We start from the raw sequence: 54,211 nt of genomic DNA, 5'->3' as shown, positions 1-54,211 counted from the left end.
GAAGTTGCGCTTTCGGTGTCGCAGGGCGCGCACACAGGTTACCGTTCGGTAGAAGACGGTTCCGCGGAGGTGTCCCCATGACGTCCGACCGCATTCCGGGACCGGCGGTGTGCGCCCGCGCGCTCGCCGCCGGCGAGATGACCTCCCGGGAGCTCGTGGAGCGCACGCTGGCCCGGATCCAGGCGGCGCAGCCCACGGTGAACGCGTTCCGCGTGGTGCGCGCCGAGGCCGCGCTCGCCGAGGCCGACGCGGCCGACAGGCTACTGGCGGCCGGGGTGCGGCGGCCGCTGCTCGGGGTGCCGGTGGCGGTCAAGGACGACATGGACGTGGCGGGAGAGCCCACCGCGTTCGGCTGCCCGGGCGAGTTCCCGCCGGCGGCCGAGGACGGCGAGGCGGTACGGCGGCTGCGGGCGGCAGGCGCGGTGATCGTCGGCAAGACCAACACCTGCGAGCTGGGGCAGTGGCCGTTCACCGAGGGGCCCGCCTTCGGCGCCACGCGCAACCCGTGGAACCTCCGCCACACACCGGGCGGCTCGTCCGGCGGTTCCGCGGCGGCGGTCGCGGCGGGCCTGGTGCCGGCCGCGCTGGGCTCGGACGGCGCCGGGTCGGTCCGCATCCCGGCCGCCTGGACGCACCTGGTCGGCATCAAGCCGCAGCGGGGCCGGATCTCGACCTGGCCGAGCCCCGAGTCCTTCTACGGCATCACGGTCAACGGCACGCTCGCCCGTACGGTCGCGGACGCGGCGCTGCTCCTGGACGCGGCGAGCGGGAACCACGACGGCGAACGGCACCGGCCGCCCGCGCTCGACGTCTCGGCCGCGGCGGGACGCGACCCGGGCCGGCTGCGGATCGCGCTCTCGCTGAAGCCGCCGTTCACGGCGTTGCCGGCGCGGCTCGATCCCCGCGTACGGGAGCGGGTGCTCGCGCTCGCAGAGCGGCTCGCCGCGCTCGGTCACGTGGTCGAGGAGGCGGAGCCGCGGTACGGGCAGATCGGGCTGGCGTTCGTGCCGCGGGCGACCGCAGGCCTGGCCGAGTGGGTGCGCAACGTGCCGTCTCCGGACCTGCTCGACCGGCGCACCCGCGGCGCCGCACGCCTGGGCCGGCTGCTCGGTGGGGCCCCGCTGCGTGTGGCGCGGCGGGCGGAGGCGACCCTGCACCGGCGCGTGGGGGCGCTCTTCACGACATACGACGTCCTCCTCGCACCGACGACGGCCGCTCCCCCGCCGCGCATCGGAACGCTGGCGAACATGAACGGCTGGAACACGGACCGGGCGATGATCGCGGCGTGTCCGTACGCCTGGCCGTGGAACGTGCTGGGCTGGCCGGGGATCAGCGTGCCCGCGGGTTTCGTCGGTGACGGTCTGCCCGTGGGCGCGCAGTTGCTGGGCCCGGCGAACAGCGAGCCTCTTCTGGTGTCGCTGGCGGCCCAGTTGGAGGCGGACCGGCGTTGGGACGGGCGGTGGCCGCGGTATGCGGACGCCCTGGACGCGCCGGCGACGCAGGAGCGTGCGAACCGTACCCTGTGACCATGGATGATGCGCCGATGGTCGGCTTGATGGGACGTGTCACCGGTACCGTCGGGCCCGGGCTGGTCGGTGAGGTGATCGTCCGCGTGCGCGGCGGCGCCGAGCACTTCCTCGCGTATCCCGCGGACGGAACCGGCCGCATCGAGCGGGGCGCGGTGGTGATGGTCGTGGAGTATCTGGCGCCCCGAACCGTCTACGTCGAGGCCGTGTACGGCAGTTGAGCCCCTCTCAGCCCAGGTGAGAGGCGTAGGCGTCAAGATTGCAACAAGGTTCCGTCAGTGTCTTCACCCCGGGCTTGCGCAGGCGCAGACTCGCCTTCGTTCGGTGCCGACCCGGCACCAGGCAAAGGGGGCGTATGCCGATGGTCATCGGCGTCGTCGCGGGGGCTGTCGTCCTCGCGCTGCTTGTCATCGTTGGGATCTTCAAGCTCATGTGGCGTGTCGCGGAGCCCAACGAAGCACTGATCATCTCCGGTTCGAAGCATCGGACGGAGGGTCTCGAGGAAGGGATGGGCTTCCGCATCGTCACGGGGCGCGGCACGCTGGTCCTGCCGGGCGTGCAGGCGGTGCGCAAGCTGTCGCTCGACCTCAACGAGACGGAACTGCACGTGGACTGCGTGACCCATCAGGGCATTCCGCTGAAGGTGCGGGGCGTGGTCATCTTCAAGGTGGGCGACGACTTCGTGTCGATCGCCAACGCGGCCCGCCGCTTCCTGGACCAGCAGAAGCTGATGTCGGAGCGTGTGCACAACGTGTTCGCCGGTCACCTCCGTTCCATCGTGGGCGGGTTGACGGTCGAGGACATGATCCGCGACCGGGAGAAGCTCACCGGGCAGACCCGGGCCGCCTGCGGAACGGAGATGGAGAAGCTGGGTCTGATCGTGGACTCGCTGCAGATCCACGAGATCGAGGACCCGACGGGGTACATCCGGAACCTGGCGGCGCCGCACGCGGCGGCGGTGCAGCGGGACGCGCGCATCGCGCAGGCGGAGTCGAACCGTCTCGCCACCGAGGCGGAGCAGCAGTCGTTCGCGCGGATGGCGGAGGCGACGCGGGACAGCGAGATCCTGCAGGCCGGGTACCAGGCCGAGCGGGACAAGGCGGCCGCAAAGGCGCGCCAGGCCGGTCCGCTCGCGGATGCCGCGGCCCGTCAGGAGGTCGTGGTGCAGGAGACCCGGGTCGCGGAGCTGGAGGCGCACCGGCGCGAGCAGCAGCTTCAGGCCGATGTCCGCAAGCCGGCGGACGCGAAGGCGTACGAGAAGCGCACTCTGGCCGAGGCCGAGCGTGACGCGCGGATCTCGGCGGCGCAGGCCAAGGCGAAGGAGACCGAGCTGGCGGCGGCGGCCGAGGCGACGCGGGTCAAGACGGCCGCGGCGGCGGAGGCCGAGGCGACCAAGTCGCGTGGTGCGGCGGCGGCCGAGGCGACCCGCGCGACCGGTGAGGCCGAGGCGGCCGCGGCTCAGGCGAAGGGCCTGGCCGAGGCGGAGGCGACCCGCGCCCAGGGCCTTGCGGAGGCGGAGGCCATCAAGGCGCGCGCCGCGGCCCTCGCGGACAACCAGGAGGCCGTGGTCGCGCAGCAACTGGCCGAGAAGTGGCCGGAGATCGTCCAGGCGGGAGCGTCGGCGTTCGGCAACGTCGACAACATGGTGCTGCTCAACGGGGCCGACGGCATGGCCGACATGTTCGCCAAGGCCCTGACGATGGGCGGCACCGGCCTGGGGCTCGCCCGCCAGTTGCTGTCCTCGATGAACCAGAACGCGGCACCGGCGGCGGGTACGGCCGGGCTCAACGGGTTCGTGCCGCCGCGGCCGGAGAAGGTGGCGGTGGAGAAGGACGAAGGATGAGTCCCTCGGCAGTGAGCCGCTGAGGCACTGAGCGCTGAGGCACTGAGTTTCGGGCGTACGGGATTCGGATCCTGTACGCCCGAAGCGCGTTCTGCGGCGTGGTGCCCGGTGACCCCGGCGGGGGGCGGGCCGGGCTCCGGCTCGGGCGGCCGTGGCCTGGACGGTGACCGGGACGAGATTCCCGTCACCCCCTTGACAGGTAGTGCCGGCGTGCGGGACCGGATCCGGAGCCGGGTCGGCAGGGGTGCGCGCCGCCGCGCCGCGCGTGATGGTGATGCGGAGGGCACAGCGAGCCGCAACGGGAGTCGCGCCATGGAGTACCTCGTCACGATGACCACCCACGTCCCCGACGGCACATCGGAGGAAGCCGTCGCGGACGTCCGCGCCCGTGAGGCCGCGCACTCGCGTGAGCTCGCCGCACAGGGGCACCTGCTCCGCCTGTGGCGCCCGCCGCTCCGGCCCGGCGAGTGGCGCACGCTGGGGCTGTTCGCGGCCGAGGACGACGCCCGGCTGGAGGAAGTGCTGGCCTCGATGCCGCTGCGCGTGTGGCGCACGGACGAGGTCACCCCGCTGTCACCGCACCCGAACGACCCGTCGCCGGCGGCGCACGGACGGGCGGGTGCCCGGGAATTCCTGGTCCACTTCACTCGCTCGGCGGCCGAGGGCACGCCCGCTCGGGTGATCGAGCCGGCGAGGGAAGCGGAGGCGGTCCGTGCGCGGGAACTGGCCGCCCAGGGGCGTCTCGTACGACTGTGGCGGCTACCGGGCCAGGGGCGGGCGCTGGGTCTGTGGCGTGCCGGGGACACGACCGAGCTGGGGGCCGTCCTGGAGGCGCTCCCGCTGTCGCCCTGGATGACCGTTGAGACGACGCCCCTGAGCGAACACCCGAACGACCCGGCGCTGAACGCAAGTTGACACCGTCCCGGGAAGGATGGGTCCCGGGCGGTGGCGCGCGTCGGCGGACGAACGAGTCCCGTCCCACGGCATGAGGAGGAGTCATGGACATCGCCGGATCGGTGGCCCTGGTCACGGGTGCGAACCGCGGCATCGGCAGGGCGTTCGCCCGCGCGTTGCTCGACCACGGTGCCGTCAAGGTCTACGCGGCGGCGCGCGACCCGGAGAGCGTGACGGACCCGGACGTCACGCCGCTGCGTCTGGATGTCACCCGTCATGAAGAGGTCGCCGCGGCCGCCACCGCGGCGGGTGACGTCAGCATTGTGATCAACAACGCCGGGGTGGGCGGCTGGGGCACCAAGCTCTTCGACGGCTCCCTGGACGGCGCCCGTGAGGCGATGGAGGTGAACTTCTTCGGCACCTGGGCCGTCGCCCGCGCCTTCGCGCCCGTCCTGGCACGGAACGGGGGCGGCGCCCTGGTGAACATGCTGTCGGTGGCGTCCTGGGCGAGCCGGCCCGGCTGGCCCGGCTATGCGGCCTCCAAGGCGGCGCAGTGGTCGCTGACCAGCGCACTGCGCGAGGGGCTGCGCGACCAGGGCACCCTGGTGGTCGGGGTGCACGCGGGCTTCGTGGACACGGACCTGGCCAACTGGACGGACGCGCCGAAGATCAGCGCCGGGGACGTCGCGGAGCAGACCATGCGGGCACTGGCCGACAACCGGGTCGAGGTCCTCGCCGACGAGCGGACGAGGCAGGTCAAGGCGGCCCTGTCCCAGCCGCTCGACGACGGGACCGCGTAACGGACCGGCGGGCGGCCCGCGTCCGCGTCAGTTCCCCCTCCAGATGTTGTCGAAGGCCGCCTTTTCGATGGCTCGTCGTTGCCGTACGGCCGTCAGCTCCGTCACCGCGTCGTCGACGGCGGCGAGCACCGTCGTCACCGCCTCGTCGGTCTCCTCCGGCAGCTCTCCGGCGGGTGTCTCACGGATCCCGATGGCCGTGGCGAGAGCGGCGAGCACGGGCTCGTCCCCGGCCCATCGGTCCGCCGCCCGCTGCCGGGCGGCGGAGTCGGTCAGCACCGCCTCACCGGTCCAGGACGGCAGCAGGCGGCGGTGCTGCCGCTTGAGCAGTCCCTCGTCCTCGAAAGCGGCCAGATACGCCGAGGACAGACCACGCCCCCGACGCCAGAGCCAGTCCTCGACGGTTTCATGGGGCGTCTGCCGGACGAGTGACGCCGCGGCCTCCCGCACCAGGCGGTCGTCGGTCACCGGGGGGTCGCCCGGTACGACGAGGTCTCCGTCCAGCGTGAGCGCCCGGGCGTCCCGGAGGTCGAGCAACTCCGCTCCCGCGAGCGCGAGCGAGAGATCGCCCGGTTCGGCGGAACGGCCGGGCGCCGCGCCCAGGGCGACGATCAGCAGGTCCCGTGCAGTGGTCATGTGCGGCTCCCCGTCAGTGGCTCCGGTGGCGGTACGTCGTTGAGCGGCCGTCCCGACAGCCCGACAGTAACGCGGCTGCGTCAGTGACGGTCCGTCGAAGCCGGTACGGCGTCCGCCGTGGCGGCCCTGTCTCCCGGGGCGCCGCCCCGTACGACCGCCCGGTGGTGCGGGAAGCCGATGCGCAGGACGCCCGCGGCGAGCGCGGCGGCGAGGACCACGACGGCGGCCAGGAGCCCGGCACCTGTCCGAGGACACCGGGGCCCGCGCGGTGCGCATCTCCGACGGCGGCATCACCGGCCCCGCCTTCTTCGACCACGTCCGCCGCAGCCGCCGTCCGGTGGTCAACTCCCCCAAGGGCCAGACCACTCCCCTGCCCCCCGACCTGGTGCGGCGGCCCCTGATCGCGCCGAAGGTCTACTGGACGTGGTCCGTGGTCTGGCGTGAGAGCGAGGAGCGCGCCGCGGTACGCGCCGTCGCCGACGCCCTGGCCGAGGGGGCCGACGACCTCGGCATCCACGCGCCCGACGCCTGGCTGCCCGACGCCTGGCTGCCCGACGGCGACCCGTACAAGCGCTGACCCGGGGACGGCTCACAGCAGGAAGGCCGAGACGGCGTCCGTGAAAGCGTCCGGGGCGGCCTCATGGATGAGATGCCCGACCGGGATGGTGACCACCCGCCCGCGCGGGACCCGGCGCGCCAGTTCCGCGATGCCGTCCTGGGGGATGTGGCTGCCGGGACCGCCGGCGAGCACGAGGGTCTCGGCGGTGATCCGGCCGAGCCGCTCCAGCCAGCGCGGATCCGGCGTGTCGAGCTGCGGTCTGACCGCCGTCACCACCTCCCAGTCGAAGGTCAGGTCGCCGTCCGGCCGGGCCGGGGCGGTCGGGCGTCGCGGGCGCGGCACCGGTACGTCCTCCAGGACGAGCCGGCTCACCCGCCCCGGGCGGTCCTGGGCGAGCAGGTAGGCCACCACGCCGCCCAGGGAGTGCCCGATCAGCTCCACCGTGCCGAGGCCGAGCGCGTCCAGGAAGCCGAGTACATCGGCTCGCATCAGCTCGAGTGAGTACACACCCGGCCAGTCGCTTCGGCCGTGGCCGCGCAGATCCAGCGCGTGCACGCGCCGGTTGCGGGCGAGGTGCGGCGCCACCGCGTCCCAGCTGGAGCCGTCTTCACCAAGGGCGTGCAACAGGACGAGTGGCGGGGCATCGGGCGGTCCCGAGATCCGGCAGGCCAGCCGGACGCCTCCGGCGTCGACCGAGCAGTGGTCAGTCATTCCTGGAGGGTACGCGGCACGTCCCCCAGCGGATGCACCCCTGGCGAACGGCCCTGATCCTGGAGGGAGGGTCAGACCCGCGAAGGAGGGTGTCATGTCCGTGATGGACAAGCTGAGGCAGATGCTCAAGGGCCATGGCGAACGCACCGGTGAGGGCCACGACAAGGCGGGGCAGCCCGCAGGCGAACAGCCTCACGGCGCGCAGCCCGGTCCGGTCGACAAGGGTCCGGACGCGCTCAGGGAACAGATGCGGTCGCGGCCTGAGCAGGACAACCCGCCCCAGCCGTAGCAGGCGCCATGGCGAGTTGACGCGGCGTCACCAGCCGACCCGCTCGGCGTGCGTGCGCCGTGACGCTCTACCGTGTGCCGCGTGACTGCCTTTACCGAAGAAGACGTCCCCGGCCGCCACGGCCCCTCCGCCACCACGGAGGCCGACCCCCGTGAGGTGGGCCGGGTACGGACCGAGTACTCCCCCGCGCACGACGGCGACCCCGACCCCGGCGAGATCGTCTGGACGTGGGTGCCGTTCGAGGAGAACGACGGGCGCGGCAAGGACCGCCCGGTGCTCGTGGTCGCCCGTGAGGCGGCGGGCACGCTGCTGGCCGTGCAGCTCTCCAGCAAGCGGCACGACGGCGACCGGGAGTGGGTGCCGATCGGGAGCGGGCCCTGGGACCGGTCCGGGCGCGAGTCCTGGGTGGACGTGGACCGGGTCCTCCGGGTGCACGAGGCCGGCATGCGGCGCGAGGCGTGCGCGCTGGACCGGATGCGGTTCAACCTCGTGGTGCACCGGCTGAGGGAACGCTACGGCTGGAACTGAGCCCCGGGGTCGGGCGGCGCCCTCCGTACCCCGCGCACCGGCGCCCGGCCGGCAGCCGGTGGAACCCCCCGGCCGCCTGCGCCGGGGCGCCGCCGCCCGGGATGGGGGGTCCCTGCTCGAACGAGGTTGAGAGCTTGGGGGAGGGCGGAGGCGAAGTTCAGGACGGCCGCCGGTTCACCCGACCGGCCGAAAGGGCGCCGGGCGGCTTCCGGGCTGCTCTCGCCGGTGACCTCCAAGACCCCGGTGACCTGGCCGGTCGGCCGTACGTCCACCGCGTCCGGGCCGTACCTCCACGTCCGTGTGCGGGCGGCCTCGACCGCCGCGGCGTTGGCCGCCGTATGTCGGGCGCGCGGTGGGCCCCGCCGCCACGGATCTCCCCCGTCTGCCGCGCGGTCCCGCACAGGCGCGCGCTCACGGCGCCACCCCCGTGGGCGCCGTGAGCGCACCGTGCGACCGCTCCCCCGGCGCGGCGCCGATCTCCCCCGTCGTGCTCATGAACGCATGGTGAGCGATGCTGGTCTCACGCCGCAACAGAGTTTCGCGGTCCCGGAAACAACCTCTCGCGACTCGTGCAACAAGCGGAAAGCAGTCCGGAAAGCCCCACTGTGCACCCTTGTGCGAATCCATGGGAACGTCTTGGGTGGGACGAGCGATGCCGGTCCGGCCTCCTGGGGCCTGATCGGCGACATGGTGGAACCTCAGGAGGATCCCGACATGTCCGATTCGGTGAGTGACTGTACGGAGCACGGCTCCGCCGTCACCGAAGCCGACGTGGAGGCGCTGGTCCGCGGTATCTGTTTCAAGACCGGACCACCCCGCTCGCTCGGTGTCGAAGTGGAATGGCTCGTCCACGAGCCGCGCACGCCGTGGCTCCCCGTACCACCGGAACGTCTCGACGCGGCCTATGCCGCGCTGCGGACCCTGCCCCTGCGTTCGGCCCTCACGGTCGAACCCGGCGGTCAGCTGGAGCTCAGCTCCGCTCCCGCCGCCTCCCTCATGGAGTGCGTCGGGTCCGTCTCCGCCGACCTCGACGCGGTGCGCGCCGTGCTGCGCGAGGCAGGCCTCGCCCTCAGCGGCCACGGCCACGACCCCTGGCGCGCTCCCCGCCGCTACCTCCGCGAGCCGCGCTACGACGCCATGGAGCGCTGCCTGGACCGTGCGGGACCCGAGGGGCGGTCCATGATGTGCTCCTCCGCCTCCGTGCAGGTGTGCCTGGACGCCGGACACGAGGAGCCGGGGCCCCTGGGCTTCGGGCGGCGCTGGCGGCTGGCGCACCAGCTGGGCGCGGTCCTGGTCGCCGCGTTCGCGCACTCCCCGCTGGCCGGGGGCCGGCCCACGGGCTGGCGCTCGACACGGCAGTTCCTGTGGACGGCCATGGACCCGGGCCGCTCCAGCGCGCCCCCGCTCGACGGCGACCCGCGCGCCGCCTGGGCCCGGCGTGTGCTGGACGCGCCGGTGATGTGCGTCCGCGACGGCAGCGGTCCGTGGCGGGTGCCGCAGGGCCTGAGTTTCCGGGCCTGGACCCGGTCCGCCGATCCGCCGGACCGCGGGGACCTGGACTACCACCTGACGACGCTGTTCCCTCCGGTCAGACCGCGCGGCCATCTGGAACTGCGCATGATCGACGCGCAGCCGGGTGACGACGGCTGGATCGTGCCGCTCGCCGTGACGGCCGCGCTCTTCGACGACCCCGAGGCCGCCGAGACCGCCTACCGGTCGGTCAAACCGCTCGCGGAGCGGGCGGGCCCCCTGCCGCCGCCGTGCAACCCTCTGTGGATCGCCGCGGCCCGCGACGGCCTGGCCGACCCCGAGCTGCACGAGGCCGCCGTCGCCTGCTTCGCGGCCGCCGCCGAGGCGCTGCCGAGGCTCGGTGCCACCGCCGACGTGCTGGGTGCCGTCGCCGAGTTCACCGACCGCTATGTGGCCCGGGGCCGCTGCCCCGCCGACGACCTGCTGCTCCGGTTCCACGGGAAGGACACCCCCTCCGGCGGGGACGACACCCGGTTCCACGGGAAGGACATCCGCACATGACCGACGAACGGTCCCCGATCGACCCCGAGATACTCCGGGAGCGCGCGCTGGACGCCCTCACCACGGCCCGCGACCGCACCGCGCTCCTGACCACCTGCGTCGACGAATCCGACCTGACGGCACAGCACTCCCCGCTGATGTCACCGCTGGTGTGGGACCTGGCGCACATAGGCAACCAGGAAGAGCTGTGGCTGCTGCGCGCGGTCGCCGGCCGAGAGGCGATGCGGCCCGAGATCGACGGGCTGTACGACGCCTTCGAACACCCGCGCGCCGAGCGGCCCTCGCTGCCGCTGCTGCCGCCCGACGAGGCCCGCCGCTACGCCGCCGAGGTGCGCGGGCGGGCCCTGGACGTGCTGGAGCGCACGCCGCTGACGGGCCGGCGCCTGACCGAGGCGGGCTTCGCGTTCGGCATGATCGCCCAGCACGAGCAGCAGCACGACGAGACGATGCTGATCACACACCAGCTCCGCAAGGGCCCGCAGGCGCTCACCGCCCCGGATCCGGAGCCGGTGGCGCCGTACGACGGCCCGTCCGAGGTGTTCGTGCCCGGCGGCCCGTTCATCATGGGCACCTCCACCGAGCCGTGGGCACTGGACAACGAGCGGCCCGCGCACCAGCGCCAGGTGCCTCCGTTCTACATCGACGCCGTCCCGGTGACGAACGGCGCCTACGCGGCCTTCATCGAGGACGGCGGCTACGGCGACGAGCGCTGGTGGAGCCCTGAGGGCTGGGCCCATGTCCGGAAGCACGGCATCGAGGCCCCGCTGTTCTGGCGTCGCGAGGGCGGGCAGTGGCTGCGGCGGCGCTTCGGCGTCACCGAGGTCGTACCGCCCGACGAGCCGGTGCTGCACGTGTGCTGGTACGAGGCGGACGCGTACGCGCGCTGGACGGGGCGCCGGCTGCCCACCGAGATCGAGTGGGAGAAGGCCGCCCGCCACGACCCTGCCACGGGACGGTCCCGGCGCTACCCGTGGGGCGAGGCCGACCCCACCCCCGAGCACGCCAACCTCGGGCAGCGGCACCTGCGTCCCGCACCGGTCGGCAGTTACCCCGCGGGCGCCTCCCCGCTCGGCGTACGGCAGCTGATCGGTGACGTGTGGGAGTGGACGTCGAGCGACTTCCTGCCCTACCCGGGGTTCACGGCGTTCCCGTACAAGGAGTACTCGGAGGTGTTCTTCGGACCGGAGTACAAGGTGCTGCGCGGCGGTTCGTTCGCCGTGGACCCGGTGGCCTGCCGGGGCACCTTCCGGAACTGGGACTATCCGATCCGGCGCCAGATCTTCTCCGGCTTCCGCACCGCCCGGGACGTGTGATGTGCCGTCATCTCGCCTACCTGGGCCCCGAGGAGCCGCTCGGCCGGCTCCTCAAGGAGCCGTCGCACAGCCTGTACCGGCAGTCGTGGGAGCCGCGGCGACAGCGGTACGGGACGGTCAACGCCGACGGGTTCGGCGTCGGCTGGTACGCCGAGGGTGATCCGGTGCCCGCGCGGTACCGCCGGATGGAGCCCATCTGGAGCGACCCGTCCTTCACCGATCTGGCGCGGGTCGTGCGCTCCGGTGCGCTGCTTGCGGCCGTACGGGACGCGACCGAAGGGTGCGCCGCGGGAGAGGCCGCGGCGGCGCCGTTCGCGGCGGGCCGGTGGCTGTTCAGCCACAACGGGGCCGTGCCCGGATGGCCGCGCTCCGTCGCCGCCCTCGCCCGGTCCCTGCCGCCGGCCGAACTGCTGTCGCTGGAGGCCCGCACCGACTCGGCCCTCGTCTGGGCGCTCGTGCTGAACCGGCTGCGCGCCGGCGACGACGGGGGGCAGGCGCTGACCGACACCGTGCTCGAGATCGCCGCGGCGGCCCCCGACTCCCGGCTCAACCTGCTGCTCACCAACGGCTCGACGATCGCGGCGACCGCGTGGGGCGACACCCTGTGGTACCTCGCCGAGCCGGGCAGCAGCATCGTCGTCGCCTCCGAGCCCCACGACGACGACTCGCGCTGGCAGGAGGTGCCCGACCGCACGCTGCTCACGGCCGACACCACCGACGTCCTGCTGACCCCGCTCAAGGACCCGCGCGACGACATGGCATCCTCCCCCACTTTCGGCTCCGTTCGAGTGGGGGCACCCCCATCACCCGAGGAGCCCCGCACGTGAGCCCGTTCCATCTCACCCGCACCCTGCCCGAGGACGCCACGGACGCCGCGCTGCGCACGGACGTCCTGACCGGCCTCACCGGCAGCCCCAAGACGCTGCCCCCGAAGTGGTTCTACGACGCCCACGGCAGCGACCTGTTCGAAGAGATCACCGAGCTGCCGGAGTACTACCCCACACGCGCCGAACGGGAGATCCTCATCGCCCGCTCCGGGGAGATCGCGGCCGCGGCCGGCGCGCGCACACTGGTCGAGCTGGGCTCCGGCTCGTCCGAGAAGACACGGCACCTGCTGGACGCGATGAGCGGACTGCACACCTACGTCCCCGTCGACGTCAGCGAGAGCGCGCTCACCCAGGCGGGACAGGCCCTGGCCGCCGAGCGGCCCGCTCTGCACGTCCACGCGCTCATCGCCGACTTCACGGCGGCCCTCACGCTGCCTCAGACGCCCGGGCCGCGGCTCGTCGCCTTCCTCGGCGGCACGATCGGCAACCTGGTGCCCGCGGAACGGGCGACGTTCATCAAGGCCGTGAGGGCCCTGATGGCACCCGGGGACACGCTGCTGCTCGGCACCGACCTGGTGAAGGACCCCTCGGTGCTGGTGGCGGCGTACGACGACACGGCCGGGGTGACGGCCGCGTTCAACAAGAACGTGCTGGCCGTCGTCAACCGGGAGCTGGGCGCCGACTTCGACCCCGACTCCTTCGACCATGTGGCGCTGTGGGACGCGGACAACGAGTGGATCGAGATGCGGCTGCGGGCGCGCACCGCGCAGACCGTGAAGGTCCCGGCGCTGGGCCTGGCGGTCGACTTCGCCGAGGGTGAGGAGCTGCGCACGGAGGTGTCGGCGAAGTTCCGCAAGGACGGTGTGAGCCGGGAACTGGCCGCCGCCGGACTGGACCTGACGCACTGGTGGACGGACCGGGAAGGGAGGTTCGCCCTGTCCCTGAGCTCGGCGCGCCCGGCCGACTGAGCCGGCGCGCGGCACACCCGCGGACACCGCGGACACCCGCGGACACCCGCGGACACCCGCGGACACCCGCGGACACCCGCCAAGGAGAGGAGCATCCGCATGACCGATCACATCTACCGGGTCACCGAGATCGTCGGCAGCTCGCCCGAGGGCATCGACCAGGCCATCCGCAACGGTATCGAACGCGCCTCGCAGACCCTGCGCAACCTGGACTGGTTCGAGGTGACCCAGGTCAGGGGCCGGATCGAGGACGGGCGGATCGAGCACTACCAGGTCGGCCTGAAGGTGGGCTTCCGGCTCGAGCACGGCGAGTAGCGGAGGGCGAGGGACGGGCGTCCGACGTCCGCCGGGGCGGGCCTCACACGTCCGCCCGGGAGGGGCCCGTCAGGTCCGCCCCTCCCGTTCCTGGGCGTCCTTCAGGTCGGCGGACGGGGACGCCCACCGGGCACGGACGACGGTGAAACCCGCTCGTTCGGCGTCCTGGCAGACCAGTTCGTCGTCATCGACGAGAACACGGACCTCCCGGCCGCGGGCCAGCTCGCGCAGCAGTTCCAGCTTGGTGACGCGGGCGGGCCTGCGGTCGCCGTTCGACCGCATGTAAAGGCGTCCCTCGGGCAGCCCGTGGGCGGCCAGCCAGTCGAGGGTGTCGCGCCGGCAGCGCGCAGGCCGCCCGGTCAGATAGACCAGCTCGCACTCCTCGGCGGTCCTCAGCGCGAGCGCGATCCCCTCGGCCAGCGGCGGATCCTGCGGCGCGGCGGCGAAGAAGGCGTCCCAGTCACGCGGTCCCGTCCGCAGGAAGCGCTGCCGGTGCGCGGTGTCGGCGAGGGTGTTGTCCAGGTCGAAGACGGCGACGGGCCTGCTGTCGTTGGTCACGCACCCACTCTAAGGAGAGCACCGCGTCGCCACCGTCAGCCGTCCGGCCGTGCGGGGGCCGGCGGCCATGCGCCCGGCGCGAGGACGCCCTCGACGTAGGCGCGCGCCACCAGGGCCGCCTTGCCGGTCACACCCCAGCGGCGCGAGAGCTGCTTGAAGTGGTAGTTGACGCCGTCCACGGTCAGTCCCACGGCGGAGGCGATCTGGCCGGTCGTGGAACCGGCCGCCGCCAGCGCGAGGATCCGGGCCTCGATCTCGTCCGCCTTGACGGGCGGGACGCCGCAGTCTTGCACCGGGGCGGGGACGTCCTCGCGGACGGGGAGCATCAGCAGCAGGTCCGGCGCGTTGTGGGAGGCCTCGCCGACCAGGTCGACGGTCATCTCGCCGCGGCGCTCGACGCCGGCCGCGGTGGTCCAGCCGACCGCGACGGTGTAACGGGACCTGCGGTGCAGCCGGATCGCCTCGGTGACGGCGCGCAACTCGTCCCTGGTCTCCGGGTGGAACAGATCGAGGATGCTGCGTCCGCGCAGGGGGCCGGCGAGTGTGCCCCACTCCCCCGCCATGGCCGCGTTGACCCGCAGGATGGTGCCGTCGGTCGTGCAGTAGGCCGTGGGCAGCGGGAGCCGGTCGAACAGGCCCAGCGCGCGGTTGCGCCAGAAGACCGCCGCGCGGCTGTCCGGCGCCGGGGATCTGGTGGGCGGCAGGGGTATCCGCTGGGGGCGGAAATCCATGCGGGTCCTCCTTCCGTCGCGGAAAGAAGCGTTCACTCCCAGTCAAGTGGCAGGGACCGCGCCGGTGCCACTCGTCACGCGAAAGAGTGAGAACATCCGGCGGCCAGGCAACCTCCCCACCACGGAACTTCGTCCTTTCAGGCGTGCGTAACTCACCTGCCTCAGTACTCCATCACGCCAGATTCTCGTACAGCAGTGGTATATGACCCAACCATGGCCAAACCTCACGTTGCGGACCGTGCGCCGGTATCGCAGGGTCAGAGGGTGAGCGCACTCTCGCCCGTCCCCGCCCCTCTGCGCACCGGGGGCGGTGCCCGTCGCATCCACCTTCCCTTCGACAAACGACTTCTGCCCGGCGCCGCGTCGGCCCTCGCGCTGTTCGCCTCCATCCGCATGGCCGGTATCGTCGCGATCGCCGTGGCGAACCACCTCACCGGCCACCCGATGCTCAAGGGTCTGGCCCACTCGTGGGATTCCCGCTGGTACCTGCACATCGCTCAGCACGGCTACGGCACCTACGTCCACATCCTTCGCAACGGTGCCGTCCAGCGGGACTGGGCGTTCTTCCCCCTGTACCCGGGACTCATCCGCGCCGTGTACACCGTCCTGCCGATCACTCCGGGCACCGCGGCCCTGCTGGTCGCCTGGAGCGCAGCCGGGGTGGCCGCGTACGGCATCTACGTGATCGGCCACCGCCTGTACGGACGCGCGGTCGCCACCGTCCTCGTCGGAGTGTGGGCCGCGATGCCGCAGTCCGTCGTCCTCAGCCTCGCCTACACCGAGTCCCTGCTGACCGCGCTCGCCGTCTGGGCGCTGTACGCGGTGCTGACGGGTCGCTGGCTGTGGGCCGGTGTGCTGGCGGCCCTGGCGGGCCTGTCCCGGCCCACGGGATTCTCCGTGGCTGCCGCGGTGGTCGTCGTCGCCGTGCACGAGATCGTCAGGCGGCGCGGCCGGGTCCCGCTCGGACTGTGGTTCGGGGCCGCCGTCGCCCCCCTCGGCTGGGTGAGTTTCGTGCTGTGGGTGGGCGCCCATATGGGTGATCTGTTCGGCGGCTACTTCACGGTGCAGCGCGCCTGGGACTCCCGCTTCGACTTCGGTGCGGGTTCGCTGCACTTCCTCAAGGGACTGCTGGTGCACGGCGGCAGGGTCGTCTACCCCCTGGCCCTGGTGATCGTCGCGGCGGCCGTCCTGCTGTTCTGCCTGCTGTGCGTCGACCGGGCGCCGCTGGCCCTGATCGTCTACGCCGGGATGCTGCTCCTGATCACGGTCGGCGGTTCCGGTCCCTACGCGTCGAAGCCGCGTTTCCTGCTGCCCGCGTTCCCGTTGCTGATCCCGCTCGCGCGGGGGCTCGTGCGGACCTGGCGGGTGCGGCCGAAACAGGCCGGTCTGCTCGGCATCGCGCTGACCCTGCTCTCCCTGACCTACGGGACGTACCTCATGACGCTCAGCCACACCCCGTTGTGAGCGGGGCACTTCACGGCTTGACGGCGACCGCCCCGAACTGCGGGACGGTGACCGCGGAATCGGAGACCGCGTCGGGCCGCCAGTGGGCGCACGAGACGAGGCCGGGGGCGAGGATGTCCAGTCCGTCGAAGAAGGACGTGACCTCCGCGCGGGTGCGGGCGGTGATGGGCGGGGTCGCGTTGTCGTTCCAGAACCGCATCGCCTCGACGTTGCCCTGCCCGCCGAGGTCGGCGTCCGTGGTGGGGTGGGTCACAACGAGGTAACTGCCGGACGGCACCGCGGACATGAGGGTGCGGACGATGCCCCGTGCCCGGTCGGTGTCGAGGACGAAGTTGAGGATGCCGAGCATCATGACGGCGACGGGGCGGGTGAGGTGGAGGGTGGCCGCCGCGCGGCGGACGACGGAGTCCGGGTCGTGCACGTCGGCGTCGACGTAGTCGGTGGCTCCCTCGGGAGTGCTGGTCAGCAGGGTGCGGGCGTGGACCAGCACGACGGGGTCGTTGTCGACGTACACGATCCGGGACTCGGGCGCGATGCGCTGGGCGATCTCGTGGGTGTTGTCCAGCGTCGGCAGCCCGGTGCCGACGTCCAGGAACTGCCGCACCCCGCGCTCGTCGGCCAGGAACCGGACCGCCCGCCCGAGGAAGGCGCGGTCCGCGCGGGCCACTTCGCGGATCACCGGGAACATCGACGCGACCTGGTCGCCGACCTTCTGGTCGATCTCGTGGTTGTCCCGGCCGCCGATCCAGTAGTTCCACACCCGGGCGTTGTGGGCCACCTGGGTGTCCACCCGGGTCGGTCCGCCCGACTGGCGCTGGTGCTCGCTCACGTCCCTCTCCCCTCGGCCTCGGCGGTGACGCGCCGCCGGCGGCCATTGTGCCGTCGCGGCGGTGCCTCGGGGGGCGGTTTCACCGCTGTCTGGCCCTTGCCGGGGCGGGTACCCGCAGGGGTGTCACGACTTTTTGGGGAGATGACTCGGATGCGCTTCCTCGGAATGCTCCTCCTCGCGGCCACCGCCGCCTTCACCGGGCTGGTGATCGCCGACAATCTGGGCGGCGGCCCGCACTACACCGTGTCGATGTTCGGTCAGAGCATCGCCACCATGAACACCCTCGCCATCTTCTGCGCCGGTCTCGCCCTGGCCCTGATCTTCGCGCTGGGCCTGGCCACGACGGTGAGCGCGGCGACGCACCGGACACGGGGCGCGCGCAGGGCCCGCCGGACCACCGTGGTCGACGATGTGGGGGGACCCGAACCCCGGCACTGACGAGAGACCCTCAACGGTTGGGCGGGGCGCTGCTGACGTCCGCCAGAGCCGAACGCGGGTCCTCGGCCGCGGCGAGGTCGCCCAGGCTGACGATGCCGACCGGGCAGCCGCTCTTCTCGACGACGGGCAGCCTGCGCACCGCGTGTCGGCGCATCAGGGCGACCGCGTGGTCGGTGGTGTCGTCGGGCGCGAGCGTCACCACGGGGGGACGGCTGCACACCGAGCCCGCGGTCGTGGCGTCCGGGTCGCCGTTCTCGGCGATCAGGCGGACCACGATGTCGCGGTCGGTGAGCACCCCGAACAGGTCGCTGTCGTACGTCACCAGCACGTCGCCGACGTTCTCGTCGCGCATCAGGCGAGCCGCCCGCGCCACGGAGGTCATCGGCTCGACGGCGACCGTGCCACGGGACATCACGTCACGTACCTGCCTGGTCATGAGAAACCTCCTGGTTCGTCGTGTCGGAGTGCGGCTCCCTGTCGGCCGCCCCGGACTCGGGACCGGCGCGCCAGCCGCTCCAGCGGTGGACGGTGACCACGACCACCGGTCCGTCCGGCGGGCTGTCCCGGTACTGGGGGTACTTCCGCCCCAGCAGGGCGAGCGCGGCGTCGTACTCGCGGCGGTCGTCGTCCTCGGACGCCTCCGGCGGCACGGCCCGGGCGCCTCCGTCCGCCCGTACCCACCACAGCCGCTCCCAGTCCTCGCCGTACGCGTCCACCAGCATGCTCACTGCCGGGTGGACGGCGATGTTGTGCAGCCGCTTCAGCTGCCGGGAGCTCTTGGGCTTGCGGTCGACGGCCATGACGATCCCGCCGTCGCCGCGCACGGCGAACACGACCGGTACGAGGTGGGGGCGCCCCTCGGGGTCCACCGTCGCCAGCCGCGCCACGCGGGCGTCGGTGAACCGTCGCCGTGCCTCGTCCTCCTCGATGCGCGGCACTCCCGCTCCTCCTCACAGTCGCGTGACACCGCCGCGGGACAGCTCCGGCACGTCGGCGGGTACTCCTTCCGGCGCTGGCGGGTACCCGGCGTCCGGCGCTCTCACACGGTCGGCCCTCGGATGCCGCCGTGCGGGAGGCCGGGGCACACTGGAAGCCCGGCCCGCGCCCCGGCCTGCCGACCGACCAGGCAAGGAGGCCGTCGTGGAATTCGACGTGATCGTGGAGATCCCCCAGGGATCGCGCAACAAGTACGAGATGGACCACGCACAGCACCGCATCCGTCTGGACCGGATGCTGTTCACCTCGACCCGGTACCCGGCCGACTACGGCTACATCGACCACACGCTCGGCCGGGACGGCGACCCGCTCGACGCCCTCGTCATCGTCGGCGAACCCACGTTCCCCGGCTGCGCGATCGAGTGCCGCGCCGTCGGCATGTTCGTCATGAAGGACGAGAAGGGCCCCGACGACAAGATCCTGTGCGTCCCGGCGCACGATCCGCGCTACGCGGGGGTACAGGACATCGGTGACGTCCCCGCCTTCGACCGGCTGGAGATCACCCACTTCTTCGAGGTGTACAAGGACCTGGAGCCCGGCAAGTCGGTCGAGGGCTCCCACTGGGAGGGGCGGGAGCAGGCGTACGCGGAGATCGAGGCCTCCCGCCGGCGCGCCTCGGAGGGCTGACGCCGCCGTGCGGAGCTCTCAGCGCCGGGCCCGCGCGCGGCCGGGCCGGGTGACGGCGAGCAGGATCAGGGCGAGGGCCTGGACCACGGCGACGACCGTGATCAGGGCCGGGATCGAGGACCCGTACAGGGCTCCGGTCAGCGCGCCGCCCACCAGGCTCGCCGCGCCGACCACGCCGGCGAAGATCCCGTACGCGGTCGCCCGCCGCCCGGAGGGCACGAGGTCGGCGACCGTCGCCCGCAGTGTGGACTCCTGCACGCCCATGGCGGCGCCCCACACCAGCGATCCGGCCACGGCGACCGTCACCGTGCGGGTGAACCCGAGCACCGGGACGGCCGCCGACAGCAGCGGCAGCACCGCGAGCACGCGGGGCCCGTACCGGTCGTAGGCCCACCCGGTGGCCAGCGCGGCGACCGCGTCGACGGCCATGGCGGCCGCGTACAGCACCGGCACCCATGCCGTGTGCGCCAGGTGCCGTTCGACGAGGTGGTAGGAGAGAAGACCGAAGGTGGTGAAGCCGGCGGTGGTGGCCGCGGTGAAGGCCGCGTAGGTCCAGAACGCGGTGGGCAGGCGGCCGTCGGGGGCCCCGGGTGCGGTCGAGGGCGGAGTGATCTCGCGCTCGTACGCCTCCGGGTCGGGCACCCGGGACCGCAGCCACACCAGCAGCCCGAGCACCGCCGCGCCGGGCAGAGCCAGCACGCCCAGTGCCGGCCCGTAGTCGCCGCCCGTCAGTGCGAGGACCCCGGCGACGGTCAGCGGTCCGACCAGGGCTCCCACCTGGTCCATCGCCTCATGGACGGCGAAGCCGCGGCCGCGTCCCGTGACCGCCGTGGCGTGCGACAGCAGGGTGTCCTTCGCCGGGGACCGCACCGCTTTGCCGACCCGCTCGGCGATCACCAGCGCGCAGGCCACCCAGAGCGTCCCGACCACGCCGAGCAGGGGTACCGAGACCACTGTGAGCGCGTACCCGGCCACCGCGAGGCCCCAGAACCGGCGCGTGCGGTCGGCGAGCGGTCCGGAGACCAGCCGCAGCCCCAGCGCGGCGGCTTCACCCGCGCCGGTGACCACGCCGACGACGAGAGAGGAGGCGCCGAGCGACGCCAGCAGCGGACCGGTGACGGAGCGGGCGCCCTCGTACACGAAGTCCGCGAGCAGGCTGACCGTGCCGAACCACACCACGAACCGCCACGGCCCCATCCGGGCCCGCGCCGGCGCCTGTCGCGCCGATGTCACACCCACTGCGCCTCCCGGATCCGGACACCGCCGAGCCGGCGCGGTGTCTGTGACGAGCACGTCGACTGCATTATCGACTACACGTGTGTCGGCATCGCCCGGCTGGGCGTCAGTGGCTGAACCCGCTCGGGTCGAGGTCGCGGGGCAGCAGCATGACGCGGTGGAGGTTGCAGGCGGCGGACGCATGGGGCGCCGGTGGCTGAGAGGCCTGGTGGACGTGCAGCGCCACGCTCACCAGACTCAGCAACAGGTCGACGTCGGTGCCGCAGTGCAGACGCACCGTGACCCAGCGTGAGCCGGGCAGGATGCGGATGGCGGTCGACTCCGCGAGGTCGCCGGAGAAACGGCGGATGGCCCCGGTGGTCAGGTGCACGTCCGCCTCGCGGTCGCCGTGGAAGTGGACGATCTCGCTGTGCGGGGTGGTGAGCGCCCGCCCCGTGCCGCAACTGGCCGGCTGCACCGTGAGGTCGGGCCAGGCGTCGAGCCGCTCCAGAGCGCGCTGGGCCAAAGTCATGCGCCCATCGTCGTCTCCTCACTCCACCGCCACCAGAGGTTGAGGGTTCCGTAACCGGGCCGTGAGGTTGGGGCTTCGGAACGGGGGTGTCCGGGGTCGCCCCCGACATGCGAGACCGCGTGAGGACGGCGTCAAAAAAGCCCGAGCGGCCGTCAGGGTCGTATCAAGGGCGGTCCGTTCGGCTCCGGGAGTGTCTAGCGTCTGCCGTATGGAAGGCCGCGACGAGGCGCGACGCGAGCCGCACGAGGTCACCGGCGGGTATGTCCCGCAGCCCGGTGAGGTCGTGTACGACCACCGCTGGGCGCGGGAGCTGCACAGCTCGGTCCGCTGCGCGGTCGCGCTGCTCGTCATGCTGCTGCTGATCGACTGGGCCTCCGGTGCCGCGGACGTGTGGCGCGCCGTCCTGTGGTGCGCGTTGTCCCTGCTCCTCTTCCTGGTGCTGTGCCCGCGGCGGGTCTTCGCGGGCGAGGGCTGGCTGGCCTCCCGCGGTCTGCTGCGCATCCGGCGGGTCCGCACCGACCTGCTGGTGTCGGTCCACTGCGTGGAGGGCGTCTCCAGACGGCTGGTGTTCCGGGACGCCTGCGGCGGCCAGGTCGAGATCGACCCCCGGGTGCTGGAGGAGAACCCCGCGCTGTGGTACCGCCTGCACGACGACGTGTGCCGCTCGGCGGCCCACGGCCTGCTGCTGTCCGACACGACCGCGCTGCACGACCTCGAGGAGAGGATCGACCGCGAGACCGCCCTGGCCGTGTTCAGGGTGTCCGGTCTGGAGTAGCCGACATGTGACCCCGGGGCGTCCCTCCGGGCGGTCGCCCGTCTGCCGGCCGTTCTTAACGGAAGCTTGACGCCTCGAGGCCCGTCATCCGTGGGCCCTCGCGTCACTCTCTGCTTACGCTGGTGCGGCCGTCCGTGTGAGGGCCGATTCCCGCACCAAGCCGCACAAGAGGCGCAAGCCGCACAACAGGAGAGCATGTCCATGGCCGCGACCACCGAACACCCCCCTGAGAGTCGATTGCGGGCGTGGATGCTGCAGGGGCTGTCCGACATGGGCAAGGGCGCCGCGCAGGGCCCGCATGCCCAGCCCGAGTCCCCGCACAAGGGCCAGCGCTGGTGGCGTGTGATGTGCCTGACCGGCGTCGACTACTTCTCCACCCTCGGCTACCAGCCCGGTATCGCCGCCCTCGCCGCCGGCCTGCTCTCCCCCGTCGCCACCGTCGTCCTCGTCGCCGTCACCCTGGCCGGCGCCCTGCCCGTCTACCGCCGCGTCGCCGAGGAGAGCCCGCACGGAGAAGGCTCCATCGCCATGCTGGAGCGCCTGCTCTCCTTCTGGCAGGGCAAGCTCTTCGTCCTCACCCTGCTCGGCTTCGCCGCCACCGACTTCCTGATCACCATCACCCTCTCCGCCGCCGACGCCTCCACCCATCTGGTGGAGAACCCGCATCTGACGGGTCTGCTGCACGGGAAGGAGATGGTGATCACCCTCTTCCTCGTGGCACTGCTGGGCGCCGTCTTCCTCAAGGGCTTCCTGGAGGCGATCGGTGTCGCGGTCGCCCTGGTGGTGACCTATCTGGGCCTGAACGCCGTCGTGGTGGCCGTCGGCCTGTGGCACGTGGTCACCGCCGGACATGTGGTGACCGACTGGAGCAACGCCCTGACCGCCCAGCACGGCAACGTGCTCGCCATGGTCGGCGTGTCACTGATCGTCTTCCCGAAGCTGGCGCTCGGCCTGTCCGGCTTCGAGACCGGTGTCGCCGTCATGCCCCACGTCCAGGGCGACCCCGGCGACACCGAGGACAGGCCCGCAGGCCGGATCCGGGACACCAAGAAGCTGCTCACGGCCGCCGCGCTGATCATGAGCGTCTTCCTGATCGCCACCAGCTTCATCACCACCGTGCTGATCCCGGCGAAGGAGTTCGAGCCGGGCGGCCAGGCGAACGGCCGTGCGCTGGCGTACCTCGCCCACGAGTATCTGGGCGGCGGATTCGGCACCCTCTACGACATCTCGACGATCGCGATCCTGTGGTTCGCGGGCGCCTCCGCCATGGCCGGGCTGCTCAACCTGATGCCCCGCTACCTGCCCCGCTACGGCATGGCCCCGCACTGGGCCCGCGCGGTGCGCCCCATGGTCATCGTCTTCACCCTGATCGCCTTCCTGGTCACCTGGATCTTCGACGCCAACGTCGACGCCCAGGGCGGCGCCTACGCCACCGGCGTCCTGGTGCTGATGTCGTCCGCGGCGATCGCGGTGACCATCGCCGCGCGCAAGGCCCGTCAACGGGGCTGGACCATCGGCTTCGCGGTCGTCTCGGCGGTCCTGTTGTACGTCACCGTCGTCAACGTCATCGAGCGGCCGGACGGTGTGAAGATCGGCGCCTGCTTCATCGCCGGGATCATCCTCGTTTCGCTGCTGTCGCGGCTGGCCCGTGCCTTCGAGCTCCGTGTGACCAGCGTGACGCTCGACGACATGGCGGAACGTTTCGTCAGGGATACCGCCAGCCGACGCATCCGCTTCGTCGCCAATGAGCCGGACCGGCGCGACCTGGCGGAGTACCGCGAAAAGATCGAGCAGATCCGGGCGGACAACGACGTCACGGCCCAGGAGGACTTCGTCTTCGTGGAGGTGACCGTCGGCGACCCCTCGGAGTTCGAGGCGGGGCTGGTCGTGCGGGGAGAGGTGCTGCACGGCCGCTACCGCGTCCTGACGCTGGAGTCGTCCTCGATCCCCAACGCTCTGGCGGCGCTGCTGCTGCACGTCCGTGACACGACCGGCTGCATCCCGCACATCTACTTCGAGTGGACCGAGGGCGGCCCGTTCGCCAACTTCCTGCGCTTCTTCCTCTTCGGTCAGGGGGAGGTGGCCCCGGTCACCCGGGAGGTGCTCCGGGAGGCAGAGCCGGACCGCAAGCGGCGACCGCGGGTCCACGTCGGCTGAGCGGGGGCCCGTCGGTCCGAGGGCCGGGGCCTTCAGGGGGCGCGCCTGAGGCGGCGGACCGTTCTCGCGTTCGAGGAGTGGCCGTGCGCCACGGACCACCGCCGCATCCTCCGTCCCACCGAGCGGCATGAGGCCGATCGGGTGACGATGGACGTGTACTGACGTGACCACGCCGCTCCCAGAAGGAGGCAGGTGTCATGACATCTCCTTCCGATTCCCCGGGCCCCGTTCCCGCACGCGGCACAGAACCGCGAACGCAACAGACACCGCGAACACAAGAGACTCCCCTGGCCGAGGGCATGGCTGCCCTGGCGAACATGGGCTGGCAGATCCTGCTCACCATGGGCCTCGCCAGCATCGCCCTGGGCGTCGTCGCCCTGGTCTGGCCGGGCGCGACGCTGCGCGTCGCCGGCGTGCTCTTCGGCATCTATCTGCTGGTCACCGGCGTCTTCCAGCTCGCCGCCGCCTTCGGCACCCACGTCGCCCGGCACCTTCGTGTACTGCACTTCATCACCGGTGCGGCCTCCATCCTGCTGGGGTTGATCTCCTTCCGGGGCCCCCTGGAGTCGCTGCTGCTGCTCGCCCTGTGGATCGGCTTCAGCTGGCTGCTGCGCGGCACCACGGAGACGGCCGCGGCGGCATCCGTCCAGGACATGCCGGCGCGCGGCTGGCACGTGGCCTTCGGCATCATCGGCGCTCTGGCCGGCATCGTGATGATCATCATGCCGTTCGCCTCGATCGCAACACTCACCCTGGTCGTGGGCGTCATGGCCATAGTCCTGGGCCTGACCGAGGTGGTCCGCGCGATCAGGACGCGCATCGAGATCGGCCAACTCGCTGCGGGCACAACCACCCAGCGGCGCCCCCTCTTCCACGCCCGCCCGCACCCCCAGCACTGATCGGCGGGGCCGGTGACCAGTGGCTTTCATCGCGAGTCGGTCGCGTTCGGTGTGCGCGCCGTCGCCCGAGCACGACCGTACGGCGCCAGTCGACTCGTACCGGAGACCGACCCGGGTCGCGGGGCCGGGGCGGCGCAGGGCACGGCGCGCCGCCCAGTGGTCACAGTCCCAGGTCGCTCAGCCCCGGGTGGTCGTCGGGTCTGCGTCCCGGTGGCCAGTGGAACAGGCGGTCCTGCGCCTGGAGGGGGAGGTCGTTGATGGATGCGAGTCGCCGGCGCATCAGGCCGTTGTCGTCGAACTCCCAGTTCTCGTTGCCGTAGGAGCGGAACCAGTTGCCCGAGTCGTCGTGGCACTCGTAGGCGAACCGCACGGCGATGCGGTTGCCGTCGACGGCCCAGAGCTCCTTGATGAGCCGGTAGTCCAGCTCGCGGCGCCACTTGCGGGTGAGGAAGGCGACGATCTCGTCGCGGCCGGTCACGAACTCCGCCCGGTTGCGCCAGCGGGAGTCCACCGTGTAGGCGAGTGCGACCTTCTCCGGGTCGCGGGTGTTCCAGGCGTCTTCCGCGAGCCGCACCTTCTCCGTGGCGGTGTCGTGGGTGAACGGCGGGAACGGTGGACGGGGTGGGTGCGTCATATGACCTCCGCGAAGGTGAGAACGGTGGTCCCCACTCGGGCGACCACGGTACGAGACCGCTGGTTCTCCCGCAGCCGCGACAGTCCGGACGCGCGCAACACCCCGCCCCACCCTTCGCTCTCACACAAGCGGAATGGTCACCTCGTCCTCGACGGGCGGGTCGAGTTCCTCGCGCCGGTTGCCGGTCGCGGCGAAACAGCGCAGCCGGACCGCCTCCGGGGTGACGTCCAGGCGCAGGAAGCTCTTGAAGAACGGCGGGCTGTAAGTGGCCGAACTCGGCGAGAAGAGCTGGGTGTAGATCTTGCGGACGGGCAGCCGGAAACGGGAGGTCCGGTCGGGGCGCCCTCCGGCGCCCAGCAGACCGGCGACGAGGCGGGTGCGCCAGGTGACCCGCGCGGGTGTCGCCTGGCTGCGGGTCGGGGGGATGCCCAGGCGCTCGGCGATGACGGCGGTCGCCTCGGCCTCGGTGAGGGTGAAGAAGCGGCGCAGCCGCAGCCGGCGTCCGTAGAGCCTGCTGTAGAAGGCGAGGGAGTCGCCGCGCAGCGGGTAGCAGCGGAAGTCCTTCTCGGTGACGTTCGCGATGGACACGCGCGGGATGGTGTGGGTGGCGTGCATGAACGCGCCGCCGCCGCCGGAGACCACGTACTGGATGGTGCGGCCGTCCACCTCCACCGGGTAGCGCTGGTAGTTGTGGATGTCTCCGCCGATCGCCGCGACATAGCGGTGGTCCGGGTCGCGGACGATGTCGTCGACTGTGCCGCCGCCGTCGATGGGGCAGGGGTGGTGCTCGCCGTCCACGTACAGCGGCGAGCCGGTGATGAGGATCTTGGGGCGGGGGCCCCGGGAGACCTCCCGTAGCCAGCGGCCCTGTTCGGCGTCGATGGTGCCGAGCAGACCGGTGTCGATGCCGACGATACGGACGGGTCCGGCGTCGATGGCCCAGTACGGGCCGGGCTGCACGGCCTGCTGCTCGGGTGCGGAGCGCAACGCGCGTGCCTCGGCGAGGCGTTGTTCGTCCTGTGCCCCCGGGCGATGCCACAGCAGGGAGCGCAGCCGGGCGCGGAGCGACGGGCGGGAGGCCGGGTCGGGGGCGAGCGGCGGGGCGTCGCAGAAGACGCTCATGAACCCGTACAGGTCCTCGTACCAGTCGTGGTTGCCGGGTATGGCGTAGATGGGTGCCCGGTAGTCCTGGTAGGGGCGGAAGAACTTGGTCCCGTAGTCGGCGGTCGCGCCGACCGGGTAGATCACGTCGCTGGCCATGACGGCGAAACTGGTGTCCTGACCCACCTTCAGGAACCCCGGCACCACGGCGTACTGGGGGTCGTCCCCCTCGCCGGTGTCCCCGAGGACCATGAAGGAGAAGCGGTCCTGGTCGTCGCGCCGGATCACCCTGTCCGCGGGCGCGCCCGCCGCCTCGCACTGTTCCGCCCAGCGGCTCCGGGTACGGCCGGTGGGGTCGCCGAACCAGGAGGCCAGCACGCCGTTGCGTGCCGCCCAGAGAGTCCTCGGGTTCAGCCAGGAGAGCTTTTCGACATGACCGGGCATCAAGTCCCGGTAGCTGCCGCGTTCTACGGCGCCCCAGCCGGCGCCCTCGGCGGTATCGCGTGAGGATTCGGACACCGGTGCACCGTAGCAATGACCGCCGGCGCACCGGAGCGGCGAGGGTGCCTCAGAGGTGCGCGTGCGGGTCCGGTGGTGCGCGCTCCGGGATTCCGACGGCCCGCTGGGCGGCCAGGGCGAGGGCGCGGCGGTCCGGCGCGCCGCCCGGCGCCAGTACGGGCATCACCCGGACCTCGGCGACGAGGTCGCGTGCCGTGAGGACCCGCCACACGGAGGTGAGCAGGGAGTCGCTGCCCACGAACGCGGGGGCGGTGCTCGCCGGGCCTGAGTCGTACCGGTAGTGGAGCCGTACCGGCTGGACGGGCGCGGCCGCGTCCAGTGCCGCCTGGAAGGCGGCGCGCCGGAAGCGGCCCTGCGCCCTGCCGCACCAGGTGCTGCCCTCGGGGAACACCACGACCGCCGAACCACCGCGCAGACCGTCCGCGATGCGGGCGACCGTGTCGGGCAGCGCCCGCAGCCGGTTCCGGTCGATGAACAGGGCACCGCTGAGGGCGGTCAGCGCACCCGCCACCGGCCACTGCCGGATGTCGGACTTGGCGAGCATCCGGCCGGGCCGCACGGCGGCGAGCAGCGGGATGTCCAGCCAGGACACGTGGTTGGCGACCATCAGCAGGCCGCCGTACGGCGGGGCGGCCCCGGTGATCCGCACCCGGACGCCCGTGGCGCGCACGACCGTTCGGCACCAGGTCCGGACGGCCCGTTCGCGCGGTGCGACGGGTATCCGGCGGACGACCGGGAAGAGCGCGAGCCCGGCGACCATCAGCGTCAGGACTGCCGCGAACCGCAGGACGGCGCGCGGTACGGCGGCCGCCGACGCCACGGCCTCCACGCAGGACTGCGGCGAGCAGGGGGCGCTGGGCATCCAGGGGCTCGCCGGGGCGGGCGCCGGCACGTGCACCTCGACGCGCCGCGGCCTGGGCACCGCGACCGGGGCCGGCAGCGTCGTCGTGCTCGCGAGCACCGGGGTGCCGCGGCGCGGTCGCAGGGCGGAGCGGACACGGGACACGTTCGTCACTGCGGTCCGGGGGGTGTTCATCACGCCGGGACGAGCGAGAGGAAGTGCCGCAGATAGCGCGCGTTGATCCGGCGCATCGACAGCAGCACGTACAGGTCGGCGACGCCGAAGTCCGGGTCGTGGGCGGGCTCCCCGCAGACCCAGGCGCCCAGGCGGAGGTAACCGCGCAGCAGCGGGGGCAGCTCGGTGTGCCCTTCCGGGGCCGGCGTCCCGGGGCGCCAGGGCAGCAGCGGCCGTACCCGGTACTCCTCGGGCGCCAGGTACTTGGCCTGCACCCGCTCCCAGGTGGCCGCGGCGAGGGCACCGCCGTCGGCGAGCGGCAGGGAGCAGCAGCCGGCCAGCCACTCGTGGCCGCCGTCCACCATGTAGCGGGCTATGCCGGCCCAGATCAGCCCGATGACCGTGCCGTCGCGGTGGTCGGGGTGGACACAGGTGCGGCCCACCTCGACGAGCCCGGAGCGGATCGGCGCGAGCGGGCCGAGGTCGAACTCGCCCTCCGAGTACAGCCGCCCGGCGATCGCGGCCCGCTCGGGCGGCAGCAGCCGGTAGGTGCCCACGACCTGACCGGTCACCGTGTCCGTCACGAGCAGGTGGTCGCAGTACGCGTCGAAGGCGTCGATGTCCAGGCCGGGCTGCGGGGTGGACAGAAGGGCGCCCATCTCCCCGGCGAAGACGTCGTGGCGCAGCCGCTGCGCGGCCCGGACGTCGGCCTCGTCACGGGCGAGGGAGACGGTGTAGCGGGTGGGCGCCAGCGGCGGTGGGGGGCTGGCGAGGGCGGAAACGCCGGTCATGGCTCTCTCCTGGTCACGGGCCTTTTCGGCGGTGCGGACGCAGACCTGAGCGGTTCGGTCTGCGCGCTCCTGTTCTTCCGATGCCGATTGGCCTGCGCGTGACCCACGAAGGGAGAGCGGGTGTGAGGTTGTTGAATGCCAGGGGTGCCCGGACGGTGCCTGGCGGGACCGGGTCTTGAGCACCACACCCGGTCCCGCCCGTCCGCACCCTGCCGGCGAACGTTCCCATCTGGGCGGCTCTACCGCCTGCCCACTTTGCGGGCGGCCCGCAGCCACTCCTTGTTCATGTTCGTGATGGAGACCAGCGGGATGCCCTTGGGGCACGCGGTGGCGCACTCGCCGGTGAGGGTGCAGCCGCCGAAGCCCTCCTCGTCCATCTGGGCCACCATGTCCAGTACGCGGGTCTCGCGCTCGGGCGCGCCCTGCGGCAGGACGTTGAGGTGGTTGATCTTGGCCGAGGTGAACAGCATCGCCGCGCCGTTGGGGCAGGCGGCCACGCAGGCGCCGCAGCCGATGCACTCGGCGTGCTCGAAGGCGTAGTCGGCGTCCGCCTTGGGCACGGGGGTGGCGTGGGCCTCTGGCGCGGAGCCGGTCGGAGCGGTGATGTAGCCGCCGGCCTGGATGATCCGGTCGAAGGCCGAGCGGTCCACGACCAGGTCCTTGACCACGGGGAAGGCGGCGGCCCGCCACGGCTCGACGTCGATGGTGTCGCCGTCCTCGAAGGACCGCATGTGCAGCTGGCAGGTCGTGGTGCGCTCGGGGCCGTGCGCGTCACCGTTGATCACCAGGCTGCACGCGCCGCAGATACCCTCGCGGCAGTCGTGGTCGAAGGCGACGGGTTCCTCGCCGGAGAGGATGAGCTGTTCGTTGAGGACGTCCAGCATCTCCAGGAAGGACATGTCGGGCGAGATGCCGTCCACCTCGTAGGTGGACATGGCGCCGTCGGCGTCGGCGTTCTTCTGCCGCCAGACGCGCAGGGTGAGCTTCATGCGTAGCTCCGCTGGGTGGGGTGGACGTACTCGAAGACCAGGTCTTCCTTGTGGAGGGTCGGGGCCTCGCCCGTACCCGTGAACTCCCAGACGGCCGCGTAGGAGAACTCGTCGTCCTTGCGGGCGGCCTCGCCGTCCGGGGTCTGGGACTCCTCGCGGAAGTGGCCGCCGCAGGACTCGGTGCGGTGCAGCGCGTCGAGGCACATCAGCTCGGCGAGCTCCAGGTAGTCGACGATGCGGTTGGCCTTCTCCAGCGACTGGTTGAGCTCCTCGCCGGTGCCGGGCACCTTGATCCGCCGCCAGAACTCCTCACGGATCTGCGGGATCCGCTCCAGGGCCTTGCGCAGACCGGAGTCGCTGCGGGCCATGCCGCAGAACTCCCACATCAGCTCGCCGAGCTCGCGGTGGAAGGAGTCCGGGGTACGGTCGCCGTCGACGGAGAGCAGCAGGTTCAGCCGGTCCTCGGTCTCGGCCAGCACCTCCTGCACGGCGGGGTGCTCGGCGGTGACGGCGTCTTCATCGGCCCGGTGCGGGTTGCGGGCCAGGTAGTCGTTGATGGTCGCCGGGAGGACGAAGTAGCCGTCGGCCAGGCCCTGCATCAGCGCGGAGGCGCCGAGGCGGTTGGCGCCGTGGTCGGAGAAGTTGGCCTCGCCGATCGCGAACAGGCCCGGGACCGTCGTCTGCAGGTCGTAGTCGACCCACAGGCCGCCCATCGTGTAGTGCACGGCGGGGTAGATCCGCATCGGCACCTCGTACGGATCCTCGTCGGTGATCCGCCGGTACATGTCGAAGAGATTGCCGTACTTGGCCTCGACGGCCCCCCGGCCCATGCGCAGAATCGCGTCCGCGAAGTCGAGGTAGACGCCCTGGCCGCCGGGGCCGACGCCGCGGCCCTCGTCGCAGACGTTCTTCGCGGCGCGGGAGGCGATGTCCCGCGGGACCAGGTTGCCGAAGGACGGGTAGATGCGCTCCAGGTAGTAGTCGCGCTCGTCCTCGGGGATCTCGTTCGGCGGGCGGTTGTCGCCCTTGGCCTTGGGCACCCAGATCCGGCCGTCGTTGCGCAGCGACTCGCTCATCAGGGTGAGCTTGGACTGGTGGTCGCCGGTACGCGGGATGCAGGTCGGGTGGATCTGTGTGAAGCAGGGGTTGGCGAAGTAGGCGCCGCGCCGGTGCGCCCGCCAGATCGCGGTCGCGTTGGAGTTCATGGCGTTCGTCGACAGGTAGAAGACGTTGCCGTAGCCGCCGGAGGCCAGGACGACGGCGTCCGCGAAGTACGTGTCGATCCTGCCGGTGATCAGGTCGCGGGCGACGATGCCGCGGGCCCGGCCGTCGATGACGATCAGGTCGAGCATCTCGGTGCGCGGGTGCATCTCGACGTTCCCGGCGGCGATCTGCCGCGACAGCGCCTGGTAGGCGCCCAGCAGGAGCTGCTGGCCCGTCTGGCCGCGGGCGTAGAAGGTGCGGGAGACCTGGACGCCGCCGAAGGAGCGGGTGTCCAGCAGGCCGCCGTACTCGCGGGCGAAGGGCACGCCCTGCGCCACGCACTGGTCGATGATCTCCACCGAGATCTGGGCCAGGCGGTGGACGTTGGACTCGCGGGCGCGGAAGTCGCCGCCCTTGACGGTGTCGTAGAAGAGCCGGTGGATCGAGTCGCCGTCGTTGCGGTAGTTCTTCGCCGCGTTGATGCCGCCCTGCGCGGCGATCGAGTGGGCGCGGCGCGGGGAGTCCTGGTAGCAGAACTGGACGACGTGGTAGCCCTGTTCGGCGAGGGTGGCGCCCGCGGAGCCGCCGGCGAGGCCGGTGCCGACGACGATGATCGTGTGCTTGCGGCGGTTGGCGGGGTTGACCAGCTTGGCCTCGAAGCGGCGCTTGTCCCAGCGCTCGTGGATGGGGCCGGAGGGGGCCTTGCCGTCGACGACCGGGTCGCCGGTCGTGTAGTTCACGTAGTCGGTCATGTCAGCTCACCACTCCGGTCATGACGCCCACGGGTACGGCGATGAATCCGGCCGTGAGCAGCAGCGCGAGGACGTTGGCGACGGTCTTCAGGGCGCGGTCGCGCCTCCGGCTGCCGACGCCGAGGGTCTGGGCGGCGCTCCAGAAGCCGTGCCGGATGTGCAGGCCGAGCGCCAGCATCGCGACGATGTAGACGACGTTGCTGTACCAGTGGGAGAAGTCGTCGACGACGTTCTGGTACGGATGTCCGGGCTGGAAGCTGCCCGGGTGCACGGTGCCGGTGGTCAGGTCCAGGACGTGCCAGACGATGAACAGGCCGAGGATGATCCCGCCCCAGCGCATGGTGCGGGTGGCGTAGCTCGCCCGCGGCCTTTTGTGCACGTACTTGCTGGGCCGGGCCTTGATGTCGCGGCGGCTGAGCTGGTAGGCGGAGACGGCGTGGGCGACGACGGCCACGATCAGGACGATCCGGATGAGCCAGAGCGTCCACTCGTAGTGCATGAACGGCTCGCCGACGGTGCGCAGCCAGTGGGCGTAGTGGTTGAACTCGCCCGCCCCGAAGTAGATCTTCAGGTTTCCGATCATGTGGGCAACCAGGTACAGCAGCATGATCAGGCCGCTGACCGCCATCACGGTCTTCTTGCCGACGGTGGAGTCCCACACGGTGCGTGCCATGGACGGCCGTCGGTCCGTCCGCGTTGCCAGTGCCATGTCACAGCACGCTAGGGCCGAATGTCCTCATCGGTCCAAGACATGGTCCGGCTCGTTTCGATAGATGCTTCCTATGATGGATGAGTGCAGTTCCAGCAGCTCCAGTACTTCGTGGCCGTCGCCGAGACCCGACACTTCACCCGGGCCGCGGAGTTGGTCCATGTCGCCCAGCCCTCGCTGTCGCAGCAGATCAGGGCGCTGGAGCGGGAGCTGGGGGCGGATCTGTTCCTGCGGGCGCGCGGCAACATCACGCTCACCGACGCCGGGGAGGCGCTGCTGCCCCTGGCCCGCCGGATCCTGGCCGACGCGGACACGGCCCGGCACGAGGTGCAGGAGCTGGTGCAGCTGCGCAGCGGCCGGATCCGCCTGGGCGCCACCCCGAGCCTGTGCACCGGCCTGCTGCCGGATGTGCTGCGCGCCTTCCACGACCGCTACCCCGGCATCCGGCTGCTGATCGAGGAGGGCGGCTCCCACGACCTCGTACGGGAGCTCGCGCGCGGCGCCCTCGACCTGGCGCTGATCGTGCTGCCGCTGCCCACCCCCTCCCCCGCCCTGACCACGGTGGAGCTGCTGCGCGAGGACCTGGTGGTGGTGTCCTCCCCGGACGCGCCCCGACCCGGCGGCGGTCGCCGCACGGTCCGGATCGCGGATCTGGAGGGCGAGCGCCTGGTGATGTTCCGGCACGGCTACGACCTGAGGGAACTCACCGTGGCGGCGTGCCGCGCCGAGGGCTTCGAGCCGGTCTTCGCGGTGGAGGGCGGCGAGATGGACGCGGTGCTGGGCTTCGTGCGGGCGGGCCTGGGCGTGGCCGTGGTCCCGCGGATGGTCGCCACCCGTTCCGGGCGCGGGCTGCGGGTGACGCCGCTGGCCCGGCCCGGACTGCACCGGACGATCGCCCTGGCCCACCGCAGCGATGTGGCACCGCCGCGTGCGGCGCGGGAGCTGCAGCGGATGCTGCTGGAGCGGTGAAGCGGTCCCCGCTCAGCCGAGCACGGCCGGCTTGAGCACCTCCTCGCACCACGTGCGGAAGGCGGTGGGTGCGGTGTCGGGCGTGCTCGGCTCGGCGGCGCCGTAGAGGCCCTGGTCGTCGAGCGCTCGCACCATGTCGGCCAGGCCCTGCGCCCAGGATTCGGTCGCGCCGTGACGCACCAGCGTCGCCCTGTGGTCCTCGGCGCTGATCCGCTGGAAGCGCACCGGCCTGTCCAGCACCTCGGACACGACCCGGGCCATGCCTTCGGGGGTCAGGTCGTCGGGGCCGACCAGCGGCACATCGGCCTGGCCGGTCCAGGAGTCGTCGAGCAGCAGCCGCGCCGCGGTCGCGCCGATGTCACCGGTGGTACAGGTGCGCAGCACCCGGTCACCGTCCGCCGCCAGGAAGAAGACGCCTCCGCTGCGCATCGACTCGGCCTGGTGCAGCAGGTTCTCCATCAGGAACGGCGGGCACAGCGCCCGGTGGTGGACACCGGTGGCCCGGATGCGGTCGTCCGTGGCCAGCGAGGCGGAGATCTGCCCCGCGTTCGCCGCCACCCCGCGTCCCAGGGTGGAGACGCCGACGACGCGTTCGACCCCCTGGTTCCGGACCGCCTCGCACAGCGGCTCGGTGAAGTCGCGGAAGTGACCCTCGACGCTGTCGGCGCCGGGCGTCGGAGGCACCAGCCAGAACACCCGGTCGGCACCGGCACACGCCTTGGCGGTGACCTCGGGGTCCGCGTGCGATCCCCGGACGACCTCCACGCGGTCGCGTACGCGCGGTGTCAGGCGCGCGGGATCGCGGACGATCACCCTGATCGGCCCCACCCCGTCTCCGGCGTCGAGGAGGGCGTCGAGGACCCGGCTGCCGATCTGTCCGGTCGGGGTGGTGACGAGAATCATGGGAATCTCCGGGAAGTACGGGTTCGGAAGACGTGATCGAGACTGCTCCCCGGCCCACCGGAACTGAAGGATCGGTTCGCTCCCGGTTGTTACCCTCGAGGCAATACCGGGAGGGGGGACCGTGGAATCACGTCCGCTGCGCTACTTCGTCGCCGTCGCCGAGGAACTCAACTTCGCCCGCGCGGCCGAGCGGCTGGGCATCTCCCCTCCGCCCCTGTCCCGTGCGATCCGCCACCTGGAGGCGGAGCTCGGTGTCACCCTGTTCGAGCGGACCACGCACAGCGTGGCTCTGACCCCGGCCGGCGAGGTGCTCCTCGCGGAGGCGCGGATCGCGCTGGACGCCCTGCAGGCCGCCGCTCGACGGGCGCAGCGCGCGGCCGCCCGGGAGAGGAAACTGGTCCTGGCCGTCAAGGCCGACGGCGACGCGGGACTGCTGGAGCCGGTCCTGGAGCACTACGCCGCCGAGTCCGCTTCGGTCCCGGTGACGGTCCGTCTGTGCGGATGGCAGGAACAGCCTCGGCTGCTGCGCCTGGGTGAGGCCGATGCCGCCCTGGTCTACGAGCCGTTCGACCGCACCGGCCTGGACACCGAGACCCTGTTGGCCGAGCCGCGCGTCGCCGTCCTCGCCGCGACGCATCCACTCGCCTCCCGGGACCGGCTCGGCCTCGCCGACCTCGACCTGCGCCCCGGCGACCTGCATCAATTCATCGACGGGATGCGGCGGGAGGGCCGCGACCTCGCCCAGCTGCTCACGCTGATCGCGCTGGGCGACCTGGTCACCCTGCTGCCCGCCTCCGTCGCCGCCCGCTACCCGCGTCCGGGTGTCGCCTACCGCCCCGTCGACGACGCGCCGCCCGCGGTCCTGGCCATCGCCTGGCCGCAGCAGTCCCGTTCGACGGCCACCGCGGCGCTGGTCCGGGCGGCCGCCTCCGTGGCCGGGACCGTACGGGCACGGGCCGGGGGCGCACAGCCCGTACGGCCGTGACGGCTCAGCCCGTCGCGTCCACCAGGGCCAGTTCGTGCAGGCGCTCCGGGGGGCCGGGGCGGGCGTAGTACCAGCCCTGGGCCGTGTCACAGCCCATCATCCGCAGCTGTTCCGCCTGGGCGCCGGTCTCCACGCCCTCCACCGTGACCGCGAGGTCGAGGCTGTGGGCCAGGGAGACGATCCCCTCCACGATCTTCAGGTCGACCGGGTCCGCCGGATACTGCTGCATGCTCTGGGTGAAGGAACGGTCCAGCTTGAGGACCCGCACCGGCAGCCGGCGCAGGTTGGCGAGGTTCGAGTAGCCGGTGCCGAAGTCGTCGAGGGCGATGTCCACCCCCATCTCGGCCAGCCGGCGCAGCGGCTTGAGCAGATCGTCGTCCGCGCCGATGAGCGCCGACTCCGTGACCTCCAGGCAGAGCGCGTCCGGCTCGAGGCCGGCCCGCTCCAGGATCTCGACGGTGTCGGAGACCAGCCCCGGATGGGTGAGCTGGCAGGGCGAGAGGTTGACGTTGATGCGCAGCGGGCCGGGCTGGTCCTGCTTCTCCTGCCAGGCACGGGCCTGCCGTACCGCCTCCTGGAGCACCCAGCGGCCCAGCGGCACGATCAGCCCGGTGCGCTCGGCGAGCGGGATGAAACGGTCGGGGCCGAGCACCCCGTGCTGCGGGTGCAGCCAGCGCACCAGCGCCTCGGCGCCGTGCACCCTGCCGTCGCCGAGGTGCACCAGCGGCTGGTACTCGATGAAGAACTCGCCCCGGTTCAGGGCCGTGGGCAGCGCCGTGGTCAGCCCGTGCCGGGTGATGGCCCGGGCGTCGGCCTCGGGGTCGGCGAGCTCGTAGCGGTTGCCCCCCGCCGACTTCGCCCGGTACATGGTGATGTCCGCGCTGCGCAGCACCTCCGCCGGGCCGCGCTCCCCGACCGGGCCCTCGACGATGCCGATGCTGCCGCGCACGGTCAGCTCACGCCCGTCGACGCTGATCGGGGTGACCAGCGCGTTCATGATGCGCCCGGCGAGCTCGTCGACTCCGCGCTCGGTGTCGGGACCGGTGGTCAGCGCCACGAACTCGTCGCCGCCGAGGCGCGCGACCATCTCGCCGGGGCCGGTCGCGCAGGCCTGCAGCCGGTCGGCGACCTCGACGAGCAGCCGGTCCCCGGCCGCGTGTCCGAGACTGTCGTTGATGGTCTTGAAGCCGTCCAGGTCGAGGTAGCACAGGCCGAACCGCCGGCCCTCCCCCGCCGCCAGGGCCTTCTCCAACCGCTCGAAGAACAGGGTCCGGTTGGGCAGGCCGGTGAGCGCGTCGTGTGTGGCCTCGTACCGCAGCCGGAGGTTCAGCAGCCGCCGCTCGGTGGTGTCCTCCATGAGCGCGAGCTGGTACTGCGGATTGCCGTCGGCGTCGCGCAGCAGGGACACCGTGAGGTTGGTCCACAGGACCGTTCCGTCAGGCCGGTAGAAGGCCTTCTCCACGTGGTAGTGGTCCCGCTCACCGCGCACCAGCTCGTCGTACAGGCGCCAGACCTGCGGTGCGTCGTCGGGGTGGGTCCACTCGGCGACGTTGCGGCCGCGCATCAGTTGCTCGGAGCCGCCGAACATGCGCAGCAGGGCGCCGTTGACCTGGAGCACGTTGCCGTCGAGGTCGGCGATGCCGATGCCTATGGCGGCGCCCTCGAAGACCGCGCGGAAGCGGGCCTCTGTGGCGTGCAGGGCCTCGGCCACCTCGCCCTGGGCCGTGAGGGCGGCTTGGGCGATGGCCTCCTGTTCGGCCAGCGTGCGCTCCTTGAGCGCCGCCGCGAACCCGGCGGCCATCGCGTGCTGCAACCGTGAGCAGCGGGTGCGCTGGGCCTCCTGCGCCTCCGGGGAGGCGTCCGGGTCGCCGCAGTAGAGCACGAGGTAGGCGTCGACGCAGTCGAGGGTGCGGCTGAGGGCCTCCGGGTCGGTGCAGTGCGCGTCGATGAGCGCCGCGCCGATCCCCTTGGCCGCGGCGGCGTCGAACGCCCTGATCCGCAACGCCTCGCTCAACTGCCGGGCCAGCGGCAGCAGTCGCTCCTCGAACTCCGGCCGGGTCAGCGACGTCGAGGTCACCGGATAGACGGCCCGGCTCCAGATCGTCGCGAACCTGCGCAGTCTGTCCTCCGGTCCACCCGGTCCACCCGGTGCCGCCCTCACGCCGAGCGCCCCACGCCGGCGAACCCCGCGAACGAAAAGGGGTCCTCGTCCTCGGGTGCCGTGTCGGGCCGCCACTTCGGCATCGGCACCAGCCCGGGTTCCACCATGTCGTACCCCTCGAAGAACCGCGCGATCTCGTCGCGCGAGCGCATGATCAGCGGATTGCGGATGGTGTTGTACACGTCGACCGCGCCGTCGGCCCGCTCCTTCGGCAGCGGGATCCCCTCGTACGAGGCGTGCGTGAGAACGAGCAGGCTGCCCGGCGCGAGCGAGTCGCGCAGCTCGGCCACCGCACCGTACGGGTCGTCCGTGTCCTCCACGAAGTGCAGTATGGCAACGAGAAGGAGCGCGACTGGCCGGTTCCGGTCTATCAGTCGTTCCACCTGAGGGCTCGACAGGATCTCCTGGGGCTTGCGCAGGTCGGCCGCGACGACGTCCGCGTGCTCGTTGCCCTGGAGGACGGCCCGGCTGTGCGCGACCGCCACCGGGTCGTGGTCGACGTACACCACGCGCGCCCCCGGGTGCGCCTGCTGCGCCACCTCGTGGACGTTGCCGAAGGTCGGGATGCCGGAGCCGATGTCGAGGAACTGGGTGACGCCCTCCCCGGCGGCGAAGCGCACGGCGCGGCGCATGAAGGCCCGGTTCGCCTGCATGATCTTGGGAAGCCCCGGCATGTACTCGATGGCCCTGCGCGCCGCTTCGCGGTCGACCTCGAAGTTGTGGGAGCCGCCCAGGTAGAAGTCGTACATACGGGCGACACTCGGCACGGAGATGTCGATGCTCCGAGGGGCCCAGGCGGGGCGCTCCATGCAGCTCTCCAAGGCATTGGCGACGGTGTAGGCGATCCGGTGTTCGAGCAGAGGCTACTGATCGTCCGCCAACGGAGCGAGTAAAAACGGAAATTGACCGTCCGTTCCCGGTCACCACGTGGTGTTTCCGTGGAGAGCGGGGGCACGCGCCGCCGCCCGCGCCAAAGGGCCCACCCCCTCCGTGCGGTGCGGAGGGGGTGGACCGGTCGTGCGCGCCTGTGTCCCGTTCGTCCGGCTTGTGTGTCCACTCCCTTCCGCGTTCCGTCGCTGACTGGGTGAGGCGGTCGATCAACCTTGGGGAGGTGTGATCACTACTTCGGCGCGCCGACCGGCTTTCCGTCGGGCGAGACGGCGTACCAGGTGCCGCCCACACCCTGACCGTTGGTGTCTCCGGGGGCCTTGTCGCCGGAGAAGGTGTAGATGGGCCAGCAGTTGACGGTCATCTGCTTGGCGCCGTCGGGGCGGGTGAAGCCCATGAGGCCCTTCTTCTGGACGCCCTTGGTGTCGTCGGCCGAGACGGGGGCGACGACGGGCCACTTCTCCAGGCAGGCGCCGGTGCAGTTCGACACCGGCTCGGGCCAGGCCTTGTCCTTCAGGAAGCGGTAGACCGTCATGCCGTTCTTGTCGACGACGATCGGGCCGAGCTTGGGGTCGTTGCGGACCGACAGGCCGGGCAGGGCGGCGCCGGCCTTCTTGCCGGTGGGCGCGGTCGCGAACCAGGTGCCCTTGACTCCCTGGCCGTTGACGTCACCGGCCTTGGTGTCCTTGGCGTACCGGTACATCGGCCAGCCGGCGATGGTGAGCTGCTTGGTGCCGTCGGATCGGGTGACCTCCCCGAGCAGGGACGTGTCGATACCGGAGGCGACGGTGGCCCCTTCGGCGGGGACCGGCGGCCACGCCTTCGCGCAGTCGCCGTCGCAGGTGGACTTCGGCGGCTCGGCCGTGTCCTGGTCGAAGCGGTAGAGGGTGAAGCCGGCGCCGTCCGTGACGATCTTGCCGAGCTTCGCGTTGTCGACGACGGCGAGCTGACCCGCGGACTGCCCGCCCGCGGAGGCGGAGGCGCTCGGCGCGGCGGTGGAGTCGGCGCCGTAGCCGTTTCCGGGGAGGGAGGGGCTGGAACCCAGGCCGCCCGGGAAAGCGGTGGCCCCCACGTTCTGGCTGCCCGTCGACTGGGTGCCGCTCTGCGAACCGCACGCCGTCGTGAGCGCCAGCACGGCGGCAGCGGTCGCCACGAGGGAGGCGCTCCGCCAGGATGTCTTCATTCTCAACTCCCGCTGTCAGCTTCGGTGTTGCAGCGTCCTCTGTGCGCCGCTGTGTGGTCATGGGTACGGGCGGGAGTGCCCGGTGTGTTCAATCGGGCCGGGAATTTCTTTCCGGAACCTGTGACGCGCTTCCGGCCACCGCCCCGGCCCGCCCCCGGCACCCCTCGCACGGATGTGCCCAACTCGGCATGGAGCGGGCGTGGTTGCCCAAAACGCCTCGAAGGCGGATCTCCTTCCTTCGAGGCAATTCGCCGGGGCCCGGGCGTGCGGGGGCGCGGCGAAGCCGATGATCTCGGTCGTGCAACGACCCCAACGGCCCCGAACGGCCCTCGTCACCCGGGGGTTGGCCCTGGTGACGCTGGCGTGGTTCCTCGTGGGCGTTCCCGCCGGGGCGGCGTCGGCCGACGCGTGCGCGTACGCCTCGACCGGCCCGGGCGGCACGGAGGCGGTGGCGGTCGCGGGCGGCGACCTCTGGCCCACGCCGCCGTGCTCCGCACCGAGCCCGAGTCCCACGCCGCCACCCGGCCCCACGCCGACCCCGACTCCGACGCCCACCCCCAAGCCGCCGCCCGAGCCCCCGCCACCTCCGCGGCCGCATCCCACACCGAAGCCCGTGCCGCCGCCCCCGCCGCGCGCCCTTCCGCCGGCCCCGCGGCCGGTCCCGAGACCCGCCCCGACCCCCGTCCGCATCCCTCCGCCCGCACCGACGCCGTCGCCGACACCCCCGCCCGGGCCGAGCCCGCACCCCGCACCGACCCCGGTGCGCTATCCGGCCTACCACCCCGTGTCCCACCCGCGGCCGCCCCACGACGGGCCGTCGCCGCTCACGTTCACCCTGCTCATCGTCGCGCCCGCGGTGTTCGCCATCGCCGCGCTGCGTCCGCGCTGATCTCTGGAGGCACCTGTTGTCGGAATGGCTTGTTCTCACCCTCGCGATGGCGGCCGCGTGCGCCGTCGTGGTCGTGGTGACCCTGGTCCGGGCCCGTACGGCCGCCGTGGACGAGGACCCGTCCGAGACCCCGGACGTGATCGAGTACATGACGATGTGGATCGGCGTGGTGTACGCCATCGTGCTGGGCCTGGCCATCGCAGGGGTGTGGGAGGCCCGCAGCGCCGCCCAGGACCATGTGCAGGCCGAGGCGCAGGCGCTGCACGAGATCTCGCAGCGCGTCCGCGTCTATCCGGCCGACGTCCGCGACCGCGTCCGCGCCGACGTCAACGCGTATGTCGGCCATGTGGTCACCACCGAGTGGAAGGCCATGGCCGATCACGGCGAGGTGACCGCCCGCGGCCAGGAGCTGTTCCAGCGGATCCGTCAGGACGTCACCGACTACCACCCGAAGACGGACTACGAGGCGCAGGCGTACCAACCGCTCGTGGACCAGGTGACGGCGGCCGACGGGGCGCGCAACGCGCGCGCCGAGTCCACCGGCTCGACGATGCCGCCGGTGGTGTGGTTCGGGTTGATCGCGGGGGCGGTGGTCACCATCGGGATGGTGTTCGCGTTGCAGATCCGGCGCACGGCCCGCGAACTCCTCCTGGCGGGGCTCTTCTCGGCGCTGATCGCCTTCCTGCTCTTCCTGATCTGGGACTTCGACGCGCCCTACAGCCGGGGCGTCTCGGCCTCCTCGGAGCCGTTCCTGGCGCTGTTCCCACAGCTGCACGGCTGACGGGCCCCGTCCCCATACGGGGGCGGGCGGCCCCCGCCCTCCACGGCTCGGGCGGACCCACCGCGTCCTCAAGCGGGCGGCCACCCTCCGCGCCCGCCCCCCTTCACCGCCCCGCCTCCCCTGAGCGGCACATTCCCGTACCCCATTCGCTCTACTGGGATCGCGCCCGGCCGCCCCCTTTCTTAGCGTTTCGGGCAACGAGGTGCATTTCCTACGCAAGCGGAACAGGTCCGCGGCACGGCTCCTCGGAGACCTGGAGGCTCACCATGCGCGCGATTCGCCTCGCCTCGGCCGCAATGCTGGGCGTCAGTGCCCTGGCCCTCACGGCGTGTACGACGGCCGTCGCCCGAGGCGGGGAGGCCGGCGCGGGCCACTCGGGTTTCTCCTACAACCTGGAACCGGCCGCGGTCGCCCCCGGCGGGCGGGTCAACCTGCCGGTGCGGGGCTGCAACCAAGACGCCAAGGTCTTCTCGGGCGCCTTCGACGACGTCACCATCCCCCGCGGCCGGAACTCGGCCACGGTCACGGTCGGCCGGAACGCTCTGCCGGGCACCACGTTCGACGTGCTGTTCCAGTGCGGCCACCAGGCCGGCCACCGACAGCTCGTCATGACCGCCGGGCGCAACGACCGCGACGAGGAGTCGCAGGACGAGGGCTCGGGCCGTGAGAACGGACGGGGCGAGGCGGAGCGGCCACAGCACGGCGTGCACGCCGGTGAGGGTGGCAGCATCGGCGGCTTCGACCTGAAGAAGACCGGCCTCGGTGCCGCCCTCGTCCTGGTCTCGGTCGGCGCGGCCTGGCAGCTTACGCGCCGCCGTGGCCGCGGCAGCACCTCCTGACCGTCACAGCGTGAACGGCGCGCCGAGACGGCGGCGCCGGGAGGGGATGGCGAATGTCTGCTTCCGGGCCGGCCGAAGGAGGAGAGAGCGGGCACCAGCGCAAACGCGCCCCGTGGGGCGTGATCGCGCTGGTGCTGCTGACGGGTCTCGCCCTGGTGCGGAACGGTTCGGGCGAGTCCCCTGTGGGCCCGCCCCAGCCCGCGAAGGCGGCAGCCCCGGCCCCCGACTCCCGCTCGGGCCCCGGCTCGGCCTCGGGCTCGGGGTCGGGGTCGGGCTCGGGGGCCGGCGTCTCGGAGACGCCCGATCCGCTGCCGTACTCCGCGGTCGAACGTGTCCACATCCCGGCGCTCCAGATCGACGCCCCCGTCATACCCGTGGGCCTGGACACGTCCGGCTGGGTGGCCGCCCCGCCGCCCGAGGATCCGAACCTGGCGGGCTGGTTCACCGGCGCTGTCTCACCCGGTGAGAAGGGCACCGCCGTGATCGTCGGCCATGTCGACAACCGTGAGGGGCCGGCCGTCTTCTACGGGCTCGGTGCACTGGGCAAGGGCCATCACATCGAAGTCCGGCGCCAGGACGGCAGGACCGCCGTGTTCGAGGTCTACGGCAACGAGGTGGTCGACAAGGCCCACTTCCCGGGTGACCACGTCTACGGGAACAAGGGGGCGCCGGAACTGCGGGTCATCACCTGCGGGGGAGAGTTCGTCGACGGGAACTACGCGGGGAACGTGGTGGTGTTCGCCCGGATGGTGGCCGTGCGCTGAGCGGGGGCCGGCCGGGACCGGCGCACCTGCCCGGCAGGGTGTTCGGGTCGACCGCCTCCTCGGCACGGTGAGGTGGTGGCCGGCGTCCAGCAGGACCGGCGGATGGTCGCGAAGTGCCGCCGCGATCTGTGAGCGGTCGCCGCCGGCGTCGTGCGAGAGGACGACGACGCCGGGGGCGACGCCGCCCTCCAGTCCCCGGCCGCAGCGGACCGGACCTGCAGATTCCGATAGCCTCGCCCATGTGACGGAACAGCACTCGCACCAGTTCGAGCGGGGCACGGACGGGCCCAAGGTCATCCTCGTCGGGGTGGACGGCTCCGACTCGTCGCTGCGGGCCGCGGCCTACGCCGGCGGTCTCGCCCGGCGGCAGCACGCGCTGCTCGCGGTCGTGTACGTGCAGCCGGTGATGGCGGCCGGGGCGGCGCTCGGGGTTCCGGTGGCGGAGACGACCGACGAGATCGCCGAGGAACTGGTCGCCCAGATCCGTGAGGCCGCCGAGCGGGTGAAGGGCATATTCGACGTGCGCTGGGAGTTCCACACCTTCCGCGGCGACCCGTACAACGGCCTGGTCAAGGCCGCCGAGGAGCTGAAGGCGGACGCCGTCGTGGTCGGCGCGTCGGAGCAGGCCGGCCACCGCATCGTCGGCTCGGTGGCGATCCGCCTGGTGAAGGCGGGCCGCTGGCCCGTAACAGTCGTACCGTAGGGACGTCGCCGTCTTCCCTCCCCGGCGCAGCTGCGCCATCATGATCCGGCCAGTGCATTGCCGTCCGCGAAGAGGTCCGCGAAGAGGTGAGGCTCATGGCCGGACTCCGTAAGGGCGAGGGAATTCTCCGCCGCAAACCCATCGAGCACATCGACGAGACGGAGGTCGGCGAGGGCACCCGGCTCGAGCGCTCGCTCGGCCTGTGGCAGCTGACGGCGATCGGCGTCGGCGGGATCATCGGCGCCGGCATCTTCACCCTCGCCGGCACGGTCGCGAACGGCACCGCCGGACCCGCGGTCCTGGTGTCGTTCCTGATCGCGGGCCTGGCGAGCGCGACCGCCGCCCTGTCGTACGCCGAGTTCGCCGGGCTCATCCCGAAGGCGGGATCGGCCTACACGTACGGCTACGCGGTGCTCGGCGAGTACGCCGGCTGGTTCATCGGCTGGGACCTGCTGCTGGAGTACACGGCGATCGTGGCGGTGGTCGCCATCGGCATCTCCGGCTACTTCGGCTTCCTCGTCGGCGAGATGGGCGCGCACCTGCCGGCGTGGATGCTGGGAGCGCCGGGCACGGGCGCCGGACACCGGGTGGACCTGTTCGCGCTCGTGCTGTGCCTGCTGATCGCGTACCTGCTGAACCTCGGCATCCGCAACGCGGCCCGTTTCGAGACGTTCGTCGTGGCGCTGAAGATCCTCGTCGTGCTGCTGGTGATCGGTGTCGGCGTCTTCCACATCGACAGCGGCAACTACCACCCGTTCTTCCCCTACGGCGTCGGCGGCGCGTTCACGGGTGCGGCGACCGTGTTCTTCGCGGTCTTCGGCTACGACGCCATGTCGACGGCCGCGGAGGAGTCCAAGGACGCGCAGCGCCACATGCCGAAGGCGATCGTCTACTCGCTGGCGATCTCGATGGTGCTGTACGTGGCGGCCTGCCTGGTCCTGACGGGCATGCAGAAGTACCAGCACATCGACAAGGAGAGCGGCTTCTCCAGCGCGTTCAAGGCGGTCGGTCTCAGCGGGCTCGCGGACGTGATCGCGGTCGGGGCCGTCATCGGCATCCTCACCGTCATGTTCACGTTCATGCTGGGCGTCACCCGGGTGTGGTTCTCCATGTCGCGTGACGGACTGCTGCCCTCGTGGTTCGCCAAGACACATCCCACGCGTCACGTCCCGACCCGTGTGACATGGATCGTCGGGATCGCCTCGGCCCTCATCGCCGGGTTCCTGCCGATCGCCCAGGTGGCCGAACTGACCAACATCGGCATCCTGTTGGCGTTCGTCGTGGTGTGCACGGCGGTGATCGTGCTGCGCTACCGGCAGCCGGACCTGCCGCGCACCTTCCGCACGCCGTGGATGCCGTTCCTCCCCGCGGTGGGCGTGGTCTTCTCGCTCTGGCTGATCACGTTCCTGCGGTGGGAGACATGGGTGCGGTTCGCCGTGTGGTTCCTGATCGGCCAGATCGTGTACTTCGGTTACTCCTACCGGCGCTCCGAGCTGGCCAAGACCCCGCCGACCCCCTGATCAGACCCCCTGATCCGACCCCCTGGCCCGACACCCGGAAGCCCGGCGCGCCTCTCCGGTCGACCGCTCACCGCACCGTTCACCGACGAACAGCGACCGCCCACCGCACCGCGCCGTCCCGGCCCTGTCCCGGCGGGCGAAGGCGGGTTGCCATACGCCCATGACGGCCGGAAGCACCACCCCCACCACCGGGACGACCGCCGAGCACGAGCTGGCCGAGTTGCAGCGCGAGCACGGCCGTCCCCTCTTCGCGCTGCTGCTCAGGCTCTCGGACGGTGACCGTCAGCGCGCCGAGGACCTGTTGCAGGAGACGTTCGTACGCGCCTGGCAACACCCCGAAGCGCTGCGCGCGCCCGATTTCGACTCCGTGCGCCCCTGGCTGCTCACCGTCGGCCGGCGGCTCGCCATCGACGCCAAGCGGGCGCGTCAGGCCCGTCCCGCCGAGGTCGGGGACGCCGTCCCGGAGAACGCCCGCGTGATGGCCGACCACGCCGAACGGGCCGCCGCGACGCTCGACGTACGGCGGGCTGTGAAGACACTCACTCCCGAGCACAGGGAAGTCCTGGTGCAGGTGTACTTCCACGGGGCGAGTGTGGCGGAGGCCGCCCGAACCCTGGGGATTCCGCCCGGTACTGTGAAGTCCCGTGCGTACTACGCCCTGCGCGCCCTGCGCCGGGTCCTTCCGGGATACGCGGCGGACCTGCGGTGAAACCGAAGCCAGAGTCAAGCCTTCGCAAAGCGCCTTGCTGCGGACCATGGTTGAGCAATGGGCTTGCCTCATCCGTGTTGCGGACTGGGGCCCGAGTCTCGGGCGACGCGCACGCACCGGAGGAAGGCAGGAAGGGATGTTGCACAGAGGCCACGAGAGCACGGACGGCACCGACGGCGGTGAACTGACCGTTCCCATGGCATGGCTGTACGCCGAGTACATCGCGGACGAGCTGCTGCGGACCGGCGACCTGATGCCGCCGACGTCCTTCGAGTTCCGCGCCGGGCGCGACGCGCTGGCGTTGACGATCTTCCTGTCCGACACGGGTGGCGAGCTCTCCCGCATCCGCGTCGTCTCGCAACTGGAGACCTGGCTCTCGCTGACGGCGTACGACCAGCCCTGGCAGGACTGGGTGTGCGAGCGGATGGCGGAGCTGTCCGCGGAAGCGGCCCGGTCGGGCGGCCCGGCGCCGGACCTGGAGCTGGCCACGGCGGCCTGGCGCTGGCTGGAGGAGACCGAGCTGCTCGCCCCCGATCTGGACGCGGTGCCCGGCGGCGGCCCGGTGGTCGGCGAGGACGACGGCCCCAAGGTGTGGACGCCGGCCTGGCAGCTGGGACTCCCCCTGGGACATCTCGCCATCCATCTCTTCTGAAGAAGTTTTCCGGGACGACCAATCCGCCGGCCCGGCGGCTCCGAATGCCTTTCTTGGCCGCGATTCGGTAACGGCCTTGAGTGATTCGGCCGCCTGGTCCGTACCGGTGGGCAACAGCAGCACCACCCCCACCCCGCCCCCCGGCCTGAGGATTTGGTATGAGGTCCCTGGAACGCCACCGCGACGTCGGCGCCTACGCGCTGGGCGTGCTGGACGAGGCGGAAGCCTTCCGCTTCGAGGACCACCTCATGGAGTGCCCGACGTGCGCGGCGCACGTGACGGAGTTCCGCCCCGCCGCGCGTCAGTTGATGCTCTACCGGAGGGCGACCCCGCGGTCCGTGCACCCCTTCGCGGCGCCCGGGCCCCGGCTGCTTGAGCGGCTGCTCGACGAGGTGGCGACCAAGCACCGCAGCGGGCGCAGGCGGTGGCTGTACGCGGTCGCGGCGGCCGTGGTGTTCGCGGTCGGAGGGCCGACGACGGCGCTGGTCGCCGGGCACGGCTCGACGTCCACCACCGCGACGGCCATGACCGCGACCGACCCGGACACGGGCGTATGGGCGCGGATCACCGCGCACGACGAGGTCTGGGGCAGCCAGATCGACGTGACGGTCAAGGACCGGTCGGGGCCGCATCCCTGCCGGCTCGTCGCGGTCGGCAAGGACGGTTCGGAGCAGACGGTGGCGAGCTGGATGGATCCCGCGGAGGACGGTGAGCCGACCACGCTCCAGGGCGGCACGGGGATGCGGTCGGACCAGATCGACCACTTCGATGTGCGCACCAGGGACGGACAGCGCCTGGTCACGCTGAAGGCCCCCTGACGGGCGCCGCCCCCCTCTGCTCGAGCAGCCGGGAGAGTCTGCCTACTTGAGCAGCCGGGACAGTCTGCGGTCCGCCAGTGGCTTGCCGCCCGTCTGGCAGGTCGGGCAGTACTGCAGCGAGGAGTCGCTGAAGGAGACCTCACGGATGGTGTCGCCGCAGACCGGACAGGGCTCGCCGGTGCGGCCGTGGACCCGGAGTCCGGTCTTCTTCTCCGTCTTCAGACGTCCGGCGGCCACGCCGCGCGAACGCTCGACCGCCTCGGTCAGCGTCGTGCGCAGTGCGTCGTACAGGCGGTGCACATCCTCCGGCGACAGCGACGAGGCCAGCTTGAACGGGGACATCCGGGCGGCGTGCAGGATCTCGTCGCTGTAGGCGTTGCCGATGCCCGCGATCAGGCTCTGGTCGCGCAGCGCGCCCTTGATCTGACGCCGCTCCCCCGCGAGGAGCTCGGCGAGGCGCTGCTCGCCGAAGCCGTCGGCCAGCGGGTCCGGACCCAGGCGGGCGATGCCCGGCACCTGGAGCGGATCGCCGACGACGTACACCGCCAGCCGCTTCTGGGTGCCCGCCTCCGTCAGGTCGAAGCCCTCCCCGGTCTCCAGCGCGACCCGCAGCGCGAGCGGGCCCTTGCCGGGGCGGGGCACGCCGTCGGGCAGGCGGTCCTTCCACTGGAGCCAGCCGGCCCGGGCCAGGTGTGTCACGAAGTGCAGTCCGCCGGCGTCCAGGTCCAGGAACTTGCCGTACCGGGCTACGGCGGTGACCTCGCGGCCCTCGAGGGCGGTGACCGGTGGGTCGTACGTCTTCAGGACGCTGATCGCGACGGGCAGCACCCGGACCACCTCGTGGCCGACGAGACGGTCGGCGAGGAAGTCCCTGAGTGCTTCGACCTCGGGCAGTTCCGGCATGTGTCCAGGGTGCCACCCGCCACCGACGTCGCCACCCGTCGCGCCCGTCAGCCGCGTTCCTGGACCGTGAACTCGCCCCAGACGACCTTGCCGCCGCCGCGGGCCTCCACGCCCCACATGTCGGCGAGCCGGTCGACGAGCAGCAGGCCCCGGCCGGAGACCTCCGACTCGCCCGCGTCGCGGCGGCGGGGCAGGGCGCTGGAGGCGTCCTCGACCTCGACGCGGAAGCGGCGGGCGTGGCCGGTGAGGACCCGCAGGGTGACGACGGCGGTGCCTTCGGTGTGCACGAGGACGTTGGTGATCAGCTCGTCGGCGACCAGTTCGATCTCGTCGGAGCGCTCGCCGGCACCCCATGCGCGGACGGCGGCGCGGATCATGTGCCGGGCGGCGGTGAGGGCTTCCGGGTCACCGGGCGGGACGTGCCGGCGGAGGCGGTCGCCGGACCGCTGGGTGAGCCCCCGGCGCCGCAGGAGCAGCAGGGCCACGTCGTCGTCGCCGCCCCGCTCCTCGGCCACGTCGATGAGCCGGTCGGCGAGGTCGCACACATCGTCCGGGCCGGCGCAGACCAGCTCCTGAAGGGTGTGCACGCCCTCGTCGAGGTCGGCGCCCGGCTCTTCGATCAGGCCGTCGGTGCACAGCACCAGGGTCTGGCCGGGGTCCAGCTCCACCGTGGTGACCGGGTACTCCAGGCGGTCGAACTCGGCGGACAGCCCGAGCGGCAGACCGCCCTCGACGGGCAACCGCCGGCAGGTGCCCTCGGACAGCCTGAGCAGCGGGTCGATATGGCCGGCGCGGACCAGCTGCACCACTCCGGTGGCCAGGTCGGCCTCGGCGTACAGGCAGGTCGCGAAGCGTTCGGTGTCGAGTTCCTTGAGGAACACGGAGGCACGGGCCATCACGGTGGCGGGCGGGTGGCCCTCGGCGGCGTAGGCGCGCAGGACGATGCGCAGCTGACCCATGACGGCGGCCGCGTGGGTGTCGTGGCCCTGTACGTCACCGATGACGGCGCCGGCCCGGTCCCCGGGCAACGGGATCAGGTCGTACCAGTCGCCGCCGATGTCCCGGCCGAGGGCCGCCGAGCGGTAGCGGACGGCGACGTCGGCGCCGGGCACGCTGGGGATGGAGCGCGGCAGCATCGCCTGCTGGAGGCCCTGGGCGAGGTCCTTCTCCTGTTCGTAGAGCATGGCGCGTTGCAGGCTCTGCGCGATGCAGCTGCCGAGCGCGACGAGGACGTTGCGGTCGTCGGGGGTGAAGCCGCGCCGGTCGTCGTAGAGCAGGCCCATGGCGCCGATGGGGCGGGCCTGCGCGACGAGCGGCAGATAGGCGGCGGAGGTGATGCGCAGGTCCGTCAGGTGCGGCCACAGGACGGGGTAGCGCTCGGCGAACTCCTCCGGCGACTCGATGAACCGCGGGCGGAGGGTCCGTACCACCTCGCTCATCGGATAGGCATCGTCGACGCGCGTGACCCGGGTGCCGGGCACCGAGCTGCCCTCGGGGCCCTCGGCGACGATCCGGATGCGGCCCGCCTCCACCAGGCCCATGACGAGGCTGGCCGCACCCAGGTGGGTGAGGCCGTGGCTGTCCTTGAGGACGTCGATGACGTCCTGGACGGTGCGGGCGTGGGCGAGCGCGGCGGTGGTGGACTCGACGATGCTCGTCTGCCGGCGCAGCGCCTCGTCCTGGGCCAGCTGTTCCCTGCGGGCCAGGCCGTCGCGCAGCTCCTGGGTGGCGTCGCGCACGATGCCGATGATCCTGCGGGGGCGGCCCGTCTCGTCGCGCCGGATGTAGCCCTGGGTGTGGGTCCAGCGCAGGGTGCCGTCGCGGCAGCGGACGCGGAAGTAGGTGCCGTAGTTCTCGCTGCCGTCCTTGATGGCCCGGGCCACCAGGGCGTCGACGCGGCGGCCCTCGGACGGTGGAACGCGCGACCGCAGGCTCTCGGGGCGGCCGTCGTAGTCCTCGGGGCGTATGTCGAAGATCTCGTGGGCCCGGGCGTCCATGTGGAACAGCCCGGTGTCCAGGTCCCAGTCGAAGCTGCCCATGAGGTTGAGCACCAGGATCGGATCCGGGTGGGCGGGCCAGTCCTCCGGGAGTGGCAGAGTGCTCCCTCCCCGATCAACCATGGGGCCACCATGCCAGGGATTGCCGGATTCTTCGACTTCTGCCGACCAGGTCGCCCAGGGCCCCGGCCCGGCGGTCCCCGGCCCGGCGGTCCCCGGCCCGGCGGTCCCCGGGCCGGCGGTCCCCGGGCCGGCGGTCCGGTGCGGCCGTGTGGGCCGGGCCGCCGTCGTCGGGTTACGCAGGCCGAGCCGAGGTGTACACGGAGTGACGGGCTGACCGGTTCGGCCGGGGGTACCGGGTCACACTGGAGGGAGAGGAGCGGTTGCCGTGGACTGGTTCGTCGCACCGGAGTACTGGCTGAGCCGACTGGTCTTCCAGCGGGCCCTGGCGGTGGTGTACCTCGTCGCCTTCCTGACCGCCGCGCTGCAGTTCCGGGCGCTGATCGGGGAGCGCGGCATGCTGCCGGTGCCGCGGTACGTCGCCCGGGTGCCGTTCAGACTGGCGCCCAGCGTCTTCCACTTCCACTACTCGGACCGCTTCTTCGCCGCCTGGTCGTGGGCGGGGTGCGCGGTGTCGGCGGCGCTGGTCGCGGGGGCCGACTCGCTGGTGCCGTTGTGGGCGGGGATGGTGCTGTGGCTGATCCCGTGGCTGCTGTACCTGTCGATCGTCAACGTCGGCCAGACCTGGTACTCCTTCGGCTGGGAGTCGCTGCTGCTGGAGGTCGGCTTCCTGGCGGTGTTCCTGGGCAACGACGAGGTGGCGCCGCCGATCGTGGTGCTGTTCCTGTTGCGCTGGATCCTGTTCCGCCTGGAGTTCGGCGCCGGGCTGATCAAGATGCGCGGGGACGCCTGCTGGCGGAAGCTGACCTGCCTGGACTACCACCACGAGACGCAGCCGATGCCGGGCCCGCTGAGCTGGTTCTTCCACCATCTGCCGAAGCCGCTGCACCGGGTGGAGGTGGCGGCCAACCACGTCACCCAACTGGTCGTCCCGGTCCTGCTGTTCACCCCGCAGCCGGTCGCGACGGCCGCCGCGTCCCTGATGATCGTGACGCAGCTGTGGCTGGTCCTCTCGGGCAACTTCTCCTGGCTGAACTGGATCACGATCGTACTGGGCCTGTCGGCGGTCCTGTTCCCCACCACTGCCCCGAAGGTCTCCGCTGCTCCCCTGTGGTACGAGGTCCTGGTCCTGGCGGTCGGCGCGGGCCTGCTCGCCCTCAGCTACCAGCCGGTACGCAACATGATCTCCCGCGGCCAGATCATGAACCGCTCCTTCGACCCGCTGCACCTGGTCAACACCTACGGCGCGTTCGGCAGCGTCAGCCGGATCCGGTACGAGGTGGTGGTGGAGGGCACGGCGGACGACGTGCCGCGGGAGGACTCCGAGTGGCGGGAGTACGAGTTCAAGGGCAAACCGGGCGATCCACGGCACTGGCCGCGCCAGTTCGCCCCGTACCACCTGCGGCTCGACTGGCTGATGTGGTTCGCGGCGCTGTCCCCCGCGTACGCGGGGTCCTGGTTCGGCGGCCTGGTGGAACGTCTCCTGGAGAACGATCGCGACACCCTGAAGCTCCTGCGCCGCTCCCCCTTCCCCCCGGACGAGCCGCCGCGCTACATCCGGGCGCGCCTCTTCCACTACCGGTACACGACGTGGCGTGAACTGCGGGAGACGGGGGCCTGCTGGCACCGCATCTACGTCCGCGAGTTCATGCCACCGACCCGGCTGGCCGCGCCGGTGACTCAAAGGCGGTAGACGCGGGTGGCGGTGTCCTCGAAGATCTGGTGGCGCTCGTCGTCGCGGAGGCCCTGCGTCAGCACCGCCGCTGTGTCCGACACGTCCGCGTACGACGCCGCCAGCGTGCACACGGGCCAGTCCGAGCCGAACATCAGCCGGGACGGGCCGAAGGCGTCCAGGACCGTGTCGGTGCAGGGGCGCAGGTCCTCCACCCGCCAGGTCTTCCAGTCCGCCTCCGTCACCATGCCCGACAGTTTGCAGACCGTGTTCGGCAGAGCGGCGAGGGCGCGGATGCGGGACGCCCACGGCTCCAGGGTTCCGGAGGCGATCGGGGGTTTGCCCAAGTGGTCCAGGACGAAGGTGAGTGCGGGGAGCGACTGAGCCGCCTTGACGCACGCCGGGAGCTGGTGGGGCAGCACCAGCAGGTCGTAGACCAGGCCCGCGTCCGCGACGGCGGCGAGGCCTCGGCGTACGTCGGGGCGCAGCAGCCACTCGGGGTCCGCCTCGCCCTGGACCTGGTGGCGGATGCCGCGCAGATACGAGCCCCCGGGCAGCTCCCGCAGGCGGGCCAGCGTGTCCGCCACGTCGGGGCTCGTCAGGTCCGTCCAGCCGACGACGCCCGCGACGATCTCGTTCCGATCCGCCAGGGCCAGGAACTCCGGCGTCTCCTCGGCCACGGTGACCGTCTGCACCAGTACGGTGCGGTCCACGCCGACCGGGCGGGCCAGACGTTCCAGGTCCGCGATCGTGAAGCTGCGGCGGATCGGCTCGAGTTCCGGGCCCCTGATCCAGTCCTGGTCGCGGACGGAGAGGTCCCACACGTGGTGGTGCGCGTCCACGGTCACGGCAGCTCCCAGACCACCGGCAGGCCCGCGTCCGCACCCTCGGCCGAGTAGTCGTGCACCACGTCGAGCAGCTCCGCCATCCGTGCGTGCCAGGCGACGTTGACGGGCAGCTTCTCCAGCTCGGCCGGCAGACGCCCGTAGTCCCCGCACTCCAGCACGTGGAACAGGTCGGTCCCTCCCCCGAGCTCTCGGCTTCGCTCGAGCAGGGGGTACCCCCATCGCCAGATGGTCCAGGAGGTCGTTGCGGCGGCACGGATCGTGTCCGTGAGCTCCTTCGGCACCTCCCGGTGGGCGGCCTCGTACTCCTCGACGCGGTCGGCTCGGACCTTGGTGTGCAGGGCTACTCTCATCACGGCTCCTCAGTGGGCACGGGGGCGTGCGGGGGCAGGAGGCCGGCTTCTCTCAGCTCCTGCCAGAATCCGGCCGGTACGGTCGCCGCGAACTGCTCGGCGCAGTCGCGTACCTCGGCCGCCGAACGGGCGCCCACCAGTACGCTCGCCACGGCCGGGTGCGCGGAGCAGAACGCCAGGGCCGCGGCCCGCAGCGTGGTGCCGTGGCGTTCCGCCAGCGCCTTCAGGCGCAGAGCGCGGCCGAGCAGTTCCTCGGGGGCGGTCGCGTAGTTGAACGTGGCGCCCGGCCGCGGGTCGGCCAGCAGGCCGGAGTTGAAGGCGCCGCCGACGACGACCGACACCCCGCGTTCGGCCGCCGAGGGCAGCAGCCCGGTCAGGGCGCGCTGGTCGAGCAGGGTGTACCGGCCCGCGCACAGCACCACGTCCACGTCCGTCTCGCGCACGAACCGGGTCAGCATCTCGGCCTGGTTCATGCCCGCGCCGATCGCCCCCACCAGGCCCTCGGAGCGCAGTTTCTCCAGCGCCGGGTAGCCCTCGCGGAACGCCTGTTCGGCGTGGTCGTCCGGGTCGTGCAGGTAGACCACGTCGACCCGGTCCAGGCCGAGCCGTTCGAGGCTTGCTTCGAGACAGCGTCGTACGCCGTCCGCGCTGAAGTCCCAGACGCGGCGGTGGGTGGCGGGGACCGCGAAGCCGTTCGCGAGGTCGTCGCCGCCCTCGTCCGTGGGCTCAAGCAGGCGGCCCACCTTGGTGGAGACCGTGTACGCGGTGCGGGGGTGCTCGCGCAGGGCCGCGCCGAGGCGGCGTTCGGACAGGCCGAGGCCGTAGTGCGGGGCGGTGTCGAAGTAGCGGATCCCGCCGTGCCAGGCGGCTTGGACCGCGTCGTACGCCTGCTCCTCGCTCACCTCGCTGTAGAGGTTGCCGATGCCGGCGGCGCCGAAGGCCAGCGGGGTCACCTCGACTCCGCTCCCGCCGAGCGCGCTCACCGGCCCACCGGCCGCAGCCTGAGGCCCTGCATGCCGCCGTCCACGGCGAGCGCCGTGCCCGTGGTCGCGCCGGACAGGGGGCTCGCCAAGTAGGCGATGGCGCCCGCCACTTCGGTGGCCGTGACCAGCCGGCCGGTGGGCTGGCGGGCCTCCAGTGCCGCCCGTTCGGCGGCCGGGTCCGGGGCCGCGTCGAGGAGGCGGCCGACCCACGGCGTGTCGACCGTGCCGGGGTTGACGCAGTTGACGCGGATGCCCTCGCGGACGTGGTCGGCGGCCATGGCGAGGGTCAGCGAGTACACGGCACCCTTGCTGGCGCTGTACAGGGCCCGCTGCGGCAGGCCCGCCGTGGCGGCGATGGAGCACGTGTTGACGATCGCCGCGTGGGCGGACTTCCTCAGGTGCG

At 72.1% G+C, this 54,211-nt stretch carries 58 protein-coding genes and 2 pseudogenes (1 of these 60 only partly in view); 31 read left to right on the top strand and 29 right to left on the bottom strand.

The window, feature by feature from the left end; all coding sequences use genetic code 11:
- Positions 1-77: 77 nt before the first annotated feature.
- The 5 genes from SY2F82_RS33180 (at position 78) to SY2F82_RS33160 (ending at position 5,063) form a co-directional block, all read left to right on the top strand.
- Entirely contained in the window at positions 78-1,526 is a 1,449-nt protein-coding gene (locus tag SY2F82_RS33180) for an amidase (RefSeq protein WP_200422775.1), read from the top strand.
- Positions 1,527-1,528: 2 nt separating this feature from the next.
- The gene (locus SY2F82_RS33175) at positions 1,529-1,747 is read left to right on the top strand and encodes a hypothetical protein (RefSeq protein ID WP_200422774.1); all 219 of its coding nucleotides are present in this window, start codon (positions 1,529-1,531) and stop codon (positions 1,745-1,747) included.
- A 134-nt stretch (positions 1,748-1,881) separates the two neighbouring features.
- Positions 1,882-3,369: a flotillin family protein gene (locus tag SY2F82_RS33170; RefSeq protein WP_200422773.1), complete on the top strand. Its 1,488-nt coding sequence runs from the start codon at positions 1,882-1,884 to the stop codon at positions 3,367-3,369.
- A gap of 312 nt (positions 3,370-3,681) precedes the next feature.
- Complete coding sequence (locus SY2F82_RS39740) at positions 3,682-4,284, top strand: muconolactone Delta-isomerase family protein (protein WP_308437804.1); 603 nt, start codon at positions 3,682-3,684, stop codon at positions 4,282-4,284.
- 83 nt (positions 4,285-4,367) lie between these two features.
- Positions 4,368-5,063 carry an SDR family oxidoreductase gene (locus SY2F82_RS33160; RefSeq protein ID WP_200422772.1) on the top strand — a complete coding sequence of 232 codons (696 nt, stop codon included), beginning with the start codon at positions 4,368-4,370 and terminating at the stop codon, positions 5,061-5,063.
- Positions 5,064-5,090: 27 nt separating this feature from the next.
- Here SY2F82_RS33160 and SY2F82_RS33155 read toward each other — a convergent pair whose 3' ends face one another.
- Together SY2F82_RS33155 and SY2F82_RS33150 are read right to left on the bottom strand one after the other, a co-directional pair.
- The gene (locus SY2F82_RS33155) at positions 5,091-5,696 is read right to left on the bottom strand and encodes a GPP34 family phosphoprotein (RefSeq protein WP_200422771.1); all 606 of its coding nucleotides are present in this window, start codon (positions 5,694-5,696) and stop codon (positions 5,091-5,093) included.
- 80 nt (positions 5,697-5,776) lie between these two features.
- Positions 5,777-5,914, bottom strand: a complete 138-nt coding sequence (locus SY2F82_RS33150) for a hypothetical protein (protein WP_200422770.1) — start codon at positions 5,912-5,914, stop codon at positions 5,777-5,779.
- A gap of 14 nt (positions 5,915-5,928) precedes the next feature.
- Here SY2F82_RS33150 and SY2F82_RS33145 point away from each other — a divergent pair.
- Positions 5,929-6,273: pseudogene (locus tag SY2F82_RS33145) on the top strand (LysR family transcriptional regulator); the annotation flags it as partial.
- A 12-nt stretch (positions 6,274-6,285) separates the two neighbouring features.
- Here SY2F82_RS33145 and SY2F82_RS33140 read toward each other — a convergent pair.
- On the bottom strand, positions 6,286-6,966 hold the full coding sequence (locus SY2F82_RS33140; protein WP_200422769.1) for an alpha/beta fold hydrolase: 681 nt from the start codon (positions 6,964-6,966) through the stop codon (positions 6,286-6,288).
- Between the two features lie 94 nt (positions 6,967-7,060).
- On the opposite strand from SY2F82_RS33140, the gene SY2F82_RS33135 reads away from it, so the two are divergent.
- Both SY2F82_RS33135 and SY2F82_RS33130 read left to right on the top strand, forming a co-directional pair.
- A complete protein-coding gene (locus SY2F82_RS33135; RefSeq protein ID WP_200422768.1) occupies positions 7,061-7,255 on the top strand; it encodes an antitoxin in 195 nt (64 codons plus the stop codon).
- 81 nt (positions 7,256-7,336) lie between these two features.
- Entirely contained in the window at positions 7,337-7,783 is a 447-nt protein-coding gene (locus SY2F82_RS33130) for a type II toxin-antitoxin system PemK/MazF family toxin (RefSeq protein WP_200422767.1), read from the top strand.
- Here SY2F82_RS33130 and SY2F82_RS33125 read toward each other — a convergent pair.
- On the bottom strand, positions 7,768-8,055 hold the full coding sequence (locus SY2F82_RS33125; protein ID WP_236041924.1) for a PARG family protein: 288 nt from the start codon (positions 8,053-8,055) through the stop codon (positions 7,768-7,770). The genes SY2F82_RS33130 and SY2F82_RS33125 overlap by 16 nt on opposite strands.
- A gap of 442 nt (positions 8,056-8,497) precedes the next feature.
- On the opposite strand from SY2F82_RS33125, the gene egtA reads away from it, so the two are divergent.
- The 5 genes from egtA to SY2F82_RS33100 all read left to right on the top strand — a co-directional run bounded on the left by egtA (position 8,498) and on the right by SY2F82_RS33100 (position 13,237).
- Positions 8,498-9,814, top strand: coding sequence for an ergothioneine biosynthesis glutamate--cysteine ligase EgtA (gene egtA / locus SY2F82_RS33120; RefSeq protein ID WP_200422765.1), 1,317 nt, complete (start codon positions 8,498-8,500; stop codon positions 9,812-9,814).
- Positions 9,811-11,127 (top strand): ergothioneine biosynthesis protein EgtB, encoded by a 1,317-nt coding sequence (gene egtB / locus SY2F82_RS33115; RefSeq protein ID WP_200422764.1) that lies wholly within the window; start codon positions 9,811-9,813, stop codon positions 11,125-11,127. The genes egtA and egtB overlap by 4 nt, the downstream gene beginning before the upstream one ends.
- Entirely contained in the window at positions 11,127-11,954 is an 828-nt protein-coding gene (egtC, locus tag SY2F82_RS33110) for an ergothioneine biosynthesis protein EgtC (protein ID WP_200422763.1), read from the top strand. Before egtB ends, egtC begins: the two co-directional genes overlap by 1 nt.
- The gene (egtD, locus tag SY2F82_RS33105; protein ID WP_200422762.1) at positions 11,951-12,922 is read left to right on the top strand and encodes an L-histidine N(alpha)-methyltransferase; all 972 of its coding nucleotides are present in this window, start codon (positions 11,951-11,953) and stop codon (positions 12,920-12,922) included. Before egtC ends, egtD begins: the two co-directional genes overlap by 4 nt.
- Before the next feature lie 99 nt (positions 12,923-13,021).
- On the top strand, positions 13,022-13,237 hold the full coding sequence (locus SY2F82_RS33100; RefSeq protein WP_200422761.1) for a dodecin: 216 nt from the start codon (positions 13,022-13,024) through the stop codon (positions 13,235-13,237).
- Between the two features lie 69 nt (positions 13,238-13,306).
- Here SY2F82_RS33100 and SY2F82_RS33095 read toward each other — a convergent pair whose 3' ends face one another.
- Both SY2F82_RS33095 and SY2F82_RS33090 read right to left on the bottom strand, forming a co-directional pair.
- Complete coding sequence (locus SY2F82_RS33095) at positions 13,307-13,795, bottom strand: hypothetical protein (RefSeq protein WP_200422760.1); 489 nt, start codon at positions 13,793-13,795, stop codon at positions 13,307-13,309.
- 35 nt (positions 13,796-13,830) lie between these two features.
- Positions 13,831-14,526, bottom strand: a complete 696-nt coding sequence (locus SY2F82_RS33090) for a PAS domain-containing protein (RefSeq protein WP_200422759.1) — start codon at positions 14,524-14,526, stop codon at positions 13,831-13,833.
- Between the two features lie 264 nt (positions 14,527-14,790).
- Here SY2F82_RS33090 and SY2F82_RS33085 point away from each other — a divergent pair, with 264 nt between their 5' ends.
- Positions 14,791-15,990, top strand: a complete 1,200-nt coding sequence (locus SY2F82_RS33085) for a hypothetical protein (RefSeq protein WP_236041923.1) — start codon at positions 14,791-14,793, stop codon at positions 15,988-15,990.
- A gap of 10 nt (positions 15,991-16,000) precedes the next feature.
- Here SY2F82_RS33085 and SY2F82_RS33080 read toward each other — a convergent pair whose 3' ends face one another.
- Complete coding sequence (locus tag SY2F82_RS33080) at positions 16,001-16,819, bottom strand: SAM-dependent methyltransferase (RefSeq protein ID WP_200422758.1); 819 nt, start codon at positions 16,817-16,819, stop codon at positions 16,001-16,003.
- 150 nt (positions 16,820-16,969) lie between these two features.
- Between SY2F82_RS33080 and SY2F82_RS33075 the strand changes: the two genes are divergently transcribed.
- Positions 16,970-17,257 (top strand): hypothetical protein, encoded by a 288-nt coding sequence (locus tag SY2F82_RS33075; RefSeq protein ID WP_236041922.1) that lies wholly within the window; start codon positions 16,970-16,972, stop codon positions 17,255-17,257.
- 10 nt (positions 17,258-17,267) lie between these two features.
- Here the strand turns inward: SY2F82_RS33075 and SY2F82_RS33070 are convergent, their stop codons facing one another.
- Positions 17,268-17,693, bottom strand: coding sequence for a CBS domain-containing protein (locus SY2F82_RS33070; protein WP_200422756.1), 426 nt, complete (start codon positions 17,691-17,693; stop codon positions 17,268-17,270).
- Positions 17,674-18,195, bottom strand: a complete 522-nt coding sequence (locus SY2F82_RS33065) for a TIGR03668 family PPOX class F420-dependent oxidoreductase (RefSeq protein ID WP_200422755.1) — start codon at positions 18,193-18,195, stop codon at positions 17,674-17,676. The genes SY2F82_RS33070 and SY2F82_RS33065 overlap by 20 nt, the downstream gene beginning before the upstream one ends.
- A 202-nt stretch (positions 18,196-18,397) precedes the next feature.
- Between SY2F82_RS33065 and SY2F82_RS33060 the strand changes: the two genes are divergently transcribed.
- The gene (locus tag SY2F82_RS33060) at positions 18,398-18,880 is read left to right on the top strand and encodes an inorganic diphosphatase (RefSeq protein ID WP_200422754.1); all 483 of its coding nucleotides are present in this window, start codon (positions 18,398-18,400) and stop codon (positions 18,878-18,880) included.
- An 18-nt stretch (positions 18,881-18,898) separates the two neighbouring features.
- Here SY2F82_RS33060 and SY2F82_RS33055 read toward each other — a convergent pair whose 3' ends face one another.
- A complete protein-coding gene (locus tag SY2F82_RS33055) occupies positions 18,899-20,113 on the bottom strand; it encodes an MFS transporter (protein ID WP_236041921.1) in 1,215 nt (404 codons plus the stop codon).
- A 109-nt stretch (positions 20,114-20,222) separates the two neighbouring features.
- A complete protein-coding gene (locus tag SY2F82_RS33050) occupies positions 20,223-20,627 on the bottom strand; it encodes a luciferase family protein (protein ID WP_200422753.1) in 405 nt (134 codons plus the stop codon).
- Between the two features lie 208 nt (positions 20,628-20,835).
- Between SY2F82_RS33050 and SY2F82_RS33045 the strand changes: the two genes are divergently transcribed.
- The 3 genes from SY2F82_RS33045 to SY2F82_RS33035 all read left to right on the top strand — a co-directional run bounded on the left by SY2F82_RS33045 (position 20,836) and on the right by SY2F82_RS33035 (position 24,458).
- A complete protein-coding gene (locus tag SY2F82_RS33045) occupies positions 20,836-21,402 on the top strand; it encodes a hypothetical protein (RefSeq protein WP_236041920.1) in 567 nt (188 codons plus the stop codon).
- A 201-nt stretch (positions 21,403-21,603) separates the two neighbouring features.
- Positions 21,604-23,559, top strand: a complete 1,956-nt coding sequence (locus SY2F82_RS33040; protein ID WP_200422752.1) for an APC family permease — start codon at positions 21,604-21,606, stop codon at positions 23,557-23,559.
- A 197-nt stretch (positions 23,560-23,756) separates the two neighbouring features.
- Complete coding sequence (locus SY2F82_RS33035; protein WP_200421849.1) at positions 23,757-24,458, top strand: HdeD family acid-resistance protein; 702 nt, start codon at positions 23,757-23,759, stop codon at positions 24,456-24,458.
- Between the two features lie 160 nt (positions 24,459-24,618).
- Here the strand turns inward: SY2F82_RS33035 and SY2F82_RS33030 are convergent, their stop codons facing one another.
- The 7 genes from SY2F82_RS33030 to SY2F82_RS33000 form a co-directional block, all read right to left on the bottom strand.
- Positions 24,619-25,092, bottom strand: coding sequence for a nuclear transport factor 2 family protein (locus SY2F82_RS33030; RefSeq protein WP_200421850.1), 474 nt, complete (start codon positions 25,090-25,092; stop codon positions 24,619-24,621).
- 120 nt (positions 25,093-25,212) lie between these two features.
- Positions 25,213-26,712 carry a metallophosphoesterase gene (locus SY2F82_RS33025; protein ID WP_200421851.1) on the bottom strand — a complete coding sequence of 500 codons (1,500 nt, stop codon included), beginning with the start codon at positions 26,710-26,712 and terminating at the stop codon, positions 25,213-25,215.
- Between the two features lie 49 nt (positions 26,713-26,761).
- Positions 26,762-27,574 (bottom strand): 1-acyl-sn-glycerol-3-phosphate acyltransferase, encoded by an 813-nt coding sequence (locus SY2F82_RS33020; RefSeq protein WP_200422142.1) that lies wholly within the window; start codon positions 27,572-27,574, stop codon positions 26,762-26,764.
- A gap of 173 nt (positions 27,575-27,747) precedes the next feature.
- A complete protein-coding gene (locus SY2F82_RS33015; protein WP_200421852.1) occupies positions 27,748-28,518 on the bottom strand; it encodes a GNAT family N-acetyltransferase in 771 nt (256 codons plus the stop codon).
- A gap of 239 nt (positions 28,519-28,757) precedes the next feature.
- Positions 28,758-29,507, bottom strand: a complete 750-nt coding sequence (locus SY2F82_RS33010) for a succinate dehydrogenase/fumarate reductase iron-sulfur subunit (protein WP_200421853.1) — start codon at positions 29,505-29,507, stop codon at positions 28,758-28,760.
- Positions 29,504-31,462 (bottom strand): fumarate reductase/succinate dehydrogenase flavoprotein subunit, encoded by a 1,959-nt coding sequence (locus tag SY2F82_RS33005; RefSeq protein WP_200421854.1) that lies wholly within the window; start codon positions 31,460-31,462, stop codon positions 29,504-29,506. The genes SY2F82_RS33010 and SY2F82_RS33005 overlap by 4 nt, the downstream gene beginning before the upstream one ends.
- 1 nt (position 31,463) lies before the next feature.
- A complete protein-coding gene (locus tag SY2F82_RS33000) occupies positions 31,464-32,135 on the bottom strand; it encodes a succinate dehydrogenase (protein WP_200422143.1) in 672 nt (223 codons plus the stop codon).
- 120 nt (positions 32,136-32,255) lie between these two features.
- On the opposite strand from SY2F82_RS33000, the gene SY2F82_RS32995 reads away from it, so the two are divergent.
- On the top strand, positions 32,256-33,140 hold the full coding sequence (locus tag SY2F82_RS32995; protein WP_200421855.1) for a LysR family transcriptional regulator: 885 nt from the start codon (positions 32,256-32,258) through the stop codon (positions 33,138-33,140).
- 12 nt (positions 33,141-33,152) lie between these two features.
- Here SY2F82_RS32995 and SY2F82_RS32990 read toward each other — a convergent pair whose 3' ends face one another.
- A complete protein-coding gene (locus SY2F82_RS32990; protein ID WP_200421856.1) occupies positions 33,153-34,043 on the bottom strand; it encodes an NAD(P)H-binding protein in 891 nt (296 codons plus the stop codon).
- A 121-nt stretch (positions 34,044-34,164) separates the two neighbouring features.
- On the opposite strand from SY2F82_RS32990, the gene SY2F82_RS32985 reads away from it, so the two are divergent.
- The gene (locus SY2F82_RS32985; RefSeq protein ID WP_200421857.1) at positions 34,165-35,028 is read left to right on the top strand and encodes a LysR family transcriptional regulator; all 864 of its coding nucleotides are present in this window, start codon (positions 34,165-34,167) and stop codon (positions 35,026-35,028) included.
- A gap of 4 nt (positions 35,029-35,032) precedes the next feature.
- On the opposite strand, the gene SY2F82_RS32980 is transcribed toward SY2F82_RS32985, so the two are convergent.
- The 3 genes from SY2F82_RS32980 to SY2F82_RS32970 all read right to left on the bottom strand — a co-directional run bounded on the left by SY2F82_RS32980 (position 35,033) and on the right by SY2F82_RS32970 (position 39,260).
- Positions 35,033-37,189 carry a bifunctional diguanylate cyclase/phosphodiesterase gene (locus SY2F82_RS32980; RefSeq protein ID WP_200421858.1) on the bottom strand — a complete coding sequence of 719 codons (2,157 nt, stop codon included), beginning with the start codon at positions 37,187-37,189 and terminating at the stop codon, positions 35,033-35,035.
- Positions 37,186-37,998 carry an SAM-dependent methyltransferase gene (locus SY2F82_RS32975; RefSeq protein WP_200421859.1) on the bottom strand — a complete coding sequence of 271 codons (813 nt, stop codon included), beginning with the start codon at positions 37,996-37,998 and terminating at the stop codon, positions 37,186-37,188. Before SY2F82_RS32975 ends, SY2F82_RS32980 begins: the two co-directional genes overlap by 4 nt.
- 311 nt (positions 37,999-38,309) lie before the next feature.
- Positions 38,310-39,260, bottom strand: a complete 951-nt coding sequence (locus SY2F82_RS32970; RefSeq protein WP_200421860.1) for an SCO0930 family lipoprotein — start codon at positions 39,258-39,260, stop codon at positions 38,310-38,312.
- 298 nt (positions 39,261-39,558) lie between these two features.
- Between SY2F82_RS32970 and SY2F82_RS32965 the strand changes: the two genes are divergently transcribed.
- The 4 genes from SY2F82_RS32965 (at position 39,559) to SY2F82_RS32950 (ending at position 42,533) form a co-directional block, all read left to right on the top strand.
- The gene (locus SY2F82_RS32965) at positions 39,559-40,149 is read left to right on the top strand and encodes a hypothetical protein (protein ID WP_236041831.1); all 591 of its coding nucleotides are present in this window, start codon (positions 39,559-39,561) and stop codon (positions 40,147-40,149) included.
- A gap of 16 nt (positions 40,150-40,165) precedes the next feature.
- Positions 40,166-40,930 (top strand): DUF4239 domain-containing protein, encoded by a 765-nt coding sequence (locus SY2F82_RS32960; RefSeq protein WP_200421862.1) that lies wholly within the window; start codon positions 40,166-40,168, stop codon positions 40,928-40,930.
- 266 nt (positions 40,931-41,196) lie between these two features.
- On the top strand, positions 41,197-41,769 hold the full coding sequence (locus SY2F82_RS32955) for a hypothetical protein (protein WP_200421863.1): 573 nt from the start codon (positions 41,197-41,199) through the stop codon (positions 41,767-41,769).
- A gap of 53 nt (positions 41,770-41,822) precedes the next feature.
- A complete protein-coding gene (locus SY2F82_RS32950) occupies positions 41,823-42,533 on the top strand; it encodes a class F sortase (RefSeq protein ID WP_200421864.1) in 711 nt (236 codons plus the stop codon).
- Positions 42,534-42,581: 48 nt separating this feature from the next.
- Here the strand turns inward: SY2F82_RS32950 and SY2F82_RS39270 are convergent.
- Positions 42,582-42,725, bottom strand: a pseudogene (locus tag SY2F82_RS39270) (polysaccharide deacetylase family protein); the annotation flags it as partial.
- A gap of 49 nt (positions 42,726-42,774) precedes the next feature.
- Here SY2F82_RS39270 and SY2F82_RS32945 point away from each other — a divergent pair.
- From SY2F82_RS32945 to SY2F82_RS32925, 5 genes are all read left to right on the top strand, one after another.
- Positions 42,775-43,236 carry a universal stress protein gene (locus SY2F82_RS32945; RefSeq protein ID WP_200421865.1) on the top strand — a complete coding sequence of 154 codons (462 nt, stop codon included), beginning with the start codon at positions 42,775-42,777 and terminating at the stop codon, positions 43,234-43,236.
- Between the two features lie 95 nt (positions 43,237-43,331).
- Positions 43,332-44,756 carry an amino acid permease gene (locus tag SY2F82_RS32940; RefSeq protein WP_200421866.1) on the top strand — a complete coding sequence of 475 codons (1,425 nt, stop codon included), beginning with the start codon at positions 43,332-43,334 and terminating at the stop codon, positions 44,754-44,756.
- A gap of 160 nt (positions 44,757-44,916) precedes the next feature.
- Positions 44,917-45,465 (top strand): sigma-70 family RNA polymerase sigma factor, encoded by a 549-nt coding sequence (locus SY2F82_RS32935; protein ID WP_200421867.1) that lies wholly within the window; start codon positions 44,917-44,919, stop codon positions 45,463-45,465.
- A 136-nt stretch (positions 45,466-45,601) separates the two neighbouring features.
- On the top strand, positions 45,602-46,117 hold the full coding sequence (locus SY2F82_RS32930; protein WP_200421868.1) for a hypothetical protein: 516 nt from the start codon (positions 45,602-45,604) through the stop codon (positions 46,115-46,117).
- Positions 46,118-46,275: 158 nt separating this feature from the next.
- Complete coding sequence (locus tag SY2F82_RS32925) at positions 46,276-46,935, top strand: zf-HC2 domain-containing protein (protein ID WP_200421869.1); 660 nt, start codon at positions 46,276-46,278, stop codon at positions 46,933-46,935.
- A 42-nt stretch (positions 46,936-46,977) separates the two neighbouring features.
- On the opposite strand, the gene SY2F82_RS32920 is transcribed toward SY2F82_RS32925, so the two are convergent.
- Together SY2F82_RS32920 and SY2F82_RS32915 are read right to left on the bottom strand one after the other, a co-directional pair.
- Positions 46,978-47,838, bottom strand: a complete 861-nt coding sequence (locus tag SY2F82_RS32920; protein WP_200421870.1) for an Fpg/Nei family DNA glycosylase — start codon at positions 47,836-47,838, stop codon at positions 46,978-46,980.
- A 47-nt stretch (positions 47,839-47,885) separates the two neighbouring features.
- The gene (locus SY2F82_RS32915; RefSeq protein WP_200421871.1) at positions 47,886-49,958 is read right to left on the bottom strand and encodes a SpoIIE family protein phosphatase; all 2,073 of its coding nucleotides are present in this window, start codon (positions 49,956-49,958) and stop codon (positions 47,886-47,888) included.
- 265 nt (positions 49,959-50,223) lie between these two features.
- On the opposite strand from SY2F82_RS32915, the gene SY2F82_RS32910 reads away from it, so the two are divergent.
- Positions 50,224-51,648: a lipase maturation factor family protein gene (locus SY2F82_RS32910; RefSeq protein WP_200421872.1), complete on the top strand. Its 1,425-nt coding sequence runs from the start codon at positions 50,224-50,226 to the stop codon at positions 51,646-51,648.
- Here SY2F82_RS32910 and SY2F82_RS32905 read toward each other — a convergent pair.
- The 4 genes in view from SY2F82_RS32905 to SY2F82_RS32890 are tightly spaced (each overlapping or abutting the next) and all read right to left on the bottom strand, a layout consistent with a single transcriptional unit that may run on beyond the window.
- A complete protein-coding gene (locus SY2F82_RS32905; protein ID WP_200421873.1) occupies positions 51,636-52,475 on the bottom strand; it encodes an amidohydrolase in 840 nt (279 codons plus the stop codon). The genes SY2F82_RS32910 and SY2F82_RS32905 overlap by 13 nt on opposite strands.
- A complete protein-coding gene (locus SY2F82_RS32900; protein WP_200421874.1) occupies positions 52,472-52,825 on the bottom strand; it encodes an L-rhamnose mutarotase in 354 nt (117 codons plus the stop codon). Before SY2F82_RS32900 ends, SY2F82_RS32905 begins: the two co-directional genes overlap by 4 nt.
- On the bottom strand, positions 52,825-53,808 hold the full coding sequence (locus SY2F82_RS32895) for an aldo/keto reductase (RefSeq protein WP_200421875.1): 984 nt from the start codon (positions 53,806-53,808) through the stop codon (positions 52,825-52,827). The genes SY2F82_RS32900 and SY2F82_RS32895 overlap by 1 nt, the downstream gene beginning before the upstream one ends.
- A protein-coding gene (locus SY2F82_RS32890) for an SDR family NAD(P)-dependent oxidoreductase (protein ID WP_200421876.1) crosses the window boundary here: on the bottom strand, positions 53,805-54,211 show its 3' portion. Its footprint extends 349 nt past the window's final position; 407 of the gene's 756 nt are visible here — the last part of the coding sequence; its start codon lies off the right edge, out of view; the stop codon is at positions 53,805-53,807. Before SY2F82_RS32890 ends, SY2F82_RS32895 begins: the two co-directional genes overlap by 4 nt.

Origin of the sequence: Streptomyces sp. Y2F8-2, assembly GCF_014905555.1 — a bacterium.
GTDB classification, from domain to species: Bacteria; Actinomycetota; Actinomycetes; order Streptomycetales; family Streptomycetaceae; genus Streptomyces; species Streptomyces cynarae.
This window is presented reverse-complemented; position numbering and strand designations above follow the sequence as displayed.

Excerpts from the sequence above, each read along its gene's own strand:
- SY2F82_RS33180 (WP_200422775.1), top strand. The coding sequence starts at position 78 with ATGACGTCCGACCGCATTCCGGGACCGGCGGTGTGCGCCCGCGCGCTC.
- SY2F82_RS33175 (WP_200422774.1), top strand. The coding sequence starts at position 1,529 with ATGGATGATGCGCCGATGGTCGGCTTGATGGGACGTGTCACCGGTACC.
- SY2F82_RS33170 (WP_200422773.1), top strand. The coding sequence starts at position 1,882 with ATGCCGATGGTCATCGGCGTCGTCGCGGGGGCTGTCGTCCTCGCGCTG.
- SY2F82_RS39740 (WP_308437804.1), top strand. The coding sequence starts at position 3,682 with ATGGAGTACCTCGTCACGATGACCACCCACGTCCCCGACGGCACATCG.
- SY2F82_RS33160 (WP_200422772.1), top strand. The coding sequence starts at position 4,368 with ATGGACATCGCCGGATCGGTGGCCCTGGTCACGGGTGCGAACCGCGGC.
- SY2F82_RS33155 (WP_200422771.1), bottom strand. The coding sequence starts at position 5,696 with ATGACCACTGCACGGGACCTGCTGATCGTCGCCCTGGGCGCGGCGCCC.
- SY2F82_RS33140 (WP_200422769.1), bottom strand. The coding sequence starts at position 6,966 with ATGACTGACCACTGCTCGGTCGACGCCGGAGGCGTCCGGCTGGCCTGC.
- SY2F82_RS33135 (WP_200422768.1), top strand. The coding sequence starts at position 7,061 with ATGTCCGTGATGGACAAGCTGAGGCAGATGCTCAAGGGCCATGGCGAA.
- egtA (WP_200422765.1), top strand. The coding sequence starts at position 8,498 with ATGTCCGATTCGGTGAGTGACTGTACGGAGCACGGCTCCGCCGTCACC.
- egtB (WP_200422764.1), top strand. The coding sequence starts at position 9,811 with ATGACCGACGAACGGTCCCCGATCGACCCCGAGATACTCCGGGAGCGC.
- egtC (WP_200422763.1), top strand. The coding sequence starts at position 11,127 with ATGTGCCGTCATCTCGCCTACCTGGGCCCCGAGGAGCCGCTCGGCCGG.
- SY2F82_RS33100 (WP_200422761.1), top strand. The coding sequence starts at position 13,022 with ATGACCGATCACATCTACCGGGTCACCGAGATCGTCGGCAGCTCGCCC.
- SY2F82_RS33090 (WP_200422759.1), bottom strand. The coding sequence starts at position 14,526 with ATGGATTTCCGCCCCCAGCGGATACCCCTGCCGCCCACCAGATCCCCG.
- SY2F82_RS33075 (WP_236041922.1), top strand. The coding sequence starts at position 16,970 with ATGCGCTTCCTCGGAATGCTCCTCCTCGCGGCCACCGCCGCCTTCACC.
- SY2F82_RS33070 (WP_200422756.1), bottom strand. The coding sequence starts at position 17,693 with ATGACCAGGCAGGTACGTGACGTGATGTCCCGTGGCACGGTCGCCGTC.
- SY2F82_RS33050 (WP_200422753.1), bottom strand. The coding sequence starts at position 20,627 with ATGACTTTGGCCCAGCGCGCTCTGGAGCGGCTCGACGCCTGGCCCGAC.
- SY2F82_RS33045 (WP_236041920.1), top strand. The coding sequence starts at position 20,836 with ATGGAAGGCCGCGACGAGGCGCGACGCGAGCCGCACGAGGTCACCGGC.
- SY2F82_RS33040 (WP_200422752.1), top strand. The coding sequence starts at position 21,604 with ATGGCCGCGACCACCGAACACCCCCCTGAGAGTCGATTGCGGGCGTGG.
- SY2F82_RS33035 (WP_200421849.1), top strand. The coding sequence starts at position 23,757 with ATGACATCTCCTTCCGATTCCCCGGGCCCCGTTCCCGCACGCGGCACA.
- SY2F82_RS33030 (WP_200421850.1), bottom strand. The coding sequence starts at position 25,092 with ATGACGCACCCACCCCGTCCACCGTTCCCGCCGTTCACCCACGACACC.
- SY2F82_RS33020 (WP_200422142.1), bottom strand. The coding sequence starts at position 27,574 with ATGCCCAGCGCCCCCTGCTCGCCGCAGTCCTGCGTGGAGGCCGTGGCG.
- SY2F82_RS33015 (WP_200421852.1), bottom strand. The coding sequence starts at position 28,518 with ATGACCGGCGTTTCCGCCCTCGCCAGCCCCCCACCGCCGCTGGCGCCC.
- SY2F82_RS33010 (WP_200421853.1), bottom strand. The coding sequence starts at position 29,507 with ATGAAGCTCACCCTGCGCGTCTGGCGGCAGAAGAACGCCGACGCCGAC.
- SY2F82_RS33005 (WP_200421854.1), bottom strand. The coding sequence starts at position 31,462 with ATGACCGACTACGTGAACTACACGACCGGCGACCCGGTCGTCGACGGC.
- SY2F82_RS33000 (WP_200422143.1), bottom strand. The coding sequence starts at position 32,135 with ATGGCACGCACCGTGTGGGACTCCACCGTCGGCAAGAAGACCGTGATG.
- SY2F82_RS32990 (WP_200421856.1), bottom strand. The coding sequence starts at position 34,043 with ATGATTCTCGTCACCACCCCGACCGGACAGATCGGCAGCCGGGTCCTC.
- SY2F82_RS32975 (WP_200421859.1), bottom strand. The coding sequence starts at position 37,998 with ATGGAGCGCCCCGCCTGGGCCCCTCGGAGCATCGACATCTCCGTGCCG.
- SY2F82_RS32970 (WP_200421860.1), bottom strand. The coding sequence starts at position 39,260 with ATGAAGACATCCTGGCGGAGCGCCTCCCTCGTGGCGACCGCTGCCGCC.
- SY2F82_RS32955 (WP_200421863.1), top strand. The coding sequence starts at position 41,197 with ATGCGCGCGATTCGCCTCGCCTCGGCCGCAATGCTGGGCGTCAGTGCC.
- SY2F82_RS32950 (WP_200421864.1), top strand. The coding sequence starts at position 41,823 with ATGTCTGCTTCCGGGCCGGCCGAAGGAGGAGAGAGCGGGCACCAGCGC.
- SY2F82_RS32940 (WP_200421866.1), top strand. The coding sequence starts at position 43,332 with ATGGCCGGACTCCGTAAGGGCGAGGGAATTCTCCGCCGCAAACCCATC.
- SY2F82_RS32935 (WP_200421867.1), top strand. The coding sequence starts at position 44,917 with ATGACGGCCGGAAGCACCACCCCCACCACCGGGACGACCGCCGAGCAC.
- SY2F82_RS32930 (WP_200421868.1), top strand. The coding sequence starts at position 45,602 with ATGTTGCACAGAGGCCACGAGAGCACGGACGGCACCGACGGCGGTGAA.
- SY2F82_RS32925 (WP_200421869.1), top strand. The coding sequence starts at position 46,276 with ATGAGGTCCCTGGAACGCCACCGCGACGTCGGCGCCTACGCGCTGGGC.
- SY2F82_RS32920 (WP_200421870.1), bottom strand. The coding sequence starts at position 47,838 with ATGCCGGAACTGCCCGAGGTCGAAGCACTCAGGGACTTCCTCGCCGAC.
- SY2F82_RS32915 (WP_200421871.1), bottom strand. The coding sequence starts at position 49,958 with ATGGTTGATCGGGGAGGGAGCACTCTGCCACTCCCGGAGGACTGGCCC.
- SY2F82_RS32900 (WP_200421874.1), bottom strand. The coding sequence starts at position 52,825 with ATGAGAGTAGCCCTGCACACCAAGGTCCGAGCCGACCGCGTCGAGGAG.